The following is a 57,671-nucleotide window of genomic DNA, read 5'->3' on the forward strand; positions in this document are numbered from 1 at the left end:
TAGCTTTTTGCCGGTTCCTGAAAAGGTCACTGAATTATAAATATCCAGGGCGCCGCCCAGGGAAACACCGGATGCATTGGTATTGCTGATGATGAGATTATTCAAAGCATTATTCTGAAAGGCACCGGCAGGAATGGTTTGAGCAGCCGAACCATTCATCTCTATAGTCCCATTGGCGGCATTAATGGTACCGTTGTTGGTTATGGTGCCGGAAATCTGCATAGTGGCATTTGTAATGGTTAACGTAGCACCCGGATTAACAATTAAATTTTGAACAGCAGCAGTTCCTGAGTTAAGGATAGGCTCATAAGGAACGCCCGAGAGAATTGTAAAATCAGGACAGGTATTGGCAATACCGTTTCCTGCCCAGTTTGCCGGTGTATTCCAGTTGGTGCTTACGCCACCTGTCCACGTATTCGGGTTAACGGCAATTGAAGCATTTGTTGTATAAAGAGAACATCCACCCGATGCAGCTATTGAATAGGTAACTGTATAAATTCCAGGAGCCGTGCTAACAAGATCAACAGTTCCGGTGGTCGCATTTATCGAAGCCCCGGATGAAAAAGTACCTCCTGTGCTTCCACTGAACGTTACAGTACCGGTTCCGGTGTTAGAGCAAAATGGTGTTCCGCCATAGGATATAGTGGCGGAAGGCTGCATAGTTACCGTTATTGTTGGGTCGCCTGTTTTATCTGATGCTATTGATGAACAGGTCCCGTTAGTCAAACTGCTGATGGTATAAGTTTTGGTACTTGACGGACTGACGTTTACAGTAATAGACGGTGCTGTTCCACTAAAGGCAGTACCATCTGAAAGAGTGCCGCTAATAGTACCTGCGCCCGTTACAGCGATATTTAAGCTGGCTGATGATCCGCTGCAGATGCTTGCTGATCCGCTGAGAGATCCGGTAGCACGTGCAGGTTGTGCATTAACAATAGCGGTAGTTGCAGGTGATATACATCCGCTGCTATCTTTTGCTGTAACGTTGTAGGTACCCGGTGATATGCTACTGAAAACTCCCGAAGTATTACTATATGTAATATCATCAGTACTATAAGTGATACCCATGCCCGTAGGTGCCGTTATTGTTATAGTCCCTGTAGCGACAGTACAGGTAGGCTGCGTTACAGAGACCGTGGGTGCCGCCGGCGCCACAGGTGGTGCATTAACCGTAACAGAAGTTACCGGCGAGATACAACCATTGCTGTTTTTTGCAGTAAGATTGTAAGCACCTGCCGACATACCACTAAATGCCCCGGTTGTATTAGCATAAGTAGCCCCGTCGGTACTGTAAGTCAGGCTGACACCTGTTGGTACCGAAATGCTTATATTTCCCGTAACTGCTGCACAGGTAGGTTGAGTCACAGAGGCGGTTGGTGCTGCCGGTGCTGGTTTAACAGTTAATACAACAGTATCACTCGTCACTAAATAATAGTTGGTGCCCCCCGTATTCGCATATAATCCGCTAATTATTGTATCCGATCCGGCAGCTGCGTTAGATAGGGCAGTACTTGTTGCAGCACTTGTATTATTGTTTGTAAAAATTCCGGAAGAAGGAAAAATGCTCCATTGGATCTTAAAAGCAACTCCCGAAGGCAAAACCTGGGATGCAGAAAGAGATGCGGCTGACCCATAGCAAATCGAGGGAGTGCCGGTGGTAGCACTAATGGTAGGCGTGCCCCCAATAGAATTTAATTGGGTAAAAGAGAATACAACATTGTTGGAGTTGTCATTCGTGCATGCATATTTTACCGCACCGATTTCTAAAATCTGGGATGCATTACCCGAAGTGGGCTGCAAACCCGGGGGGGCAGTTGGGTTGTTGACATAGGCGATAGTGGAACCCGCAGGTAAAACCAGGATCTTATTGGCATACCAATAAATTTGTCCACCGGTACCATAAATTAAAATCCGTAGTGGGGTTGAACTGGTAAAGGTTACGTCTGAATTAATTGCCATAGTACCATAAATTGAAATGGTACCTGTAGAATTTCGTAAGGTTGAATTTATAGCCGGATCTATACTGGCTCCTGCACTAATTGTATAATCGGCAAAAAGTTTATTGACATGAAACAACACGAGCATTGAAAAGATAATTACACGTTTTGAACATAAAAACGAAAAATCGATGTAAAAAGGTTTTCCCTTAGGAGTACATACCCGGCAGAAATTAATATTATGTTTAATATAGAAATCGAATATGGTGAATTTATTAAAGGTGTTCAATTGGTTAGGATTTATTAGCCTTTCACTGCCAGTTAATTATTGATAACGTATTTAGCTACTTTTTATTCTGTTGAATTGCAAATAGGCGCAATAATTTATAACATAAACAGGCTCAGATTATTATGCAATTACGCTGGAATACTATCAGTAAGATAAAAATGGATACCGCGATATTTAAGCAATTTCTGTCATTTGTCCTTGCAGAGGCAGGTGTTGTTGCGATTTTCCATACAGACGAAATCAAAGCCCAGGGAAATATTATTAAAGTAGTCATAACGATGCAAAAGGGGGTCGAACAAATGTCTTGAAGGCTGTCTCTTAGGTGTCTTCTTTTGGTCAAGTCCGTCACTGACGGAGTTGGGGCGAACGAAATAGCCGAGAACAGCCAGAAAACTATGGAGATACTAATCAATATTATATAACAAGTTGCAAAAAACCTATAGTATTTCGGCGAACTTTATAGCTGTACTCAAGTATGACTGCAAATGTAATTTTCGAACCGGCACTTAGAGAACCGGACCAGATAAGTATTATCAAATAAACATTTTTGTCCATTATTAAATTTAGCTGCTGTGAATAGCCTTACCATCAGCGATTATTTTATATAAGAACAATTTATGAAGACAAGGTGAAAACCCTTTGGGTTGGAACTATGCATGAGGATATGTGGCCGGGCACTTTTTCGGGAAGTATCAGTTTTAGCCATAAAGCGAACTGACCGGACGGTTAATGTAACTTACCCGCTTACTGAAAATTTTACTCGTTAAACCCCGCTGTTTAAGCAGTAGCCTAAGGTCTAAAGTTCCATAAGGGTTTTAAATTATATTAAATTGTAGTGTATTTTTTATTCAAACAATTCTTTTTGCAAAGTCTGGCTATCAGGATTTACCCATTCCAGTTGATCACTTTTGGAAAAGTCGGTGAGCTTGTTTCCTATGGCGCGCCAGCCCATTACCTCAACTACTTTGTTGAGTTTAATCTTAGCTCGCCTTATTTGCGAACCCCTGCCACTTTGCATTGCCAGTAGCGGTTCCGCTGCTGTAGTTACTTTTAGAAGGCGGTTCCCCTCCCCTTCTTTTATAAAAAGAAATTTCGTATTCAGTGTATTGGTTTCAATCTTGAATCGCTTCACATTGTATTGCAGCTTTTCGTTATCAAGATAAACGGCAGTAATAATTTTTTCAGGATCATATTTTTCTATAAGTTCAATGCTATCCCCATCAAAACGCTGGGTTATCTCCTGCCCTGTTATCTCGTAATTACCATCTTTATAAATGATCAGGATTTTATCATCGCCATCAAAGTTGCCCAGGAAAATTCCTTTCGATTCTGTATTAAGCCGCCCGAAAGTTGCATCAAACCAAAGTTTTCGTTTGTCTAAGGTTGATTTTCCTTTTTCTATTAACCGAACAGATTTAACAGGATATTTGGTAACCTGGTTGCCGATGCTGTTTCGGCTTCTAATATCCAGGGTTTCAAACGAAAATTCCAATTCCTTATTTCTTGCTTTCGCATTAGGAGATAAAATAATCTTTATCGTCTCTGCTTCACCGTTAGGGTTTACCGTAAAATAATGCACTTTACTTTTTCCATCACCTTTGGTAAGGTCATATTCCTTATCACGGGTAACGCCGGTTACATTAAAACGCTTTGCATAGCTGATCCCTTTTTTACCTTCAGCATAGATCATATTATAGGTGGTACGCTCATCGTTTTTCCTGAACACGGCTACGTGAATGATATCTTTGCCGATAAACACTTTGTCTGCCACTTTCACCACTTTCATTATTCCCGATTTAGTGAAAGCGATTATATCGTCTAGGTCGCTGCAATCATCAACAAATTCATCTTTCTTCAACCCCGTTCCTATAAAACCTTCCGAGCGGTTCACATAAATTTTAGTGTTGGCGATAGCCACAGCTTTTGCCTGTATGGTATCAAAAAGTTTTATTTCTGTTTTCCTTTCACGGTCTTTACCATATTTTTTCAGCAATTCTTCGTAATACGTTATAGCATATTCAGTAAGATGCGCCAAATCATGATTCACCTGTTTAATATTTGCTTCCAGGGCTTTTATCTGTTCATTAAGCTCATCAATATCCAGCTTATAAATTCTTCGTACAGGCTTCTCAGTTAGCTTAAGAATATCTTCCCTGGTAATATCCCTCCTGAGCTGTTTTTTATACGGAGCAAAAGCTTTGTCAATGGCGATAATTACTTTCTCCCAGGTTTCGTGCTTCTTTTCAAGCTCCTTATAAATTTTTTCTTCAAAAAATATTTTTTCCAGTGAGGTATAATGCCATTTTTCCTGGAGTTCCTGCAGTTTTATCTCCAGTTCTTTTTTAAGAAGATCCTTTGTATTATCCGCGGAAATTTTAAGCAAATCACTTACTCCCGGAAATTCCGGTTTCTGTCCATTGATTACGCAAGCATTTGGAGATATTGAGATTTCGCAATCCGTAAAAGCATATAAAGCATCAATAGTAATATCGGGTGAAATGCCGGGAGCAAGATCGATACTTATTTCAACTTCTGCAGCAGTATTATCTGTTACTTTTTTTATTTTGATCTTACCATTATCATTTGCTTTTATAATACTTTCAATTAACTGGGTTGTTGTTGTTCCGTAAGGAACATCTTTTATCAACAGGGTTTTCTTATCGTGTTCTTCAATCCTTGCCCTTACCCTTACTTTGCCTCCCCGAATTCCATTATTATAGTTGGTAACATCTATCATTCCCCCGGTTGCAAAATCAGGATAGAGTTCAAATTTTTTTCCCTTATAATATTTAATAGTGGCATCTATCAATTCACAAAAATTATGCGGCAGAATTTTGGTTGCAAGCCCAACAGCAATCCCTTCTGCTCCCTGCGCCAACAGCAATGGAAATTTCATGGGTAATGTAACCGGCTCATTCTTTCTTCCATCGTAACTCAACTGCCAATTAGTTGTTTTATTATTAAAAGCAACTTCTAATGCAAACTTGCTGAGTCTTGCTTCTATATATCTTGGCGCAGCAGCTTCGTCGCCGGTTCTCACATCGCCCCAATTCCCCTGTGTTTCAATGAGCAATTCTTTTTGACCAAGATTCACGAGTGCATCTCCAATACTCGCATCACCATGCGGATGATACTGCATACTTTGCCCGATGATATTCGCCACTTTATTAAAGCGTCCATCATCCATTTCTTTCATTGCATGGAGAATCCTGCGTTGAACGGGCTTGAGGCCATCTTCCACCGCTGGTACGGCACGCTCAAGAATTACGTAACTGGCATAATCCAGGAACCATGTTTTATATTGACCGGAAATACCGGCATCACTATGTGTGTAATCTTCTTTTATACTCTTTGCCATTTTCCTTGTTTAGTTTGCCACGACTTACATTTACTTCCACAGGTTGCCTTGTAAAAGCATGGCCATTAATTTACTTTCAATTTCACTTCAAAGTCTTTCATATTTTTTATATCACCCTGGGCATCTATCTTATTTTCCTGTATCATATGTTTAATCCTCGATATCAGGTATGCGTCACCGGTAGTTATCTTCGACCTGGAAAAAAAAGCATGTAATAATTTATTTACTTTCTGCCAATCAGGTGTAATTAATTTGATCAATTCATTATCATAATAATCATAATTGTGTTGTGCTAATTTTTTTCCGCCTTCCAGTGTTCTCACTCCTTTATTTTCATTGCACAATTTTGTCCATTCATCCGGATCTACTTCAAATTCACTTAGTGTTATAGGCCGCGCTAATTTTTTTGCTTTCAAAAATTCTTTAGGCTGAATTTCAAAAATATTGGTTGGATAAAAAATGTGTCCTTTTTCGTTTATGAATGGAAGATTATTTAAATACAAAATAAAAACGCGGCCCTGGAAATCTTTCAGTTGGCTCATTAACCAATAATAACCTGATACGTCATGTTGATTCTGTGCAGCCCAAATCCAGAGTACTTCTTCACTATTGGTTTTTAGTTTTTCTATTAATTCAGCAATCGTTTTATTATCATCAGCAACTGAGCCGTCATCAACAATTCCTTCATAAGGTCCACCGGACAATACTTCACGCCACCATTGCTTACGATTCTCCGTTCCTTCGGTTGAATAAATATCTTTAATCGGGCCTATTGCAAAATCATCTGCTATTTGAATGATATCGCCCTGCATGGATTCATCTAGTGCAATTGCTTTCTTTAATGTATCAGCGTCATTTTTTTGAAAAACTATATGTATCATTTATACGATTGAGAATTAAGAACTTTGATTTAAAATTAAATACCCGAAACCTCCGCTAAATCCAATTCCACTTTTAAATTATCAATAATAAAATCCTGGCGGGATGGAGAATTTTTTCCCATGTAATATTCCAGCAATTGCTGTATGTGAACTTCTGGTAAAAGCATTACCGGTTGCAAGCGAATATCGTCACCGATAAATTTCCCAAACTCTTCGGGCGAAATTTCTCCCAATCCTTTGAACCTCGTTATTTCAGGTTTATTACCCAATTTATTTATTGCTTTTTGTTTTTCATTTTCATCATAGCAATAAATTGTTTCCTGTTTATTTCTTACGCGAAACAAAGGAGTTTCCAAAATATAAACATGCCCGTTCTTAACAAGGTCAGGAAAGAACTGCAGAAAAAAAGTCATCAGCAGCAACCTTATATGCATACCATCTACATCTGCATCAGTCGCAATTACAATGTTATTATACCTGAGGTCTTCAAAGCCTTCCTCAATATTTAAAGCATGCTGCAATAAATTAAATTCTTCATTTTCATACACTACTTTTTTAGTAAGACCAAAGCAGTTTAACGGCTTTCCCCTAAGGCTGAAGACTGCCTGTGTCTCTACATTTCGCGACTTGGTAATAGAACCACTTGCACTGTCTCCTTCTGTTATGAAGATAGTTGTCTCCAGGCGTTTAGCATTTATTTCATTTTTGTTTTTACCTTCTGCCGCATCATTAAAATGAAACCGGCAATCGCGTAATTTTTTATTATGAAGATTTGCTTTTTTAGCTCTTTCATTGGCCAGCTTTTTTATACCCGCCAGTTCCTTTCGTTCACGTTCATTTTGTTCTATTCTTTTTTTAAGCGCTTCAGCCGTCTCAGGATTTTTGTGCAGGTAGTTGTTTAGTTCTTTTCCCAAAAAATCGCTTATAAAATTTTTAACGCTCGGTCCATTCTCAAACATGATCTGGGAACCGAGCTTGGTCTTCGTCTGGCTTTCAAAAACAGGTTCCTGTACCCTAACGCTGATTGCTGCGCATATGCTTCCCCGTATGTCGGAAGCATCATAATCTTTTTTATAAAAATCGCGGATCGTTTTTATATATCCTTCCCTGAAACCGGCAAGATGTGTTCCGCCCTGTGTTGTAAACTGTCCATTTACAAAACTGTAATATTCTTCTCCATACTGATTATTGTGGGTAATAGCTACTTCAATATCTTCTGCTTTCAAGTGAATGATAGGATAGCGGTTTTCGTCCTCATTAGTCTTGCGTTGCAACAGATCGAGCAATCCATTTTTACTTACATATCTTTTGCCATTATAATTAATAACAAGACCTGCATTAAGAAAGCAATAATTCCAAAACTGGTTATCTAAAAATTCAGGCAGGTAATGATAATTTTTAAATATTTTTTCATCAGGAATAAATTCAACCGCGGTGCCGTTTTGCTCGGTCGTTTTTTCTTCTTTATATTCTTTAGTTAGAAACCCTTTCTCAAATTCTGCAATTTTTTGTTTCCCTTCTCTAAAGGCAGTTACTTTAAAATAACTGCTCAATGCATTTACCGCTTTTGTTCCAACGCCATTAAGTCCTACACTTTTTTGAAAGGCCTTGCTATCGTATTTCGCGCCTGTATTTATTTTACTCACCACATCCACAACCTTGCCCAGCGGAATGCCTCTTCCATAATCACGAACGCTTACAGTTTTATCTTTTATCTCCACATCCACGTGCTTTCCAAACCCCATGGTGTGTTCGTCGATACAATTATCTACTACTTCTTTCAGCAGAACATAAATGCCGTCATCAGCGCTGCTGCCATCGCCGAGTTTCCCAATGTACATACCCGGCCTTAAGCGGATATGTTCTTTCCAGTCAAGGCTTTTTATGGAGTCTTCATTATAATCAAACAAGTTTTTATCAGCCATTGTTTTTCATATTTTGGGGGCAAAAGAAAGAAATTTTCGACAAAGTTTTTTATCAACTTTATAGATTTAAGGAAAAAGAAATTTTTTTGAGAACAAAAAAAATAATTTCCTTTTATAAGTCGATAGCGCCAAATATAATGAAACGGTTAGCCAAAAAAACCTGAATGTTTTGAACAGGTGTGAATAAACATTGCCGCAGTAAAATAATTTTTTTGTCATATATGCGTTCTCAATCTTATTTAACAAAATCCAACAAAACAAAAATGTAGATTTATAAAATAAAATTTTAAGTATGAAAAAAATCCTCCTTTTGTCAACTATTGTGTTATTGTTTACCGCCTCTTCATTTGCATCGCCACAGGCTAATAAACCTTTTAAGCATCACAAGCATCACAAGCACATGATGAAGCATGGTAAAAATCACAAACAAGCCACCATGCATCATCACAAAGAAAAGAAAGACTAAAAGTTTCAACATCATTTAAAAAACTGCCTTTAACCGGGCAGTTTTTTTATGGCCTGATATTTTCTTTTTCAAACAGATAAAATAATTTTTCTTTGTTCTTAATTTAAATTTTATAATGAATCTTGATCTGAAAGGAAAAAAAGCAATCGTATGTGGGAGTACCCAAGGTCTTGGCTTTGCTTCAGCTGTCGAACTTGCTTTACTTGGCGCAGAGGTAACACTGGTGGCAAGAGATGAAAAAAAGCTTAAGGAAGCAGTAAAAAAATTAGATATCACTTTCGGGCAAAAACATACATATATAGTTGCAGACTTTCACTATCCGGAAGTTGTAGAGAAGTCAATTACTAATTACATGGTCAATAATAGCACCGTTAATATTTTAGTAAATAATACCGGTGGGCCAAAAGGGGGCAATGCTGTTGATGCTGCGCCGGAAGACTTTCTACAGGCATTTAATAGCCATCTTATTTGTAATCATATTTTAATGAAAGCGGTGCTTCCATCAATGAAGGCATCCGGATATGGGCGTATTATAAATATTATTTCAACATCGGTAAAAGAACCAATCCCGGGGCTTGGAGTTTCCAATACAATTCGTGCAGCAGTAGCCAGCTGGTCAAAAACATTGGCCGGTGAATTAGGAAAATTCGGTATTACGGTAAATAACGTTTTGCCGGGATATACAAGGACCGCACGATATGATTCAATTGTAAAGAACAAAGTGGCTGCTACCGAAAAGAATGAAAAGGAAATAGAAGCAGATTTTATAGCGGCAATACCTATGCAAAAAATTGGAACGCCCGAAGAATTTGGTGCGGCTGTGGCTTTTTTATGTTCCCCTGCAGCATCTTATATTACAGGAATAAATTTACCGGTTGATGGCGGAAGACTGGCGTGCCTGTAATACATTATCTTATTTATTTTTATGAGCCTTTATAAAATCACTTACGAGGTAGCTGATTAACTTTCCCGTAGAATTATTTACTTCACCACTTTCTAAAGACGAAGCTCCTTCGCAAATATGTAGATAAGCGATCTTTGAATCAGTAGCTACAAAGTTTATAAACTGTCTTGCATGCAATGTTGTTATACCACAAGGTGTAGCAGCACTGCTTAAAACATTTTCTATTGAATCTAGATCGAGTTCTATACCGGTATAATTATCTTCGGTAAAACCGGTAGCATGCGCAACTGCCTGGATGAAATTTCTTTTTTCATGAATAAAAATATCCTCGTAAGTAATACAATCAATAAAAGGATTATTTACCATATCGATCCATACATTTTGTTGCAAATAATTTTCATGTAATCCTACTATGCAATATTTATTGAGGTAGCCATCTTCATCCGCGTAACGAAATGCATTACCGCTGTGCCTTCCTTCCAGGGGCCTGTAGTCGGCATGTGCATCAACATTAATGCAATTAATTTGCGCCAATGGAATGACTTCAGCTTTGAAAAGTCCTTTGGCTGCACCTTTCAGGGCAGGATAAGCATTGTTATGGCCGCCGCCAATTATGATCGGAATTTTTTTTAATTGGGTTGCTGTTTTTATTAATTCTTCCACTTCATTATCAATTGCGTTTACCGCATGGCGGTATGCTTCTAGTTTTTCATCGCCGGTTGCAGCATTAATATTTATAAGATTTTCTATATCACTAAAATCAAAATGACCGGCAACTAAGACATTTTCACCGGTGAAAAAATCATTGCTCTGGATATTTAAAAAAGAATCAAGAAAAGGAAACCAGCTTGAAGCTGCTCCACCCTTGCCCATATTCGCTTTCACACCAATATCTTCAGGTATTCCGATAACGACGTATTCAGCTTCTGTTTGGGAAATAGTTTCCGTGATATCTGAGGAATCCTTGCTACAGGAAACACATTCACCGAGTTTTGTTTCAAACTTACGGAGACGCGTAAGCGAAAGAATATCTTTTTTATTGTAGCCTTTAAAATGTGGCAGCATTTTTATATATAGATTGAAATTTATAATTATTTCATTTAAATAAACTCTCCGTTTAGCATTACCTTATCAATTAAATCATTTCCAAATGAATAGGGAAGGTAAGCAATGGAAGGAATCGGTTTTGTAAAAATTAGATTTGCTTTTTTCCCAACTTTAATGCTTCCATAATCTTGTTCAATCTCCATGGCAAACGCGCCATTTATGGTTGCCGCATTAATGGCCTCTTCGGGTAACATTTTCATTTGAATGCAACTTAACGCAACAACAAAATTCATGTTCCCTGAAGGTGATGAACCGGGGTTATAGTCGGAAGCGAGTGCAATGGCAGCGCCGGCATCGATAAGTTTTCTTGCAGGCTGGTAATTCATTCTTAAAAAAAATGCTGCCGTGGGAAGTAAAGTCGAACAACGATTAAATCCCCCAAGCATTTTAATTTCTTCCTCCGTTAGAGTTTCAAGGTGGTCAAGTGAAACTGCGTTTAATTCAATACCTTTTTCTATTCCTCCAATGCTGTTAAGCTGGTTCACGTGCAGTTTTGGTTTTAACCCAAATCCCTTTCCTGCGAGGCAAATAGTTTCCATTTCTTTTGCAGAAAAAAATCCTTTTTCACAGAAGACATCTATATAATCTGCAAGATTTTCTTTTGCAATTAAAGGAAGGATTTCATTGACCAATAATTGAATATAATCCTGGTGTTTATCTTTGTATTCTATGGGAAAAGTATGAGCGCCAAGAAAGGTTGACTTTATTTTGAGCTGGCTCTTTTCTTTTAGCTTTTTAATTACTCTCAGCATCTTTAATTCACCTTCTAACGATAATCCATAGCCGCTTTTAATTTCAATTGCCCCGGTTCCCATTTTACTTACTTCTTCGAGTCTTTTCCATGCCTGGTGGAACAATTCATCTTCAGAAGTTTCATTTAGTTTTTTTGCTGAATTTAAAATCCCGCCGCCATTTGCAGCAATTTCAGCATAGTTTAATCCTTTTAACTTATCAATAAATTCATTTTCCCTGCTTCCGGCAAAAACAACATGTGTGTGGCTGTCACACCAGCAAGGCAGAACCATACAATGTTCTTCAACCTTATTTTTTTCAGAAATTGGGTGCTTATAATTATCCATTGATCCATATTCTGAAATGATTCCATTATCAACTACCAGGTAAGCATTTTCAATAATGGGTAATTTAGAAAGGCTTTTTCCGCGAACAATATAATTATCTTCCCGGGTATTGACAAGCAGACTGATATTTGTAAAGATTTGGGAAGACATGAATGCTAATTTATGTAAAAAAAAATGAGCGTTTTATTTTGAGGGAATAAATCAATATTAATTATCCAATTGGACTTGTCGGTTATTTATCTTTGCAGCGGCAACTTTCAATATTTAGTTCCCGCCGTTATAATCAACTCAGCATTACTAAAATGTAATTGATAAATGTTATGTAATAAACTTTATACTTTTTATTTTGTTTTGCTTTTCTGGGCTCTTTCTTCCTGCGGGCAACAAACATCAAAAAAAGAAAATAAAATTATGTACACTAATGCATTGATACATGAAACAAGCCCTTATCTTTTGCAACATGCACATAACCCGGTAGATTGGTATCCGTGGGGAGATGAAGCACTTGCCAAAGCAAAAAAAGAAAATAAAATGCTATTGATAAGTGTCGGCTATGCGGCTTGCCACTGGTGTCATGTGATGGAACATGAAAGCTATGAAGACACTGTTGTCGCCAATATTATGAACAAAAATTTTGTTTGTATAAAAGTTGACAGGGAAGAACGGCCTGATGTAGACCAGGTTTATATGAATGCCGCCTATCTTATAAATGGGAATGGTGGCTGGCCATTAAATGCACTGGTAATGCCGGATGGGAAGCCTTTTTTTGCAGGAACTTATTTTCCAAAAGATAAATGGATTCAACTTTTAAAATATTTTTCTGACTTATATAAAAATCAAAAACAAAAGCTGGAAGAACAGGCTGATCATCTTTCCAAAGGCATAAACGATATTGAAAATGTGCCTAAGAATACTACTTCAGTTTCGTTTTCTGCAATTACTCTGGACGACATGTTTTCAACATTAAGCCAAAGAATAGATATGGATAAAGGAGGAACTAAAGGTTCCATGAAATTTCCTATGCCAGCCATTTGGGAATATCTTTTACAATACTATTATTTCAATAAAAATACAAATGCTTTAAAAGCTGTTGAAATTACCTTGCAACACATGGCGTATGGTGGAATATATGACCAGGTGGGCGGTGGTTTTTCAAGATATGCAACTGATCCCAACTGGCATGCTCCACATTTTGAAAAGATGTTGTATGATAATGCCCAACTTGTAAGCCTTTACAGTCACGCTTTTCAGCTTACGAAAAATTCATTGTATAAAAGAATAGTTTATGAAACGATTGCTTTCGTTAAGCGTGAACTTACTTCGCCGGAGGGTGGATTTTACTCTTCACTGGATGCCGACAGCGAAGGTGAAGAAGGAAAATTTTATGTATGGAGTAAAGATGAAATAAAGGAAATACTTGGAAGTGATGCTGAAATTTTTTCTGATTATTTTGGTATAACAAGCAAAGGCAATTGGGAGCCTGGTAAAAATATTCCTGATATAATTGAAGGAGAAAAAGACATTGAAAAGAAATATGATCTTTCTGCTGATCAGCTTCAAAATAAAATTGATGAGCTTAAATTACAAGTTTTAAAAGCAAGAGGAAAACGTATTCGTCCGCAAACTGATGATAAAATATTAACCGCCTGGAATGCCCTGATGACAAAAGGATTGATTGATGCCTACGAGGCTTTTGATGAAAAAGATTTTTTACAAATGGCTGAAACGAATATTGGTTTCCTTTTAAAAAATATTTCAACAAAAGAAAATGCATTATATAGAAATTATAAAAATGGTAAAGCCACTATACCTGCTTTTTTAGACGATTATTCTTTTATGATAAGTGCTCTTATTGATTATTACCAGGTGAACTTTAATGAAAATTATTTGCAAAAAGCGAATGACCTCACTCAATATGTTGAGCAACATTTTTATGATAAAACTACCGGAATGTATTTTTATACTGATGACCAACATAGTAATTTAATCGCCAGGAAAATGGAAGTTCCGGATAATGTGATTCCGTCATCCAACAGTGAAATGGCAAAAAATTTATTGCTGCTTGGGCTTTATTTTGAAAATAATAGTTACGAGAGTCAGTCTGCTCAACTTGTAAAAAATGTAATAGATGATATCAAAAAAAATCCTAGTTACTACAGCAACTGGGCGCAGGTTGTGGCTTTACAAATAAAGCCTCCATACGAAGTGGCAATCCTGGGAAATGACTGGCAACAAAAGCTTTCTGAATTTCATAAACAATATTTACCCAATACAATTTATTTGGGTGGCGTTAACGAAGGAAATTTATCGCTCCTGCAAAATAAATTAGTGAGTGGTAAAACGTTTATTTATGTATGCGAAAATAAAACCTGCCAGCTTCCGGTAGAAAGTGTTGAAGCTGCAATGAAGCAGATAAAGTGAATCATTATTCAGGTAAGTGTTTTAATGGTGTAGTCCTCTCCTTCTTTTTCTTTGTTTAATACCTTGTAAGCAACTATTCCGGCACCAGCCATTAATATAGCTCCCAATACAAAAGGAGCGCCGGGAAAATAAATGGATGTTGATTTTGAAGTAAAGTGTGCGAAGAGACTTGTCATAATAACCGGGCTAAGAATAGAAGTAGCGCTTATTAAACTTGTTAATGCGCCTTGCAATTCGCCCTGCTCATTTGCAGGCACATGACCTGTAATGATTGATTGCAGGGCAGGGCCGGAAATTCCTCCAAGACAATAAGGAATTAAAAAAATAAACATCATCCATCCCTGTGTAGCACAAGCAAACAATACTAACCCAAATGCATACAAGCCGAAACCGATATAGATACTTTTTATATTTCCAAGTTTAGGATTGATATATCTTATTAATACACCCTGCACAAGACCAACAAGCAAACCAACTGTTCCGAGAGAAATACCAATAAGTTTTGGACTCCAATTAAAACGTTCAATCCCGAAGAATGACCAGACACTTTGAACTGACTGTCCAGCCATATAAACCAGGAAGAAAGAAATAGCAAGAGCTGCAACCGCCGGATATTTTTCTAAATGTTTGAAGGCTCCAAAAGGGTTGGCTCTTTTCCATTCAAAATTACGTCTATTCTCAACCGGTAGAGACTCTGGTAGCACGAAGAACCCATAAAAAAAATTAAGGAATGTAAGACCTGCTGCTGCTAAAAATGGAATCCGTGAACCGTATTGTCCAAGTAATCCTCCTATAACGGGGCCGATAATAAATCCCAGGCCAAAGGCAGCGCCAATCAGTCCAAAATTTTTAGCCCTGTCTTCAGGTGCACTTATATCGGCAATGTATGCAGTAGCTGTTGTAAAACTTGCACCCGTGATTCCTGCAATAATACGCCCTACAAATAACCATCCTATAGTTGGGGCGAAAGAAAGAAAGATATAATCGATCCCGAAACCAAATAAGGAAAATAAGAGAACAGGCCTGCGCCCATATTTGTCACTGAGATTACCAAGAAACGGTGAAAAGAAAAATTGCATAATTGCGTAAGCGAATGTGAGCCAGCCCCCATAGCGGGATGCCAGGCTAATGTTACCGTGAATTAATTCTTCAATAAGTTTTGGCAAAACGGGAATTATTATTCCCAGCCCCGTTACATCGATAAGGAGTGTGAAGAAAATAAATCCAAGTGCTGCTTTTCTGTTAGCTGGCATTTAATATTTTTTTCAAAGATGAAGGAAAATAGAAACGTAACAAATTATTTTACATTGCTGATAAATTATGTCATATAGGAAAGGTTGGTAAGATAATTGTAACGGTCTGGTGGATGCGTAAGCTCTTACACAACCAGGCTTATCATTAAAATATCAATTAATAATTTTTCAAAATAAAAAATGAAACATGAAAACAGCAGGATGGGTTTTAATAGCTCTGGGAATTATAATGATCATCGTCAGGGGCTTCTCAGTGCCCGTAAAAAAGAACATTGTAGATGCCGGACCTATACAAATTAATAAAACTGAGAATAAATGGATTGGCTGGCCAACTTATGCCGGCGGGCTTATCGCTGTAATAGGAGTTGTATTGGTAGTAGCAGATAGGAAAAAATAAATACTTGAAAGCGAAGCATTTTTCAGCAACTTATTGATAAAAAAACCTGGCTTTAAGCCAGGCTTTTTTATCAATTAAGATTCTTACAACAGAAGAATCAAAAGCAATATTATAATGATAATAGCGCCAACTGATAAATAAATTCCCTTGCTGTCTCTCTTAACTTCCTTTTTCATTTCTTTTACTTCCTTTCTAAGTGCTCTCCTTTCTGATGAAGTAAGATCACTCTTGTCCATGTCCCTGATTTCTTTCAGCCGGTTTACCAACTGCTGCGCATGTGCATCATTGTTTGTTTTTTCGGTAGTCACAGGAGTTTCATTTCCTGCAAAAGCAGGCATTACCAGGCTTGTGCACATAGCCATTAATAATACCGGGATCATTTTTTTTAAATTCATTGTTGATTTTTTTAAGTTAAAAATAATTACAGTTAGTAAATGTAAATATAATATAAAGGCTATAAATTACATTTTACATCGCTAAAATTACCTGTATCAAAATTTGAACCAATAATCGTATAAAAACAGCTTTATTGCTAAATACTTTAATCATTTCAACTTATCCAATAAAAAACCATCAGCCAGGCTGATGGTCTTAGCGCTGCAAAGCGCACAGATTATTTTTAGGAATTCTCTCTAGCCCAATGCCAGTAAAGAAGTCCATGTATCTGTAGATAGCATGAATACCTCCTTTTTATTTGATGATTAATAAAGTTAGTAAAAAAATAAAAACAAGATATAGATTCAATTTTTTTTTAATTGCTTTCTTAGATCATATTGAAGATCGGGATGGAGTGTGGAAAGAGCTAAGTCTATTTTATTCAACTGCATTTCATACATATTTAAAAGCTGCCTGCTTTTGTGAAGCGGTATAGAAAACTCTAAAATGTTATTACAAAAATGAATAAGTATTTCTGCTTCGGCCTGTTTAGACAAGGAAAATTTTATATGCTTATTGACATATCTTAGAATTTTTCTAAGGCTTTTTTTTATAAAATAAACATTTGAATTATTTATCCCGCCAAAGTATTCGGTTGTTTCATTTTTTATGTTTTCAATGTAAGTACTTATATCGCCTTCTTCAAAAAGAAGGAAAGCAAGCAGTTCTTTATTTTCTTTTTTAAATTTTGCCAACCGCAGGCAAACGGAAAGAAGCTCGTCTTTGTTCTTATGCTCTAACTCTTTTTTAAGTTCATTTAAAGCTGGGGTCTTCATAATTAAGTAAATATCGGTAACAACTTAATTTAATAAAAATTATTCCTGCTTATCACAAAAAAAAGGGAAACCTAATGGTTTCCCTTTGAGGCAAATGCCTGTGTAGTGTTATTGTTTAATTACTTTATTGTTATACAGAAGTTCACCATCTGCGTTGCTTATATTAAGTATATACATCCCTTGTTGCAAATTAGAAACATTAGAAAAGTTCATACGTGTATTTCCTGTAGAAATCGCCCACTTTTCGAAGGCAACCTGTTTACCGGTAATGTCTACAAGCCTCGCTGAAACTGATTGCTCAATAGCGCTTGAGAAATCGACTGTAAGTGTATTATAAAATGGATTGGCTAAAACGGAAACGGCTGTTTTGCTAAAATTGAGGTTTATCCGAACTGTTTTCGAATATTTAAAATTGCCATCTAAGTCCACTTGTTTAACGCGATAAAAATTAACTCCGTTGAGAGGTGTAGCGTCGAAAACATTGTAATTTTTAACTACTGAGCTGTTGCCTGCTGCATTCACTGATGCTACAAGGACCCAGTTAGAATTGCCGTCAGCACTTTTTTCTACATCAAAACTATTGCTATTAATTTCCTGAGATGTAGACCATTCAATACTCACACCACTTCCCTTTTGCCTTGCATCAACTCCTAAAAATGATACAGGTAACTCACCGCCTTCAGGGCATTGTGAGAATTTAACGTCATCCATAGCGAAATCGTTTCCACAACCTCCGACAGTTCCATCGCTGAGAACAAGCCGTATGCTCTTAACAACAAAAGATCCTGTAGACGGAAGTGTAAAAGATGAGCCTAATGGGACCCATGTAGGAGCCGAAGGGGCAGTTTGAGCAACAGGCGCTGCAGTATAGGGAGATCCTGAAAAAGGTGTCCAGATGTTCGCTTCAGAAAGATATTCCACTCTAAAGCTTATGTTGGGAAGTAATGCGTCTACGCCACAAAGACCTAATGTATCAATATTCATTATATACAAACTTGCGGTATAAGTACCGGGAGTAAATCCCTGGGCGTTGTCAATTTCGTGGCTATAATAGGTTTCCTCCTGGCCATTAATTACCATCATTTTACCATCAACATCATTTGGAGTATGATCTCCAGAGTTTTGCCATTCAGGCTTTTGCTGGGTATTATTTATCACCCGATAAATTCCTTCTGCTCCCAGTGAACCGGTTGCCTGGTATGTTAACCCGGTTGTGACAACATCAGGGTCACTTGTGGGAGTTGTGCCTACCCCGAAAGTTTGTGAAAATAACACCCTTTCATTAGTACAGCTAATTTGGGCGTAGGTTTTTGTCGCAATTGAACTAACAAGCAATACAATTGTTAACAGAAAGCAGGCAATTATTCTTGCGTAGTAAGTAAATTTCTTTTCCATAAAAAAATTTTAAAATGTAAATAATTATGGAATTCTAAGGAAAAGGGATGAATGTTTTCAGAAGATTACATCATATCAAGATGTAATGGGGATAGAAGAAAAACAGTCTTATCAAAGGAAAGGATTTAATATCAGTCGGTAAGGAGAGCAAACATAAAATAAATTATTTGTAATTCGAAACAAATAGTAAATTTTTTTTTCATAAGTAAAATAGCAGTTTTTGGAATTAATTGCCAATGGCAGTTAATAATTGCCATCATTTGCTATTTAATTTTTGTGTAAAAATTGCTCATCTCCATTCAACTGGCACAGAATTTATTGCTTAAAAATTTAAATATATGTCATGAAAACTATTATCATTTTATTGCTCACTTATTTTATAGTTTTAAATAACGGGTATGCTCAATCCACTTCGAAGTCTTCCTATCCGGTGGCAAGCTCATTACCCGATGCCGGTCAAAGTAATGTTTACCAAAAGAATATTGCCAGACATTATAATGCTCACCCGATAAATTCGGATACACTTTATAAGGCGGACCAGAAAAGTGTTGAGAACGATCAACAATCAACAATTTACATGGATACGAGATTGGGCAGCAGTTCTAAAATGTATGACACTTATGAAAAGAATGACTATGGCGCAGGAGCAATTACAACGAACCCAAATAAATAGTCCGGCGTTTTCTTAGCTACTCTTTTAGAAATTTTGCCGGGGTTACCATCCTGGCTCTATTGAACATAAGAACACCATCTTACGTAGTAATCGTCGGCAATCTTTAATACTTTGACTGTGTATTTTCAATGTCGAGATGGGTGTATACCATCATAGTGCTTATTAGGTTGCCTAATAAACTTTATCTTCAGGTTCACTTGTTTTTAGCACTATGTATGCGAACTCTGATTATATTCATGAAAGGAAATGTTATTCCTATCTTAATACATCTATAGAATAGGGCGCTTCTCTCCTACTTGCCTATAAGAATGAAATTAATCAAGTTCGATCCGGGTTATTGGAATCAATTTGTAACCTTCAGGATTAGTCATTTTATCAGTTGAGAGGACCGGTTTGTTTTTCACATTTTTATAAATAATCACAGCGTAATTTTGCTTTTAATAATAAACCATTCAGCATGACACGCATAAAATATTCCCGTTTTATTTTAATAATATTCCTTTTCCTTTTTCCTTTTCCCAAATTTGGTATCGCTCAGCAAAATAAAAAAAATGATTCAAAAAAAACCGCCATTAAAAATATGATAGATTCTCAAAAATTTATCTTTGAGGCGCAATCCGTTACGCCGCTCAGGGGTAATTTTAGAAATCTTACTTCTTCATATGATGTAACCGTATCTAAAGATACCATGCGAAGCTATCTGCCTTATTTTGGACGTGCGTTTAATCCGCCTTATAATCAAACAAAATCGCCGCTTGAGTTTACTTCAACCAAATTTTCCTATTCATTTTCAGCCCACAAGAAAAATGCATGGAATATTATAATTAAGCCAAAAGATAATTCGGAAATTCAGCAATATTTATTTACGGTTTTCGATAATGGAAGAGCAAGCCTTAATGTTACCAGTATTTCGCGGGACCCGATTTCATTTAATGGATTTGTTAGGGAGAAACAATAATTTTTTGTGAAGTTAATTTTGACCAGGGATACTATTTTTAAATTATGGATCAGCAAACCGGTAAGTATATAATTATTGCAGGAATATTTATTTTAATTGCAGGGATATTAGTTTATTTTTTTCATAATTATTTTAAATGGCTTGGAAGACTGCCGGGCGATATAAGAATTGAAAAAGAAAATTTACGGTTTTATTTTCCCATCGTTACAATGCTTGTTATTAGCGTTGTTGTAACTGTTATTATAAACATTATAAAACGTTGGTTGTAGAATTTTATCTTTCTTTCTTTTAATTATTGAAAAATATTTTTCTTAAATAACAAACATCATCCATCATTAGTCGTAGGGCAAGCTTGCCATTTATTATGAAATATTTTGTTGAAAAAAAATCAATTGTGCGGCAGATATGGGGCAAAAGCGATACGGTGCTTTTTATTTTTGCAGGCGCTGCCGCGGAATTTGCGTTGAATAAGGCGGTGGACTGGCTTTATTATACGGGGCGTCTTCCTATGGATCCGCTGGGGAGATTATTTTCAACAGTTAGCTATTCGAAAAGAATTCTTTTTGCTCAATATGATGACGCTTTAAAAATAATTGATTCCATTACATCCATTCATAAAGCTGTAGAAAATAAAAGAGGACAAACAATTCCTGACTGGGCATACCGGGATGTTCTTTTCATGTTGATCCACTATAGCATTGCATCTTTCGAAACACTTGAACGGAAACTTACGTTAACTGAAAAGGAAGATGTGTTCGATGTGTTTTACAGGTTTGGCAAAAGAATGAATTTGAAAGGGCTCCCGGGAAATTATACAGAATGGCTAACGGTAAGAAAATATGACCTCGGGCACGACCTCGTTAGAAGTAATTATTCAGTTGATCTTTATAAACAGTATAAAAAACATTTGGGCAGATTTCGTTACAGCGTTTTAATCGAGGGGCAAATAATTATTGTACCTGAAAACGTACGGCAATTATTACACCTGAGAAAGTTTTCTTTTCTAAAGTTAATATTGCCATTTTATAAATTGAGTCGCGTTTTTAAATTAGATGGACTCATTAAATCTATTATTCTTCCTGCAAAATATAAAGAAGAGATTAAGGCGATGGATATTGTTTAATTACGGATAATATTTGGCACAAAAATTAGTGCATACAAATTATTTACTAACCTTAAAATCTTATAAAATGGCAAAGTATTCTAAAGGAGCAGGAAAAAAAGTTGAGCGGGCAATGCATGAAATGCACGAAGGCAAACTCAAAAGCGGGAAAAGTAATAAAAAAGTTACCAACCCTAAGCAGGCAATAGCAATAGGCCTTTCAGAAGCAAGGGAAGAGGGAGCTAAAGTTCCCAAAAAAAGTGCATCTAAAACAGCTTCAAAAAAATCCGCAGCAAAAAAGTCTGCTTCAAAAAGCAGTTCTAAACCCGGACCGAAAAAAGGGGTTAAGAAAAAATAATAGGATAAAAAAACTTTTCTAAAAACCACTCCTTAAAAGTGGTTTTTTTATTTTCAAATATTTTGACTGCTTAAGAACTAAGCAAACTGAATTTTCCTGTTGTTTATTGATGATTTTTAATAAACAATTTTGTTTTTTCTTGCTTTGAAATAAAATTTGTAATAACTTTCCTTCCTGATTTACCTCTGATTTTCAAGGAGATAATTTTATATCACCACCCACCAGAAATTATTTCAAAATTTAATTCCTTAGAAATACTTTACTTCCTCAAACTGCAAGCCTGTTGGGTCTTTACAACTGATTATTCAATTCAATTCATTTCTTAATTATTGTAATTCAACTCTGAAGTTTAGTTGGTTTAATTATTTGATTTGAAATGTATGAAAAAAAAATTCGAGAAAGAAAATAAATTTTGATCAACATTTTATACAAGAAAACATGAAAAAGAAATTACTATTAACCGCAAGTATTGTAATCTCGGCTTTCTTTTTGAATGCACAGGGTGTAACACAAATCAATAATAACAAGAGTTTACATTTTAATACCCCAATTAGCAACACCAAGCAAATCTTTGTTTCCGACCTGGACTCCACCGTGTGGGCTACAGATGGAACATTATCGGGTACGATCCAGTTATCTGCTACAATCAAGTTTGTAGATAACCTTGGTAGTATAGTATTTTTAGATGGTAAATTGATTTTTGCTGGCAGCACCCCCGCGACGGGTGATGAGGTATATATAACCGATGGTACGCCAGCCGGAACAATTCTGGTGAAAGATATTAATCCAGGAACAGCAAGTTCCCACCCTACACTTTTGTCTTTCATGAGCGGATTTATTTATTTCAGGGCAGAGACACCTGCGGAGGGCGAGGAACTTTGGAGAACAGATGGTACTCCCACTGGGACGACGCTTGTAAAAGATATTAATCCGGGGGCTGCCGGCTCTTCAATCGATCATGAATCGACTATACTGGGTAGCTTTTTATATTTTACGGCCTCGACGGCCGCAGAGGGGCGCGAAATCTGGAAAACAAACGGAACACCAGCAGGCACTACACTTTTAAAAGATATCGTTCCAGGTACGGGCGATAGTAATTACCCAGACAAATATGAGCTTTTTTCTTCTGGAACTTACCTATTATTCATGGCTCGTACTCCAGCGTCAGGAGTTGAATTGTGGACATCAGACGGGTCAACTGCCGGTACTGTTTTATTAAAGGACATAAATGCAGGCATCGATTCTTCGAATGCCAGGTCTTTTTTTAAATTTAATAGCATAGTCTTATTTCTGGCTACGGATGCCACTCATGGGGATGAAATATGGAAAACGGATGGGACAGCGGCTGGCACTACAATATTAAAGGATATAAACACTGTTCCCGATAGTTCATCAACCAAAATATGGGTAAATTTAGGATTCGGACTTGGCTACAGTTACCCTGTGCTCTCTGGCTTTCATCTTTATAATAATTTTCTCTATTTTGTTGCATATGATGGAACAAGCGCCGGAGAAGTCTGGCGCACAGATGGAACAGAGGCAAACACAACTCTGGTAAAAAATATAGTGCAAAGCACAACTATGCCATTACCGTTTATTCTTCTTTCAGACGCCATCAATTATTCCAATAAATTTATATTTCCTGTTTCAGACCAAACTACCCGTTCCGAGCTTTGGGAATCTGATGGTACGCCTAACGGAACAAAACTATTTAAGTCCTTTTCAGACGCGACCCATGACGTACCGTTTATTTTTATTCCATTTTCCTTTACAAATTTTACCCTTACCCAACCGCTCTTCCAGGGAAATAAATTTTTCTTTAGGGCTAAAACGGTGGCTGAAGGAACCGAATTGTGGATATCCGATGGTGTTGATAGTACGGTCGGAAACACGCATCTTGTAAAAGATATTAACCCAGGTCCTGCAGATTCTGACCCCACTGGTCCATACCTGTATACGACCACCGACTTATTTTTTCCGGCAACTACTGCTAGTGCTGGCGAGGAGTTATGGCACAGTGATGGCACCACAGCTGGCACCGTTGGGGTGACGGATCTTTATCCTGGGACAAATAGTTCCAATCCGGTTCTTGATGTTTTTATGCTAAACGGTAAGATATTATTTGAAGCCACTGAGGGAGATAATGCTACGGAAACCGACCTATATACCGTAAATGGAGTTTTTGTTGCATTGCCGATAAAACTAACAGATTTTACTGTTACTCTTAAAACCAATGATGCAATACTAGCATGGCGTACCGCCCAGGAAGTGAATACTAAAAACTTCACCATACAGCGAAGCTACGATGCACAACAATTCGAAGACATTGGAGTCGTCCAGGCTACAGGAACTTCTTCTAACAGCCACGCTTATTCGTTTACGGATGCAGGAATAGCAAATAGCGGTAAGAACATAATTTATTATAGATTAATTGCAACAGATATTGATGGGAAGTCTGTAAATACAAACGTTATTTTCTTAAAACTTAGAGGCGATAGCAAATGGGATGTTCGGATCCTTTCAAATCCAGTACAAGGTAATGTAAATTTAATGTTGAGCAGCATTTCAGGGAAATTGCAGCTTTCCGTAAGAGATATAAGTGGTAAGATTCTTTATACAAAATCTATGGAAAATATAAACGGTCAGCTAAGTTTACCTGTAACCTTGCAGAAAGGAATTTACCTTCTTGAAGCTGAAAATAATAATGAAAGAAAAATTATAAAGTTTATAAAGTAACAAGCAAGTGATAATAATAAAGCAGCCTCCATTGGCTGCTTTATTATTTTATGAACGAACAACAATTATACTAAACTTATAAAATAATTCTATTTTCGATTTTTAATTACAGAATGCTTACAGTAAGTGATTTGTTTATTTATCCCATAAAATCTTTAGGCGGAATTTCAGTTTCTTCTGCAAAGGTTACCAGCCGGGGATTTGAATACGACAGGCGATGGATGCTTGTTGACTCAGCTAACCGTTTCATTACCCAACGCGAGTTACCTTCAATGGCATTATTGCAGGTAGCGTTAAGTACCGGAGGATTGAAAGTTTATCATAAAAAAAATAAGGAGTCGCAAATAATTATTCCATTTATACCTGAATCCGAGCAACACGTAACAGTGCAAATATTTGACGACGCGTGTGAGGCAGTGTTTGTAAGCGATGTTGTTGATGAATGGTTTACTGAAATGTTATCAATTAGATGCAGGTTAGTATATATGCCCGAGTCTTCACTAAGAATGGTTGATACAGAATATGGACGCAATAATGAGATTACCGGCTTCGCTGATGCATTTCCATTTTTAATGATTGGCCAGTCTTCTTTAGATGATTTAAATGCAAAACTGATTGATCCCTTACCCATCAATCGTTTCAGGCCTAATATAGTTTTTACAGGAGGTACGCCATACATCGAAGATGTGATGGAGGAATTTATTATTAATAATGTTATTTTTTTTGGAGTAAAACTTTGCGCCCGCTGTAATATTCCGACTATAAACCAGGACAATGCTTCAAAATCAAATGAACCGTCAAAAACCTTCGCATCATACCGGCAAAGAAATAATAAGGTATATTTCGGACAAAATTTATTAGCTAATGGTGTTGGGGCGGTAAACGTTGGAGATAAGATTGAAAATATAAAAATGCATACGACAGATAGTTTCCGATATTTCCAAAACGATTAGGTGTAAAAATAAAAAAAGGCCCCAAGAAATCCGGGACCCTTTAAAACCAAACTATATTTCACCTTCCAACTATACCAAAAATTATTTGCAATAAAGAAACTCTTGTCGCAGGTTGATGATGCTCGTCACGGTCGTATCTTCTTTTATCGCCATTGTATTTTGGAGAAAAATGTTCATCGCGGCCTCTATAAGAATCGTTACGTTCATTACGGTTATAAGCATATTGATCGTTGTTATCCTTACTGTTCCACTGATTATCTCTGCCGTTAGAATAAGCGTTGGAACTATTCTTATCCTGGTGGCCGCCATATGAATACGGGGATGTTTGATATCCGTTACCCTGGGGCTGTTTTTGCTGGCGATGTTCAGACTGGGCAAATACTGATGTTAAAAGTCCGAGCGAAAATATTAGTGTAAAAATCTTTTTCATGATTGTGAATTTTAGTTGTGAATAATAATACTAATAAGACGCCCCATTATATAAATTACTTCCCAATAGAATGTTAATAGAAAGCATATATCATTAAGTGTGGCGGTGCACACCCCGCTCTAGGAAATTAGCATAACTAATCCTTAGAAGTAAAGATTTTCCTTTTACAATTTAGCACTAACGGTACGGGATAAGTGCCGCTTGAAACAGGCAAAATTTTATACCAGATGGGCTCTTAACATCCAGGCCATTTTCTCATGAGTTTCCATCAGCCCTGTAATGTAATCACTGGTTCCGGCGTCTTTATAGGTGTCTGTGAAAGGATTAATATTGCCTCTTATAAATTCAATAATACTTTCATGGTCTGCCAGTAGCTCTTTAATAAAATCAAGACTGCCATTTTTATTTTCAGACTCGCTAAGATGCGTCAGCTTCAGGTAGGCCTTTAAAGTTGCAGGAGCATAATGCCCGAGGGCACGAATGCGTTCAGCTACGCTATCCATAATTTCGTCGAGTTGTTCATATTGAGATTCAAAAAATAAATGCATTGCATGGAAGTCACTTCCTTCCACATTCCAATGGGCATTTCTTGTTTTAGTGTACAAAATAAATTCATCGGCCAATAATTTTGACAAAGCAGTTGAAACAGCCAGCCGGTTTTTCTGAATAATACCAATGTTGGTTTCCATATCTTTTTTTATTTGTTAATAGATGTAAACGCCTAATTCAATTTACAAAAAGTTAAAGTCGTTCGTATTCTTTAGAATCGATAAAGCGTTAAATGAACAAGCACAACCATGATTTATTCATCAGTTGAAATTTAGAGCTGGAAATTTTAACATAAAGCAAAACGTTATTCAATACTCATCCCCATCTTAAACATGCTTACTTTTGCCGGAATGAAAAATAAAAACCTTTCAGTAGAAGAAATACTTTCCCGGTTAAACATTCCTGCACTGAATGAAATGCAAATAGCATCTGTTGAGGCAAATAGAAAGGATGCGGACGTGATCATCCTTTCTGCAACAGGGTCTGGAAAAACGTTAGCTTTCCTGTTACCAATTATTGAATTACTTAATCCGAATAATAAAAATACGCAAGCACTTATAATTGTTCCTTCCCGTGAGCTGGCTATCCAAATTGAACAGGTTACCAGGCAGATGGGAACCGGGTTTAAGATAACCACTTGCTACGGCGGCCATAAAAGAGAAACAGAAGAAAATAACCTGGTTCAACCACCGGCAATAATAGTCGGCACCCCGGGAAGAATATGCGATCATATACGCAGGGGAAATATCACATTAGATGCTATAGAAATTTTGGTATTAGATGAATTTGATAAAACATTAGAATTAGGTTTTTTAGAAGAAGTTTCTTTCATCATGGGTTCCTTAAAAAATTTGAAAAAAAGGATATTGACATCAGCAACTGAAACTGTGGAAATTCCCTCATTCATTGGGCTTAGCAATCCCACCCGGTTAAATTATTTATCGCAAGGCGATGAAGAAAAAGGCTTAAGTATTGAAAGCGTAATATCACCGGAAAAAGATAAAAACGAAACCCTATTTAAATTGATTTGCTATCTCGGGAACAGATCTGCGATTGTGTTTTGCAATCACCGGGAATCGGTTGAACGTACCAGCCACTTTCTTTCTAAAAGCGGAATTGTAAATGAATTTTATCATGGCGCTATGGAGCAACAGCAAAGAGATAGCGCATTATGTAAATTCAGAAATGGAAGTGTAAACGTGCTGGTAACTACCGACCTCGCCTCCCGGGGACTGGATATACCTAACATTCGTTATATTATTCATTATCATTTGCCTCATACAGAAGAAATATTTATTCACCGAAATGGAAGAACAGCAAGAATGGACGCAAGCGGAACTGCTGTTTTAATATTATCAGAAGACGAAAAACTACCTGCTTATATAAACGCGGGTATTGAACAAATACATCTACCCCCTACCGTTATACTACCCGAAAAGCCAAAGTGGTCAACGCTTTTTATTGCCGCGGGCAAAAAGAATAAGGTGAACAAAGTGGATATAGTCGGATTTCTTTCGAATAAAGGAGAATTAAAAAAAGAAGATATTGGCCTTATAGAAGTAAAAGATTTTTTCTCATTTGTAGCCATACGAAAATCCAAAGTCGGGCATGTTCTTCAGCTAATAAAAACTGAAAAAATCAAGAACAAAAACGTGAAAATTGAAATTGCCAAATAGCTATTAAAGGTGAAAAGTTTGTTTCATAGCTCTTAGCACTCCCGGAGTTGACCACTGGCCCGCTACAAGCAGCCTCCTTATTGTGAACAATGGTTCAGTCGAATCTCTTTTTGTTGATAATATAAACGCCATTTTATAACCGGCCTTTTTTAGTTCAGGGACTGCGGCCAAATTCCAAACGCCATATGGATAAGCAAAATATTCAGCAGGTTTCCCCGTAATATCTTCTACTTTCTTTTTAGGTTTTACAAACTGGATCTCAAAATCTGCACCTTTATATTTGGTAACCATGTGGTGATCCCACGTATGTGCTTCAACTGCATTGCCATCATCTGATAATTGTTTTAGCTGTTCTGTAGTCATATAACGTGGCCGGTTAAGCGAAATAGTCATTATAAAAAAAACGCCTTTAAAGCCATATTTTTTCATTTCCGGGTAACCTATACTAAATTGTTCTTCATCCGTATCATCAAAGCTTAGAATAACAGGTTTTGGCGGAAGTTTAGCACCATGAGTTAAATAATTATACAAATCGTCAGGCAATATAGTTTGGTAGCCGCTGTCTTTTAAAGCCTTCATTTGCTGGGCGAAAGATTCGGGAGATACTGAGTAGCTTTTCAGTGTTTCGCTCTGTCCCGGCTTGGCCTCACGAATATGGTGGTAGCATAAAACGGGCACCTCTTTTTTAGAAAGTATGGTTGCTACATCTGCAATTTTACCTGGTTGTGCTGGGCCGGTTGTATCTTTTGCAGGTTCATTTTTAGCTGTTTCCTTTTGGGTTGTACCGTTTGAGCACGATGCTATAAAAAACAGAATAGTAATTAAACTAAAGCCGTGTGTCTTCATTTTTTGAGATATAAAAATTTATTGTTATTGATATTGAATATAGATAGGCTTCGGAACAAATTTTAATAATTCCTGAGGTGTATACATTTGATGATTCCCGTTTTTAATATCATTTTTATAAAACAATTTAAAGCCGGTAAATTCCACGGGTTGTTTATAAATATATAAAAGGTAAGTAGAGCGTTTTAAAGTCTTGTCGCCCCAGCCATCCATGTCCATTACAATTTGCACTTCAGGAACTTTTTTTATTTTTTCATAGCCTGTTACCATGCCCTGGGTAAAGCGATGAACTATTAAAATTTTGGGGGGGAGATTATATTTTTTCACGAGGGAAGCCAGGTAATCAACCGCGTTATTTACATCTTCATAACTAAATGTCCCGATTTTTTTTCCTGGTACCTCACCGCCTTTCATTGAAAATTCAGGATCTATTCCAAAATTAACGTTAGGAAGCTTTAAATAATTTTCTAACGGAGGCATTTCGTCCCTTACTGTACTATGCCCAACTTGTACGTCAAGGAAAACGAGGCCATTAATTTCTTTTGCCCAATTCATGATCGTATCAATTTGACTGGAAGGCATGCGGTACCTGTGTTTGCCGTCTTTCCCGGGAGAACCTTGCGCCGTTACGGCAATATAATGTAGAGCGGGAATTACCGGAATGGAGCTATCTGCAGCCTGCCATTTTGCAACTTCACCTCTCAATTTTGCCAGCATTTCGGCTTTGGGTAACTCACCAAGAATACCCATTTTCTTTGAATACAAATTGCCATAAAAAGCAACAATTCTCCTGAAGGGCAGAACAGCACCGGGTAAAGGATAAGGAAATTTAGCGGGCCATTTCCCGGTAGTATCCCCGTTTGCAAGGTTTTTTAATTTTGCATTATAATCTGCAGTGTCAAACTTTCCCTGGTACAACGACTCTGTTCCTGAAGTTGTTTTATTTATTATTGTATCCGCTTTTTCACTGCTGCCGGAACTTGCATTTTTGCAGCTAACATTACAAAAAGCGATAAATGAAAACAAGGAAATCTGTAGGGGTAATAAGGAAATTCGCATAGCGGATAAAGGTATTCTAAAAAATTTCTATTGTAACGGATTACGGGAAAAATTATTTCAAAAAGTTTTCTTAAAGATGAAATTTTGAAATCGTTATTAAAATCTTTCTTTTTTATATCACTGGTTTTGAAAGTCCTCCAGTTGCTGCTCCTCACTTTTTGTAATTAATTTCTTTATTATAAAAAATATGATCAACTCTGCAATTGTAATAAAAATATAATTGAGAGAATCGTAGGAGTAACGACCAACCAGCCAGAAGTAAAATATCGCTGCGATGCTACATACACCGGCAAGTAAAGGGATACCCCACTTTACCACTTCAAGTATCTCATAACTTTTATGAACAAAGGGATTTGAAACAACCGGGTCGGGCCGGATCTTATTAAGCAAATAAATATTCTCACCTATATCGCAAAACCAGGCGATAAACTGCATCCAGGCGAAAACAGCAAATAACTTATGACCAAAATAAGTCATCATCATCGAAACTTTCATACTCAGAATAAAGATAGCTCCATATAGTGCCGGCATAAAAATAAAATCTATCCGGAGTTGTCTTCTTACCGCCTTAGTAGTTTTTTTGCTAAGGTTGTCCGGTAAATTAAAAATGTCTTTTATAAAATTGGTTAAGTCTTGTGCCGAAGGAGGAAATTCAAGGTCGAGGATGCTGAACTTTCTTATAACCACATGCATGGTAAAAAAGTTTTTGTTTTGGACGCTCATCAATAAATGAAGAAGCAACATAACACCGAAAGCAATACAAAAGTATATCCAGGTAAAATGTATATAAAAAGTCATACAGTTTATTTAATTAAGTTTTTGAATTACCCGCAACTTTCTCTTTGTTTAACGTAATCTGCATCATAGTCCTGTTATTTTTATAGTCATTCCAGTCAAAATTTAATAAGAACTGTGTTGCTGATTTTGCTCCAAGAACGAACATGTCAATTTTGTCCTGGTCGGAAAGAAAAAAATTAAGCCAGTTATAACCTGCCAAAGGAATTTTACCAATACCTTTTTCATACACTTTATTCTTTAGCAAAAAATCTTTATCATAATAATACCTGATGGTGTTGAACATCCTGCCGAAATACCCTAACAGGTCCCAGGCAGTTGCATTTTTTGAAGTATTATCAGGCTTGCTATCATCAAGGTCTATCCCAAAAGAAGGAAGCCTCGGTGTAATGACTTTTGGATTATAAAATATATTTATAGGAAAATTCGAAAGCATTCCTCCATCAACAAACCTGGCGTTTGAGGGCGGATCGGGCTCATCCATTGTATCCAGCCAGGCTTTTTTAATTTCGTCTGATGTGCAGGGAATATCATTAATCATATAGGATTCAAAGAACATGGGAATTGACATAGAAGCTCTTATAAAACCTGCCGGCTGCAGCGTATTAATATTTGCCTTCTCCCTAAAGAGATAACACATTTCGGGGAACTGAATTTTATTTTGTGTTACCAACTCAGAAGTTATAAAAGTAACATCTCCGGTAAGGCTGGCTACGCCTTCAGGATTATCCACTCGTAAATGGAGCTGCGGAAGCGTAGCGGCTTTTGCATCAAGATCGGAAACCGTATGAACATTGTTCGTAATAAGCTGTTGCTTGATCCAGTCATAAAAAAAGTCGCCCGGGTTAATTCCATAACCGGAGTTTTTTAATCTTTTTAAAAGCCTGGCACTATAAAAAATAACCAGCCCAACAATTAAGAAATAAAAACCCGTTAGTATGAAAAATAATTTTGTAAAAAAAGAAAGAGACTGAATTTTATGTTCAAGCCCCAGGAAGATAAAATCTCCTGCGACCAATAAAACTGCAATCATTATAATCCATGTCAGCCACTTTTTCACTTTAACTGTAAAATCCTGGTGCGTGATAAATTTTTTAATGATCCATCGTGCGGCAGGATGGCCATCTACCAGGTTAAAGAAGTTCAGGTCACATATCGCTTTTAAAATGGGAATTGATTTCGAATCTTCCTTTTTACCAATAACGGTCATTAAGGCGGTGTTTATTGCCCCTGCACTGGTGCCTGCGAGTCGCAAAAAACGAATACCCATTTTTTCTAAAATATACGTGTAGCCAACAAGTGCTATACCTAACACACCACCGCCCTTCTGCACAAGATTTACATATTGATTGCCATCACTATCTAATACATCTGATACAATTAAAGGATTAGTGTCTTTGGGAAATGCAGTATTCAATTGTTCTACGCATTTTAAAACATCGGGATGATTAATGAAGTCCTCTGTAACCAGGCTTTTTTTATCAGGCTTGTGACCGGCAGTTGGCTGAGACATACTGTTTTAATTGGCGTCTAAATAAAGACGACTTGTTAAGTCAATTCAAAATAAATAAAACGGTAGGGGTTTTTTGAAGTAAGCCGGAATTTTAAAAATTAAATTTTAATGTTCCTAATCAGGAATTAATATAACTATCCAGGTGGCGGATGGTTTGTTGTTGTTTTAAAATTGTTTCCTTAACCACATCAGTTATAGAAATAATACCTTCCAGGTGATCATTTTTAAAAACGGGGAGATAGCGAATATTGCTATTGGTCATTAATTCCATACAGTGTTCTATGGTGTCATCCGGCTTTATATGGGGGAGCTCCGATGACATGATTTCGGAAACATGGGTATCTGTAGAGTTTTTACCCTTCAGGATCACTTTACGGGAATAATCCCTTTCTGTTACAATTCCCAGGTATTTTCCATCCTGCATTACCATTACCGAACCAATATTATTTTCTGCCATTACTTTTAATGCATCCAGGACCGTTGTGTCGGGAAGAACAGAAATTGCATTGCTGCCTTTTCGTGCAAGAATGTCTTTAACATGATTCATAGTAAAAGTTTGAAAGTAAATTACAAAAAAGAAAAGTCAATGTCAAAAAAAAAACCACAATATTCAAAAAGCCTTAATATTCCGATCTAAGAAAAAATACATAAATGATGCTCAGTCAGGCCGGTTAAAACCTAATATTAATAAATACTTGTAATTTTGGAATTATCTGAGTAATTTTGGTGTGTACTTATTAAACCGTCCCCTCTTTAAACAGTCACAACTTCGCAATACCTAAGAAATCCTGCTTTTTTAATTAATTTTTTAAATTTTAAATTGTAGGTTATGAAAAAAATTTACTCAACTGAAGTCACCGACATCTTTGTAGCTATAGGAATTATAGCTGGATTTTATGGTTTAATGGCTCTTGTTGCTATATTAACAGGTTTATAGCCAGGAAAAAAATTAGATTTTTAATAACCTTTGCTGTTTTTTTAATTAAATTTAGTGAAGGTTATTTTTTTGCAATTAGCTTATAGTTTCTTCAACATTATCCTGGCATAGAGGTCGCGTTTGCAATTACTCCAGTCAAAATCTGCGTTCCGCAATTTTGAGGCAAATCATTTATTCTCTAAAAAATTATTGCTTTCATCAGCATCAACAAAAATATCAGTTACTAACTGTATTGATTGGAGCGCTTTTTTAACAGTAATGTCTATCATTACCTGTTTTTGATTTCCCGCCCAAATAACGGGTGATTTATGAATAACCTGCGTACTGCCATCTTTAAAATTGAGTTGGATGTCGATTGGTACTGGAAATCCGCCAATATTTTCAATAGTTAGCTGGTAACCGCTATTTATTGGATGAACACTATTTACTGCCAGGTCAATATAATTATTGCCAAAAAACCATGCATTCCAAAACCAGTTAAGATTTTGTCCTGAAACATTATTGAACGCATAGAAAAAATCCCAGGGAAGCGGATGTTTTCCATGCCAGCGTTCCATAAAACCATGGAGGCATTTTTTAAACATCTCATCACCTAATAAATCTTTAATGGCTAAGTACGCCAGTGAAGGTTTTCCATATTCATTATTGCCAAGCCCCCGCCCCGAAAGGTTTTCGCCGGGCGTGATAATGGGAAGATCTTCATCTGCATTATCATCGCCTATCCATCCATTTACCCTGAACTGTTTATAGAAGTCATCTGCAGAATCTTTCGACATAACTGATCTGTTGTACAACAATTCAAAAGTTGTTGCCCATCCTTCATCCATAAATCCATAACGGGTTTCATTAATGCCCATATAAAAAGGAAAATACGTATGAGAAATTTCGTGCTCCTCCACGAACCGGGAGAAATTAAAATCATTATAAGTTTCATCATTAGCCATCATTGGATATTCCATTCCCGCATATCCCTGGAAAACGGTCATCTTAGGAAAGGGATAGGCAACGCCCGGCCATTGGGTTGATAAAAAACTTAATGCCCTCTGTCCAAATTCAACAACATGATGAAAGTCTTTTGCAGTATCATTATAGGCCGCTTGTATACTTGCCCGGCGGTTTGCTTTTTTATCCACTAAAACACTTGAGGCGTCCCATACATAATGATCGCTTAGGCCGAGAGCAACATCGGTAATGTTGTTATAAGCAAATGTCCACGTGTTCACTGAATTTTGTGCGGTAATGTTTTGTGCGGCAATATCAGCAGCATCCGCAATGTGAATTGTATTTGCCGCTTTCATTGATTCATTCAAACGCTCTGCATATTTTGGCTGAAGTACTTCCTTTGCATTTTGCAGGTTTCCTGTTGCCCAAACCAGGTAATTTTTAGGCACTTTTACATGAAGAATATAATTATTAAAATCATTATAAAATTCAAGTGCTTCATTGTGTTCAATATCATCCCATCCATTTACATCATCAAAAACTGCAACCCGGGGATAAAAATAAGCGAGGTAATAAGTCGTAGAATCAATCATCCCCTCCCTGCCGCTTTTTAGCGATATTTGATAATGCCAGTCAAACGTAAGTTGTACAGAATCGTGTGGCATCAATGGTTTTGATAACCGGATAAACTGTATGGTGCCGGAATTTTTCTGCCCCCAGTTCTTTGCAATTCCATTCTCGGTATACGCATCTACGTGTACGCCATCCGTTAGATAATCAGTCGACGCTTGTCCTAACCTTGTTACACCGGGCTTATGAATGTTTTGTATAAATTTAAACACAAGCACTCTTGGGGTATCCTGGCTATTATTAATATAAGCAATTTGTTCGGTTCCTTTAATAGTACGGTCAGGTGGCATAGCGGTAACGGTTATATTATAAGTACCTGTATTTTGCCAGTATTTTTTACCAGGATATCCATCGTTGGATCGTGTTTGATTTTTATAAGCTTTTTTTAAATCACGCGGCCAATACAGATTCTGGGCGTTTAACGAAAATGAAATTGACAGTGTAAAAAAGGCAAACAAGATTCTTGTCATAATGGTATTTTAAAAATCTAAAATATGGATAAACGCTATCTTGAAACAAAATTTTTTGATAAATGGTAATCTAACACGGTAAACAAAACTTCAGCGTTATATCAGGGGGTTAATTAGAGATTAATATGGTGTAATTTTATAAAAAAAATCATGGAACATAAAAAAGAGCTTGAAGAACTAAATAAAAAATCATTAGAAAAGATCGATGAATATATAAAGACCAAAGGCAACCTGGATAAAGATCATCACGAAAAATTAAGCGAAGCGAAGCATAAATGGCAAAGTTCATGGACCGATCTAATGGATGTCTTAATGTATCTCGAAAGAATAGAGTTATAACTAAGACAAAGGTGTTTTATTTTTAACCACTCATACTTTTTCTTTTGGCGGTTACCGGTACGTTTCCAATGTTTGCAAGTCAAATATTTTAGATTTGCTACCCGGAAATCACATTTCAAAACAAAACAAAAATGATTGACCAACCTGGCTCATCCATATTACAGGTAAAAAACCTCAATGTATTTTACGGAACATTTCAAGCCGTTAGTAACGTTTCTTTCTATGTTAAATCAGGCGAAATCTTTGGGTTGCTTGGTCCTAACGGTGCCGGTAAAACGAGCACGCTCAGTTCAGTTGAAGGATTATTAAAGCCACAGTCAGGAGAAATAACTGTTGCGGGTTTTAATATAAGCAAACAGCCGCTTCATGCGAGAGCCAATATGGGCGTACAATTGCAGGCAACAAGTTTTCAACCCGAGCTTACCATTACAGAAATTATAAAATTATATGCGGGTATTTATGGAGTTAATCTCACCTCCGAAAAATTAAATGCGTTGTTACAGGATATAAAACTGGAAGAAGCAGCTTCAAAAAAATTCGGACAACTATCCGGGGGCCAGCAGCAACGTGTTTCTTTAGTAATATCAACTATTCATGATCCTATATTAGTAATGCTCGATGAACCTACTACCGGTCTCGATCCGCAATCGAGGCGGCAACTTTGGGAACGCATTGAAGCCATTCGCGAAAAAGGCCATGCCGTATTACTCACCACTCATTCTATGGAAGAAGCAGAAGCAGTTTGTGACAGGATAGCGATTATTGATCATGGTAAAGTGATTGCCACTGATACTCCGCAAGGTTTAATTGATTTATACAGAAACGATCCTGCTGTAATAAGTGCTTCACGAAAAGGAAAAATAACACTCGAAGATGTTTTTATTGGCCTTACCGGCAAAACCGTTCGTGCTTAAAATAAACAAAAATGGAAACTAAAATACCAAAACCATCTGATGCTTTTTTATCGTTAATGCGTGCAGACTTTACCACGCAATGGCGCAATCGCCGTTCTGTGATCATGTCGCTGCTGGTGCCAATAATCATTTTAATTTCCTGGAAGGGGCTCATTGCTAAGTTAGGAGGAGCGTTCGTGTTTTCTATCGCATTAACTATTGGCCTTACATCAATCGGTATGATGGGATATGCAATTTCGGTTGCCCGTGACCGTGATAAAGGAGTATTTCAGCGTTTAAGGGTTACACCGGTGCCAACCCCTTTTATAATGATGAGCAGGTTGTTGGTACAACTGGGAATGATTGCAGTGCTTACACTGGGTGTTTTTATTATTGGTTACCGGGTAGATAAAATTGCACTTACGCCTGCAGGTTATATACTTACTTTCATCACTGCTTTTCTCGGCGGAGCTTTGTATCTCGGGTTTGGCCAAATGATTGTAGGCCTTATAAAAAATGCAGAAACTGTGAACTCAACCACGCGGCTGGTTTACATCGCGTTTATTATGCTCGGTATGTTTGGCGAACTAAGCGATAATATGGAATTTAAAAATATAATTCACTGGTCGCCATTTGGTACAGTAAAAACCATACTTGCGGCAGCAATGCAACCAGTTACCTGGAACAACGATGCTACTCTTGCCTTAGTGGCCACACTTGCGTATGCGCTTGTATTTTCTTTTCTTGGAATTAAATGGTTCAGGTGGAATTAAAATTTTTACTTAATAAAACTTACCATCTCAATATTTTCGGGTCTCGCCTATTTTCAATTAATTAATGTACTTTTAAAATCTAAACTACGATCTGCTTATTCTTAAAATCCACTAATAAATGTCCACAACATTAACAACTCCCTCTATGCAACAACGCAATGTTGCTTTAGATGTATTTCGCGGTATGACTGTTTGTTTTATGATTATCGTAAACACGCCGGGAAACGGTGAAACTACCTTTTCGCCACTACACCATGCTGCATGGAATGGCTTTACGCCTACTGACCTTGTATTTCCTTCCTTCCTGTTTGCGGTAGGAAATGCTATGAGTTTTGTAATGAAGAAGTGGGCAAACATGTCGCAGCAACAGGTTGTCTGGAAAATTTTGAAACGTACTGCGATTATCTTTTTACTGGGATATTTAATGTATTGGTTTCCTTTTTTCAGGTTGGATAAAAATCACAATTTTGTAGCCTTTCCTATAAGCCATACCCGTATTATGGGAGTTTTGCAACGTATCGCTTTGTGTTACGGTATTGCCTCGTTAATGATTTATTTTTTGAAAGTAAGAACGACTGTTATTATATGTGTCGTGCTGCTCTTTCTATATTGGATCATATTATATTGGTTTGGTGATGCAGCCCAACCACTGTCAATGCAAGGCAATGCAGGCTTTAAACTGGACAGGTGGCTCATGGGCGAAAATCACATGTATCACGGAGAGGGCGTTGCGTTTGATCCCGAAGGTTGGCTGAGTACTTTACCCGCTATCAGCAATGCGGTTGGTGGTTTTGTTGTGGGGCAATGGATTCAGAAAAAAGGAAATTCTTATGAAGGCGTGACTAAATTACTATTGTCGGGATTTGCCCTGATGATATGCGGTTATTTCTGGGACTTACTATTACCGATAAATAAAAAATTATGGACCAGCAGCTATGTTGTTTATACCATCGGGATTGATTGTGTAATAATCGGGACACTTATTTATATTATACAAATTCAAAACAAAGTGAGCTGGACCAGGTTTTTCCAGGTATTTGGAAAAAATACTTTGTTTATATATTTATTATCTGAGCTATTGGTTACTGTACTTTTCACCATACCGGTTGGTGCCAATACCAATTTATTTCGCTGGATCTATCAAAATATTTTTAGCTATGCCGGAGGCTATTTAGGTTCCTTACTTTTTGCTATTGCCTACATGTTAGTTTGCTGGAGCGTTGGCTACTGGCTCGACAAGAAAAAGATTTATATCAAAGTGTAATAAAAAATCTGGGGAATATTTATAATTTTAAGATATGTTCCCCGATTCAAATACAAAAGCAGTTGAAAGGGTCACTCAAAATTTATCAGCTTTAAGCGCTGAAGCCCTTCAGAAGATTACCAGTAATCTTAACAACACTCTGTGGCTGGGTCTTTTAGCGGGCTTCTCCGGCATTGTCGGTTACACGCTTAATCTCCAAAAGGCTGGGTGGAAAATCTTATTTCTTTTTATACTTATTGCATCGGCCTCTTATATGTCAGGATTTTTTTTAGGGTTCCTTTTTGGTATCCCCAAGAGAAATACTGATAAAGAGTCAGCCTATAACCTCAGCACCAATCTTGTCGATATTTCTGACTGGCTTACAAAAATAATTATAGGCCTGGGCTTGATCGAGATAAAAAGAATCCCGGCTTATCTAATTTCGGTTGGAAATTATATACAAACAGCCGTAGGCGCTGAAGATTCTGTAAAAATATTTTCCGTTTGTTGTATCGTTTACTTCAGCATATTCGGGTTATATTATGGATACAATTACATGCGATTATTCTTATCGGGCCAGTTTAAAGAAGCAGATGATAATTTGCTGCAAAAACAAATCAGGCTTACCGAAACCGGCCAGGCGTTGAATAACCAGGATCTTTCGCCGGATAATCTCGATAAGTCGTCGTTGCAGCAGGTAAATGAATACAACCAGCTTTTAAAGAGTACAAAAACTGAGAACGATTATACCTTCGACGATTGGTATTATAAAGGAATAAGTGCTTATGACAACAAAGATTACAATAAGACTATTGCTGACATGAACAATGCTTTGGAAAAGGATTCAAAAGCAAAGAATGCCGCTGATGCTTATTTATATATGAGCCTTGCATACGGCGCTCTTAAATTATACACCAAGTCCATTGAAATAAATAATATTGTAATTAATAATTATAAAGATTACAGCTACCTGTACCTCGCCTATCACAATAACGGAGTTAATTTTACTGATCTTACCCAATATGAAAATGCGCTTAAGCAGTTCGAATCCGCAACCAGCTTAAATCCTGACTATGCAGATTCATGGGTTGGAAAAGGTTATGCATTAATGTACCTGGATCGTTTTGATGAAGCAATGGTAGCTTTTGAAAAGGCGATAAAGGTCAATCCGGCTGATCCTAACCCATGGTACAATAAAGCCTGCATTTTTGCCAAAGAAAATAAAAAGACAGAAGCCATCGAAAGCCTGAAAAAAGCAATAGAACTGAAACCCGAGTTTAGGCAAAACGCAAAGACCGATATATGGCTCAACAACATTAGGGAAGAAGAAAGTTTTAAGGCACTTTTAAATTAAGCATTCATCATTACCAGTAATTATCTTCTCTTTTCCGGATTTCCTCAAATTTCTTTTGTTATCCTGCAAATCAATTTTATTCAATAATTATTGTGAACGATATTTGCATTTTTTAAAATAATTCTTGCTCTATGCGCATAGCTATAAATGGAATGGGACGAATAGGTCGGCTCTTATTCAGAAGGCTGATAGATGATGAAAAAATAGAGGTTGTTGCCGTAAACGATATTATGCCGGTCGACAATCTCGCCTATCTTATAAAATATGATTCAGTATATGGAACTTTTGCAAAGAACATTATTATAGAAAATCAATACGTAGAAATACAAAATAAAAAGATTGCTGTGTTTCAAAAAGAAGATCCGGAAACACTTCCGTGGGAAGAGTTGGACATCGATGTGGTACTGGAATGCAGCGGAAACTTTTCTACTAAAGAAAAAGCGGGGAAACATTTAACCGCTGGTGCTAAAAAGGTGTTGCTATCAACCACCGGTGCTGATGATATTCCTTTATTGATCTATGGATTTAATCAAAGCAGGCTAACGGATGATATTAATATTATATCCCCGGGCGGCTGTATGACGAATTGTTCCATTCATGTTCTTTACATTTTAAATTCAATTAGCATAATATCTGCCCACATTAATATTTTGCATTCTTATACTTCACGGCAGGAGCTTGTAGATGCGCCTAATAAGAACTTTAGGCGCGGAAGAGCTGCGGCCGAATCTGTTATTCCCGTTGAAATAGATTTACATAAATCGATGGAACGTTTAATGCCTGCAATGCAAAATAAGGTTGCTTCTTCTTCTATAAGAGTTCCGGTTGCAAATGGCGCCATGGCATTTTTTTCAATCCAGTTGCACGAAGAAGTAACTGCTGAACATATCAATTTACTTTTTAAAAAAGCGGCAAATAACTCCTATAAAGGGATTATTGACTATACCGATGAACCCGTTGTATCGCTGGATATTAAAGGTAATACTCACTCTTGTGTTATTGACGGCACACTTACTTCTGTTATCGGCAATCATTGTACGATTGTTGCATGGTTCGACAATGAATATGGCTTCACCAGTCGCATGATTGACTGGCTTGGAGTGTTGCATTCATAATGTAAGACTTCAACACAATCTGCTTAAAAACGTTTTCATTAAAAACGATACGTGAGGTGCATACCTGCATTGCCATTAATCATTTCAGGCGCCATGCTTATTTTTTCAAAATTTTTATTTTTATGCAGCGATGGAATTAATATCCCGGTAGCAGTACCAATTGCTGCGGAGAGTACGCAATCGCTAAAAAAATGATAACCGGCTTGCATACGCATATACGCCATACTTGCCGTTAGTATTCCTGAAGCTGCCCATATGTATGGACGCAGTTTTGAATTGGGATTAAAGTCAGAAAATATTTTTGCCGTAAGAAAGGTAGCCGCGGCTGTTGTGGCAACGTGCCCGCCATAAAAAGAGCGCTGACCGCCTTTGTCCAGCCGCTTATCGAGCGGAGCTTTATCACCATAAACAAAAGGCCTGCTTCTATAAACAAGTCCCGCGGTTAGCGTGTACATCGCTCCCGTTATGCCAATGGTTTCCACGTATAATGTAATTAATTGTCCTGCTTTTGTTCTTTCATTTTTATTAATAAATATCATAGCAACGGGAATTACATACGACGCATCAAATAAAATATAACTGTCTTTATTGGCTTGCGTCGAATAATTCCCCGCAATTCCGCGATCAAAAAAAGGAAGTTTATCCTTTGTTTTAGTTGCAAGCTCTGCAGGTGTAAGATCATTTTTGTTTTTAATCAACGTATAACCTGCAAGGGTAGTTGCTACAGCAGCTGTTATTACAAGTCCATCCGTTACAAAATGAGTTTTGTATGGCGAATTATTTTTATTGATTAATACTCCATTTGTTTTTTTATTAAAAACACTTTCTGCATTCGTTTTTGATTTTGCGGTTGGGGCAGCAGATGAAAGATTGGTTAACGATGCAGCATCAGGAGAAAGATTTTTAGAAGAATCATTAATCAATGTGTTCTTTAAAGAGTCGCGGGAAAGAGTATCCTGCGACGTATTGTTGGTTTGCGAAAAGGCTGAACTTATCAAAAAGAAAGTTGCACAAATTACCAGGTGTTTTTTCATAATAATTTTGTGCCTGCAAATTTGATGCTAACTATTACGAATACATGAATTTTTTTTATTTAGTAAGAAATTGGTTTTAAATAAAATTACTTTACGGTTGTGTAAAGGCATCTAACAAATGCATCACTTCGGCTCCATCACTACCACTGGATGGATTAGGACCTTTATCTAAAAAATAGTCCACTACTTTTTCAATCAAAGGCTGCTGTACATGTTGCGGCGGAGTAAAAGAAATTACTTCTGTTGTTCCATTTCTGTTAAGAAATATTTTTTGCTCATTAAAAACACTAAAGCTAATACTTCCCTCAGACCCGACAATTTCACAAACATCTTTTTCGTCGTCTTTGCTCACACTAAAACTCCATAGCCCGTTAAACAATATTCCATTTTTAAATACAATATTTCCCGCTACTGCATCATCTGCATTATAAAAGCGTGATTGATTTATAGCAACACCTTTTGCATAATCGGCTTGCCCAAAAAAATAATACATAAGATCTAACTGGTGCGGCGCAAGGTCATGAAATAGTCCGCCGCCCGAAACTCCTGCGTCTACTCTCCATTTATTCCCGGTTAGCTCAAGCGCCTCTTTTGAAAGTTGTTTTTTATAAAACGCAAGATTTGCAAATCTTATCTCGCCAATTATTTTATCATCTATTATTTGTTTAATCTTATTAAAATACGGCTGCCCACGCCTGTAATGAGCAACACATAATTTCATATTAGTTTCATTTGCAGCCTTCACCATGTTTAATGCTGAAGAATAATTTAAGGTCATTGGCTTTTCCACATATACAGGTTTGCCTGCCTGGAATGCAGCAAGCGCATACGATTCGTGGGATGAAGGCGGCGTGGCAATATAAATTGCATTAACATCTTTATCGTTTATTAGTGCCATGGCATCATCATACCATTTCGGTACATGATGGCGGCTTGCATAATCTTTTGCCCTGGCGCCATCTCTCCGCATTACCGCAACAAGGGAAGAATTTTTTACTTTATTAAAAGCCGGGCCGCTTTTAACTTCAGTAACGTTTCCACATCCAATAATGCCCCATTTAATTTCTTTCATCTAAAAATTTTATGATGAAGATATTAGATTATTTCTTTCAGAGATGCATGCTATATTTAAAGGCACCGTATTTTTTTTATATCGTGTTTTAATTTTCATTTCCTTTACATTCCAATTCATTTAATAATATAATTGCATGTCTTTACCAAAATCAGATCAGCAGCCATTTTACTTTAAGCTTGCAATGGTACTTATTGCGATTATTGCTTTGGGTTACCTGACCATTTTAGGTAAAGAGGTTTTGAGCCCGCTTTTATTTGGATTATTATTTTCCATATTGCTATTACCCGTTACTGTTTTTTTTGAAAAGAAAATGAAATTACATCGAAGTGCAGCATCGGCCCTTTCCGTATTGTTATTGCTGGCTTCCATTGCTGTTATATTACTGGTAGTTGGTTCTGAAGTTTCAAGCCTTTCGCACGATCTCCCCCAGCTTAAAGCGCAAATCCTTGCATCGCTCCAGGATTTCCAGAAATGGATATCTGTTACATTTCATGTGAATATTGCAAAGCAAATGGACTATGTAAATTCAGCGACTACTAAAATTGAAAACGCAACACCTACCGTTATTGGAGCAACAGTTCTTTCACTGTCATCTTTGTTATTATTTCTTGTTTTTGTTATACTCGATACTTTCTTTATGCTCTTTTACAGGAGAAGATTGTTGAAATTTTTAATTGATGTTTTTAAAGAAGAAAATTCGTCTATTGTATTTGATATTGTTGAAAGAGTACAATACATTATAAGAAAATATCTGTTGGGCCTTTTACTGGAAATGAGTACTGTTGCTGTTGTTTGCTGTTCTGTTTTTTTGCTGCTGGGTATTAAATATGCCATCCTGCTGGGGCTCATTACTGCACTGTTTAATATAGTTCCCTATATCGGCATCTTTACCGCATTATTGTTGAATATTATCATCACTTTCGCAACCACTGCATTGGCTTCTAAAGTATTGCTGGTAATAATAACCGTGGTGTCTATGCATCTCATAGATAGTAATATTTTACTTCCTCTAATCGTTGGTTCCAAGGTGAGAATCAATGCGTTCATAACATTATTAGGAGTTGTACTTGGAGAGTTGATATGGGGCATTCCCGGGATGTTTTTATCAATTCCCGTGATAGCAATCATTAAAATTATTTTCGACAGGGTAGAAAGTCTCCAGCCATGGGGGCATTTAATGGGTGATGAAAAAATAGAACCCAAAAGTTTCAAGCTTAAAAAGATTACGAAAAATAAAAGCGTATAAAATATACTTCTTCCACCCCGTTGTCTCTCCTGCTGTTTAAAAAAATCATACACTCTTAACATTTCATCCGGTCAGTTGGTATGATTTTGGCCTCTATAGGTCGCTAACATTTTTATTTATAAAAAAAATTATTGTAAACACCTAAAAATCTAATTTATGAAAAAAGTATTAATTGCATTGTTTGCATTAGGCCTTACGAGCGGCTCATTTGCACAAGATTCAACAAATGGAATGAGCAACATGAGCCAGATGCACACCATGCAGAATGCCGATGGAGTTATTATGAAAAACGGCAAAGTACTGCAAAGAAGAGCCGGCCAGGTTGCTGTATTGACGCAAAATCTTGTATTGGCTGACGGCACAACCGTTATGCCCGCGGGAACTGTAAAGATGAAAGACGGTACTACCATTACCATGCAGGAAGGCGACTATTTTAAAATGGATGGCACTAAAGGCAATGTAAAAACCGATCAAAATTCTATGTCCGGTAAAATGCAAACCGACACGGCTAAATAAGTAAAACCCATAATGAAAACTAAGTGCCACAATTTTTTGTGGCATTTGTTTTTACATCAATACAAATCTTCTATTAGCAATTCTTTCCCGAGGAATAAAATAGTATCCCCGGTTTCTTTATGATACAACATCTTTGCAACGGGCGCATGGTGTGATAATAGAAAAACGGTTTCTTCTTCAACTTTTATTTTACCAAGCCCTGCAGCAATAAAAAAAGAAACGCCCGTGCACTTTACAAAACAGCCAGGTATTATTTTTTCATTAACATGGCTGCAGTCCACAGCCATCAGGCTTGCAAGATCATTTTTATTAGCAGCCAATTGACGGGCATGCATGTCTTTCTCAATCTGGTTCATGGCACGGCCGGTTTCATACTTATCTCCCGCACTGCTTTTCTCCTGTTCATTTGCGGCAGCCTGCGCGTTATCCATGGCATGGTAACAGGATAAGATCCTTTGTTCTATAATTTCAATACATCTCTTTTTTAATGTATTTTTAAAATCAATCTTTTGCTGGTTATTCATTACTGTAATTATAACGAAAGAACAGGTTGGTTTAAAATTTATTCATAGAATTTAGTTATTACATACCAACAAAAATTGCTACTTTACTTTTCAATTTATCCAGCATGCTTTACCCCAACTTCTCCCCTTTTCCTGAAATAAAAACAGCAAGACTTTTATTGCGAAGGATGATAGCCGGTGATGCAAAAGAACTTTTATACCTGCGATCTAGTGAGAACGTAATGAAATATATTGACAGGGAAAGAACAAAAACTATCAGCGATGCAGAGCTTTTTATTGACAAGATTGATGCAGCACTCGATAGTAATAACGGCATCATGTGGGGTATTACTTTAAAAGAGCGGCCCCGCACGCTGATTGGAAACATTGGTTACTGGCGGCTGGTAAGAGAGCATTACCGTGCAGAAGTCGGTTATATGCTTCACCCGGCCTTTTGGAAAAAAGGAATTATGAAGGAAGCCTTGTTACGTGTAATTGATTTTGGATTTAATGAAATGAAGCTGCACAGCATTGAAGCGAACGTTAATCCCCACAATACAGCATCAGCAAAGTTGTTGGAATCTACGGGATTTGTAAAGGAAGCATACTTTAAAGAAGATTATTTCTTTAATGGCGCTTTTCACGACACCATAATTTATTCGTTGCTGAAACAAAGGAAATAAAAAAGGTTGCCTTTTCAGGCAACCCATTTCTATATATAGATATTAATTAATGCACTTTAAATTCCACCTTCCGGTTGCCCCATAGCAAAGTAACTTCCCCGGCAGGACTTATTTTAAAAGTCATTTTTTCGATAGGAGAAGCTTCGGTAGTATATTTAGTGTCAACACGCAACGCATCATCTGCCTGTTTATATTTGAAGGCGCCCCATTGCTTCCATGTTTTGTTAAATATGATGGTAACCTTGTTGCCACTGAACAGAGTAAACAAACCATACTTGCCTGCGGCTAATTTCTTACCATCGATGGTAACATTTTTATCGGTTTCAAATACAGTTGCTTCATTGGCACCGGTACGCCAAACCTGCCCGTCCTTAGGTTCAAGGTCTTTACCAATTGTTCTTCCCTTTACAGAGGGTTGACTGTAATCGATGGAAATGGTTGCCCCGCTGTTTATTTTTTGGGTGACTTTTGCAGGTGGGCTTGGCCTTTTACTTTTATCTTCCTCGGCCTGGGCCTTTACGTGTATGCTTGCCATTAACCCTGAAGCAAGCAGCGCCATCGTGAATAATTTTTTCATTGTTATAATTTTAGTTTTTTTTAGTAATTCAAAAACATTTCTGAACCGTTTTCAAATATATAGAAAACTTGTAAATGATAATTTCTTTCCGGGACAGGCGGTACAGGTTTACCACTTTTTTATCTTTTAATAAGCTTAATAGTTTTGGGATAAGGTGTTATTTAAAAAAAACTCTTATATGCATCTCCTGTTATCTTGTTTATTTTTATCAGCGTTCATTTAAAAATTAAAGCACATTAAATGGTATAGGCAAGAATAAATCAGCGCATATTTTAAATACTTCTTCATTCTTATTCATTCGTTCCGCAAAGAAAATTTACCAATACGCTATGAAAGATAGCCGGGGAATATTTTTATTGTGGCGCTCATATTTGTTTTCCTTATCACCTTCATGATTGCCTTTTCAATAATATTCTAAGAAGCAGAAGTGAAGGATTAAAAATAATTAAACTCCAAAGATTTCTTATCCCAGTTCCCGGTCTCGGCTGCTGCATCATAAGTTGATTGCAGAAATTCCATCAACATTTTTTCGGGAAATGCTGCTTTTCTCACATCATCATATAACAGGAAAAACTCTCCCATTTCTTTGCTGTAGAAGGCTTCAACCGGCATAATTTTTTGCGTGCCAAAATCGGCAGGTATAGGATAAGCATAAGAATAAAATGCCGGGTGCGGAAACGCTTCATTGCCGGGCCAGAAGCCGGCACTGGACACTTCATGAGAATACGATTCCTGCATAACCCTGAGCGGAATATTATTTACCACGCCCGAATATTTAGGGGCAACTCTTCCTGAAAAACGGGTAACGGCCAAATCGAAGCTGCCCCAGAAAAAATGAACCGGGCTGCATTTACCGCTGAAGCCTGCACGAAATTTATTAAGCACGGGTTCTATTTTTACAAGCGCTTTCCAGAATAAATTGATCTGTTCTTTATCATACGATTGGTGAACCTCATCTTTTTCAAAAGGTATAGCCGGGTTTATTTCATTTGGCTTTGCATAAATTTTTACATCAATATCCAAAGCTTTTAATTTTTCAAAAAGCTCATTGTAAAAAGAAGCAACAGTCCTGGGATAGAGAGATACTCTTTCATTGTCGCCTTCACTGGTGATGATTAGAAGCTGGTGATCGATAAAATCGAACGATAGTTCAAATATCCCTTTATTATAATTAATGCCCCCTGTTGTTAATCCATGTGGTGAAACAGTAAAAGTTACATGCCACGAATGATTAAGCCATGGCATTTTTATCAGCTTTATTTTACCTACAATCTGCGTCCATAACTGAACGGTGGCAATGGTATCCTTCAATTTATCATATTGCAAATCCGGCCATTCTTTTTTCATAAAATATTATATTAGTTTAATTAACAGATTTATAAAGATATTCCATTCACCATTCACCATTCACGATTGACCATTCACGATTCAATACTCTGCAAAAATTTCGTCTGCATAACACCACATCCATCGCTCGCCGGGCTCAGCAGAAATGGCTACGGGATGTTTTGTATGGCGGCTATGTTTACTCATGTGCATGTTAGGCGAGCTGTCGCAGCATAACGTGGCGCCACACGTTTGGCAGGTGCGAAGGTGCACCCATTCATCGCCGGTTTTGATGCATTCTTCGCATACATAATCCCCCGGATGTTTTAAAGAAGTAATATGCCTGATGTGTTCGCAAACTTGTTCCTGTTCCATAATTCTTAATAATTATTTTCATTCAAATTTCACGAATTCGTAAGGAATTTGATAACAATTTTTTCAAGTCACATTCCTTCTTCTTTGGAAAGGGAAAGGCTTTAATACAAAAATCCCATCTTGCCGGCCTGGTAATCACGCATGGCTTCCAGTATCTCTGTTTGTGTGTTCATTACAAAAGGGCCATGGCTCACCAGCGGCTCGTTAATGGGATCGCCGGAACCTAACAATAACGCACAATCGCTTTTGGCCGTCAGATGAATTTTGTTATCACTATGTTCAAACGAAGCGAAGTCATAACGGCTTAATTCTTTTTCACCATTCACTTCTATTGCGCCTTCCAGTACATAAAGAAACACATCATTACTTGGGAGTAACGTTAAAGAATAATCGCTGCCGGCTTTCATGCGTATCATGGCGGTAATTACATCCGATTTTGCCGGCCCTTTTTTACCTTCATAGTTTCCCGATACCAGCCTGAACTCAACGCCATCTTTTTCAATCAGCACAATTTCATCTTTTGTAATAGGTTGGTACGAAGGGGTGTTCATTTTTTGAGCAGCCGGTAAATTGATCCATAGCTGTATGCCATGGAACCTCCCACCCTTCTTCCCAAATTCTTTCCCTGTTTTTTCTGAATGAATAATACCTCTCCCGGCATTAATCCATTGCACTTCATTATCGCCAATCACTTTGGTATTACCCAGTGAATCATCATGCTCTACCGCACCTTCGTACATAAAAGTGATGGGCATAAAGCCACGGTGCGGATGTGGCGGCACGTCAAAATTATTATGGCCGGGCTCCATATTAATATCAAAATGATGCAGTAAAATAAACGGGCTTATTTGTTCGGTTCCGGCAATGGGTATGGGTTGCCGCAATTTTATCGCCCCCATTTTTACCAACGGCGCTGCAATAACTTTTTCAATATTTCTATACATAATTTATATTTTAATTTCTATGCAATTTACTTACATAAGCGGCCCTGTTCCAATAATGTAGATCACTAAATGGCATTGATGTGGAATAATAATTTTTATCTCCTTTATGAATAATTATTTCAGTTTATAAGCAATTGGTACATTTGGAAACTCATCTTCTAAAAGAGTTTATTTAACCAAAATAAAATAAATAAAAATGGAAAATAAACAGCCAACTTACGGCAATGGTAAAATCTGTTACCTCGAAATTCCTGCTGCAGATGTTGATATTTCTGCATCGTTTTATAAAGATGTTTTTGGCTGGCATATAAGAAAGCGGGGCGATGGACATATTGCTTTCGATGATGGCGTAGGCGAAGTAAGCGGCACCTGGGTGTTGGGAAGAAAGCCATTGAGCGAACCGGGTATTATTATTTCAATTATGGTAGATGATGCGAAAGCCACACTGGATGCTATTGTTGCCCATGGCGGAATAATAACTCAGGAGTTAGGAAAAGATGCGCCTGAAATAACTGCCCACTTTAGCGATCCTGCAGGAAATATTTTGGGCATTTACCAGGAACCAGGCTAGGCGCAACAACCGGGAATGAACCGGCTTACATTGTTTATCTTAAACTTCCCGTTCCAGGAAAGATTTCATCAGCCTCGACCATTGCAATTCTGATACACCCATTAACCCCGAGGTGCCCACCACCGTGTTCCTGATTTTATCGGTTAATTTTTTTGTATCAGTATTCAGCACTTCATTACGGCCATGGTAGGCCGCAATTACTGTATTACCGTTACGGTTAATAATAAAAGTGGATGTGGCATCACTGGTAAAAAAATGGGCTGTCTCGTTACTTTCTTTATTGGGATTTTTACAGGAGCGTACCCTCATGCCCACACTTTCGTTTTCGCCATCGTTATTTAAAACTTCTTTAATATCATCTACTCTCACCCAGTCATAACCATCACCGGAAGCAGGGCCCGGCCCAGGTATATCTATCCGGAGATAGTCTCCCACTTTGGCAAGGCGGTTACCATCATTAACCTCTTTGTCTTTTAGAACAAAATGCGCACTTGCAAAACCGCTTAGTTTGTGCCAGATATTAATATTAAGCATCCTTTTCCAAGCACGCTTAAAAGCATCCTGTGCTTCTTCTCTTGTGTTCAACGTTATTGAGTGTTCCACATCCGTTTGCTTACCTTTTTCCTGTAAAGGAATAAGGCTGCTTAGTAATAAACTTTCCATGGTTATTTTTTATGCATTATTAAATAGTACCGCAAAATCATGCCATCAAAAACGTGTTGGCGTTATAATTGTGCACTGAATTTATTATCCCACATTCAAAAAATGTAAAGCTTATGCAACGAGATGGTGCAACGATAAGTTTATGGCAACATAATATCCCGGATTATGTCTCACAAACACATAGCCTGCCGGAGATAACCTATGATGTGTTGATAGTTGGCGGTGGTATTACTGGTATCAGTACGGGATTGCTTTTACAGAAGGCAGGCAAAAAATGTTTGATAGCCGAAGCCGCAACTATTGGCTTTGGAACCACCGGCGGCACAACCGCTCACCTGAATAATTTTATGGATAGCCCGTACAGCGAAATAGCTAAGAATTTCGGGGAAGATAATGCACAATTGGTGTGTACTGCCGCAAATAATGCCATTGGCCTTATCAAAAAAAATATAGCAGACTATAATATTAATTGTGACTTCAGCGAACAAAAGGGATATCTTTTTTCGCAGGGTGAAAAACAAGACAAAGAGCTCGACGAAATTTATGAAGCATCTCTCAAAGCGGGCTGCCATGTAATTTATAGTGGCTCTATTCCTTTGCCCGTTACGTTTAGGAAAGCCGTCCTCTTTGAAAACCAGGCACAATTTCACTCGACAAAATATTTATATGGAATAGCAAAGGCCTTTGAAGATGCGGGCGGCACTTTATTGCAGGGCTGCAGGATAACAAATGTAAAGGATGGAGAATCCCTTGAAGTAACGAGCGACCGGGGAACCATTCGTGCAAAGGCTTTAATTTATGCGACCCATGTTCCGCCGGGTGTAAACATCCTGCATTTTCGCTGTGCGCCTTACCGGAGTTATGCAATGGCAATAAAACTGGCCAATGATAATTATCCTGCGAATCTTGCTTACGATATGTATGATCCCTACCATTACTACCGTACGCAGGAGGTGGATGGTGAAAAATATTTAATTGCCGGTGGCGAAGATCATAAAACAGGGCATGTTGAGAACACCAATATGTGTTTTACAAAATTGGAAAGTTACCTCCGTGGTTATTTTAATATTGAATCAATCCCATTCAAATGGTCATCGCAATATTACCAGCCGGTTGACGGCTTACCGTATATCGGGCATTTACCCGGCAATCCTTCCAACGTGTATGTGGCTACAGGCTATGGAGGCAATGGAATAACGTATAGCCATGTTGCGGCAAGAGTGCTTACAGATATTCTGGTAAAAGGAAGCAGCGAATACGAAAAACTTTTTAGCCCGGCAAGAGTAAAACCAATGGCAGGCTTTGAAGATTTTATAAAAGAATCAGCCGATGTTGTTGCGAAGTTAATTGGCGGCTTGTTCCCTTCTCCAAAGATGGAAGAACTTGCAGATATGGCGCATGGCGAGGCAAAAGTGGTAAAATACCAGGGGCAATCTATTGCATTATTTAAAGATGAAGGCGGGAAAGTACACGCGGTAAATCCTGCCTGCACCCACATTGATTGCCAGGTTTCCTGGAACAACGCAGAACGTTCATGGGATTGCCCGTGTCATGGCTCGCGGTTTAATGGAGATGGGAAAATGCTTACCGCACCGGCCAGGAAAGACCTGGAAAAAATAGAATTAAAGTAACCTGAATTTGTCGTGAAGCACTAATGTGTCGCTCTGAAGATTTGGAAACTAAGGTAAAATTATAAGGTTATGATACCATTTCTTATGGCAAACAGCACAAGCCCTACCCGCGATTTAACATTCAGCTTTTCGAATAGGCCATCACGGTAGCCATCCACCGATCTTGTACTCACCAGCATTTTATCTGCTATTTCTTTATAAGTATATTCCGTACAGGCCAGCTTTAAAAAAGTAATTTCCCTCTCACTAAATTTATTGATTTTGGCCACCTCATTTTCAGTATCATCAAAAGTATTGATGTTATGAATTAACTTTCCCGTTATCATTTCAGAATAATAAAAGCCTTTTGTAACCAGTGCATGTAAGGCATTCTTTAATTCAGAAGGATCGCAGTCTTTTAAAATATATCCTTTAGCCCCGGCCTTAAACATTCTTATTACCGAATTTTCATTATCGTACATAGATAAGGCAAGTATCTTTATTGCCGGGTAATTTTTTTTAAGCCATACTGATGTTTCATAACCATCTTTTACCGGCATATTAATATCCATTAAAACAATATGCGGTAACCTGTCAGCAGATAACTGCTCAATAAACTGGTCGCCGTTATCAGCCTGGAACAACACTTTATAATCGCCAAAACTTTCTACCAGGTTAGCCAGCCCCTGGCGGAGCAATACATGATCATCAACCAAAACTATATTTTGCATAATTATAATTTAGCGGTTTCCAGCGGAAGCGTAAGCGTTATAAAAGTTCCTTCGTTTATGGTAGTCGTTAGTTTAAAAGAGGCGTTAATAATTTTTGCACGGCTAAGCATATTCCGTAAACCTAACCCAAATTTATTATAATTATTATTGTCCAGCTGGCTCGCATCAAATCCCACACCATTATCTTTAATTGTTAACGTAAACAGGCGAGGCTCATATAATACTCTTATGCTAATGGTGGTTGCCCTGGAATGTTTAATAATGTTGTTGAGAGATTCCTGCAAGATCCTGAAGAGTATAAGCTCCTGCTGGTTTTCCAGGCGGTATTCGTCTCCCTGTGTTTCCAAAACAACCTCAAAGACACCGCTTTTCTTTATCATGCCCAGCTCATATTCTATTACTTTTGATAAGCCTGATTCCATTATGTAATCGGTATTAAGGCTTCTTGATAAATCTCTCAGGTCTTGTATCACTTTAGTTATTAGCTGACGGCTGTCGGAAATTTTATTTTGAAGCAGTTCAGGCTCGCCATGATTCATAGTATTTATATTCAGCTTCACCAGGCTCAGCGCCTGCCCTATGTTATCATGTATCTCCTGTGAAATATATTTAAGCGTTTGCTCCTGTATCTCCAGCTTGCTTTCCAGTATCTCTTTCTCGTAAGTATCTTTCAATTGCTTTTTTTCGCCAATGTATTGCAACTGCTTTTTTTGATATACCAGTACCAGCACAATAATTCCTATTGCTACTATTACAAGAAAAGTAGTAATAATAAAAATCTTTATCATAACTCATCTAATACATCCTTTTCGGGGAAGGTATCTTTAAATACCCTGCTAAGGTAACCACCGAACTCAGAAAAAGAATTATATTTTGAAGGGCCCACACATTACCGCTGTCATCTATATCAACAGACCTGTAGAATAAAATTATTATAAAACTTCCTAAAAAATATACAAGATATCCCGAAACCAGCCAGAAGTCGAATTGGAAAAGAATATCCTGCTCCGTTACATTTCTCAGCAATTGGTCAAAATACAGCAATGCATACATTACAATGCTGATAAAACAGATGGCATATTCCTGGTCGTTAAATGCTTTAAAGAAATGGCCTGAAAAAACATCATGCCAGATAAAGATAACCACGTTAGTTACCAATAATATGGTGACCGTAGCTTTTTTGGTTTTGGTAATTAAAAGACCATGAAAATAATAAGAGAGAACGCAGATAGTAACGAGGTAAAAAATATTGTACATCCATGTATTATCGGCCTGGTCCACTGCCATTGCAATTATACTGGCAAACAAAAGCAGCGACGCAGCAAATGCGTAATAGGCAAAAAGAATTCCATTCAATAAACTTCTTTGCCTGTTTATTTTTAGCAGAAAAACCAGCGCATACACGAAGTAGCTCAGTGGCTCCAAAAAGTTTTTAAAAAAGGATTCTAACGGTGTCATTACATAGATTGTTTTCTACAATTAAATTACTTGCAGGGCGTGGGGCAGCCGGGCACAACGTCCCCACCACCATCACCCGAGGGAAGGGGTTTACGTGATTTAATTTTTCTGGCACTGCCTTTTAATTGCGTAGCAAAAATTTCAAACTTTGCCGGCGCATCGGCATAATAAGTAGCGTTAAAATGAATTACAATATCTGTGCAACCTTTACAAAGTGCGGCTAATTCATCACTTTTAAAGTAGCATTCAACATGAGTTCTGTTGGACATAAGCGTGGTTTTGGTGTGTGAATAATCATTAGAGCTAATTTAGCTCATTCAACTTAAGTGTTGCAAATATACAATCAGTGTTTTTCTTCCGGGGCGGGAGAAAAACACCACAATATGACAGTGATATAAGGAAACATGATTGACCAACTGCAAAAGAGGAGAAGATTTCTTTATAGGCCATTTCTGTGCTGCTATTAAACGGTTTTTCAATTTTAGTGAACAATTGTAAAAAGGAAAAAAAAATCAGAATAATATTCCCTTAAAGTTTGTTCCCATTTTGAATATCGGGGAGGATATTTTTTTATCCTAATTTATAGGTCGTATTTATTTGACGCTAAAATTAGGATCAGCCTCCTAAAAGCCATCCTTCATAAGGGGTTTTAGCGATCTATTAGCATCACAATAAAAAATATAGTCTAAAAAGGGAATATAAAAAGTAATGTTCTAATTATTAAAAGGTAAGTGGATTAGAACACCGACCTTTTAGAAGGAAAATAAACTTGTATCGTAAGGAATTGATGAGATTGAACTGGATTCCTCACATTATAAAAACAACCTCGTGTTTTAAATCAAGAAATACTCTCTATCAAAAAGTCTACGTTGTTTTGACTACATACAAAATATATCCACATTCTTACAACAACAAGGTTAATGGGGAATTATAATAGCTTTCCCCATACCTTCTTTAGTTTCATCGTACCACCTTTCCGTTTCAAATTTGATAGAAACATTTCTGGATATTATTACACTATCGTTTTTCCCTGAGTTTTTTACAATTTTGTTGTCGGAAATTGAAGAAACATTTTTTAGGGAAAACATATGCTCGCCTTCAAGTACCTGGATGTCCTGAATTGCATTTTTTTTTGTCAAATTAATTTTGCAAAAGTAAATACCATCGATATAAAGATCTCCAATAAAAGCTACTTTACTCGAAAAAGCAATCTTACTTTTTTTAATTATCGGCTTTATTTTTAAAATATGTGCCATGAATATAAGAAGTTCCAACATCACTTTCAGTGCCCTTCAACCAACTTGTTTGACCTATCGTCCCAATAATTTGATACCGGGAAATATCTTTGATATCTGTTAAAGGAATTCTGCAACTTAATTGGCTAAGATTTATTGTTTCACCCGGCAGTATTTCTTTATTGATTGCGATTTGATCGCTCCCTTGTTTGATAGTCCAGGAACTACCGGAAAAATCATCCTCAATACCAAGAGTAAAATATACTATCCTTCTTTTTCCATCATATTGCATATCAGGAAGTTCTGCCTTGCTCCGTGAATGAATAGAGCAACTTTCAATATTGAATTTAATAAAGTTTGCATGCAGATCATAAGTTCCTTTGACGGAGCCCACAATTGCAAAAAACTTATCATTCATTGAAGTGAGTTCAAATGGTATAGTTGCAATGGGAGGCGCCAGTTCCTCAAGCTTTTTAATGGCAACGCTATCACCTTTGTCGGCCGATCTTTGATACCACTTTGCAGCTTCCGAAGACTCTTTTGCCACACCCCTTCCATTTTCATACAGTGCACCGATCTTATTCATAGCCCAAGTACTTCCCGAATCCGCAGCTTCTTTATATTGTTTCAACGCTTTTGCATAATCCTGAGAAACACCATAGCCGTTTTCATACAAAAGGCCTAAATTTCCAATAGCAAAAATGTTTTTTTTATCTGCAGCTTTTTGATACCAAAATAAAGATTGAGAATAATCATGTGGTTTATAATCGTCTTTTAGGTAGATGCCGCCCAATGAGTTCATAGCACTTGTATTCCCAAGATCAGCGGCCTTTTTAAACCATTTCAATGCCTCATTGTAGTCTTGAGCAACGGCTCTCCCATATTGAAACATTAAACCAACATAATAAGCAGCCCTGACATTATTCTTTCCGATGGCTTTGCGATACCATCGCAAGGCCTCATAGTAATCTTTTGAAACTCCCAGACCGTAATAATATAAATCGCCAATGTTATCCATTGCATAACCCATACCGTCATCAATACTCTTTTTATAATAAAGTAAGTTGAATGAGAATTCAAAATTTGCTGCTTTTTGAAACCATTTCATTGCTTCAGTGTAATCCTTTGCAACCCCATTCCCATATCTATATAAAACGCCTATATTATTCATTGCCATAGTTGATCCCTTTTCAGCAGCTTGTTGAAAATAAGCTAAAGCTTTAGGATAATCTTGGTTTACGCCAAATCCGTTTTCATACAGATATCCGATATTTAAAATACCATTGATATTTCCTTTTCCGGCTGATTTCTTATACCAGTTTAAAGCTTCATAATAATCTTGCGTTATGCCGTTACCGTCCTGATACATAAGGCCAAGTGAATTCATTGCAAAAGGCTCGCCTGCTTCAACTCCTTTTCTTATCCAGGAAATAGCGTCAGTATAATTTTGATCTACACCTAATCCTTCCGAATATATTATTCCTATACTGTAATTGGCCAAAGCATTTCCTTTCGCAGCCGCAGTCTTATACCATTTAAGAGCATTATTATAATTGGTATCAACACCTTCACCGAATTGAGACATCCATCCCAGACGATAACATTGTTCACCCCTTAGGTTATCAGCAAACTTTAAATAGATTGCAACGGCCTTCGAATAATCCATGGACTCAAAATTGGCATCAGCTTCCTTTAGCTTAGATGCAAAATTGTTGGTAGCTTTTGTTACTCCGGTTTTATTATTGCTTTCTAATTTTGCATTTGCATTATTAATCCAATGCTCAATCTCTTTAGCATTAGCGCCCTGACTTATCTGAGCCGCTTCAAAATAATCCTTCGCACGGTTATAATGACCTGAATCGTATTGGGCTTTACCTTTATTTAAGTAAAAGTTATATGTTTCTTTTTCTTGCGCTTCAGACAAATTATAAAAGAAAGCAACAAGAAGGAAGGTAATTAAATACTTCATAAACAAATAAATTTTAACATGTCTGTTAATATAAATAAATTCACATCTGTCTTATTTCTTCGAGTTATTATTTGCTTCTTTTGCAGCATTAAACTTATCCTTAAACGTCTTAACAAAAGGCTGTTGTTGCTGCTCTTGTGGAGCATTAATAATGGCATCAAAAATGTTTTGCATGTCTGCGTTATATA

The 57,671-nt window shown here is 37.3% G+C and carries 56 protein-coding genes (1 of these 56 running past the window's edge); 23 read left to right on the top strand and 33 right to left on the bottom strand.

The genetic code is table 11. The features are described from left to right. The 4 genes from FW778_RS21945 to FW778_RS21965 all read right to left on the bottom strand — a co-directional run. The coding region (locus FW778_RS21945) for a beta strand repeat-containing protein (RefSeq protein ID WP_150417045.1) at positions 1 to 2,085 on the bottom strand (2,085 nt) is incomplete at its 3' end. 985 nt (positions 2,086 to 3,070) lie between these two features. Further along, a complete protein-coding gene (locus FW778_RS21955; protein ID WP_150417047.1) occupies positions 3,071 to 5,584 on the bottom strand; it encodes a DNA gyrase/topoisomerase IV subunit A in 2,514 nt (837 codons plus the stop codon). Between the two features lie 65 nt (positions 5,585 to 5,649). After that, positions 5,650 to 6,465 (bottom strand): DUF1835 domain-containing protein, encoded by an 816-nt coding sequence (locus tag FW778_RS21960; RefSeq protein WP_150417048.1) that lies wholly within the window; start codon positions 6,463 to 6,465, stop codon positions 5,650 to 5,652. Between the two features lie 35 nt (positions 6,466 to 6,500). Further along, positions 6,501 to 8,390, bottom strand: coding sequence for a DNA topoisomerase IV subunit B (locus FW778_RS21965; protein ID WP_150417049.1), 1,890 nt, complete (start codon positions 8,388 to 8,390; stop codon positions 6,501 to 6,503). Positions 8,391 to 8,682: 292 nt separating this feature from the next. On the opposite strand from FW778_RS21965, the gene FW778_RS23340 reads away from it, so the two are divergent. After that, positions 8,683 to 8,856 carry a hypothetical protein gene (locus FW778_RS23340; RefSeq protein WP_202552432.1) on the top strand — a complete coding sequence of 58 codons (174 nt, stop codon included), beginning with the start codon at positions 8,683 to 8,685 and terminating at the stop codon, positions 8,854 to 8,856. Between the two features lie 115 nt (positions 8,857 to 8,971). Continuing rightward, positions 8,972 to 9,760: an SDR family oxidoreductase gene (locus FW778_RS21970; RefSeq protein ID WP_150417050.1), complete on the top strand. Its 789-nt coding sequence runs from the start codon at positions 8,972 to 8,974 to the stop codon at positions 9,758 to 9,760. A gap of 9 nt (positions 9,761 to 9,769) precedes the next feature. Here the strand turns inward: FW778_RS21970 and FW778_RS21975 are convergent, their stop codons facing one another. Continuing rightward, positions 9,770 to 10,825 carry a formimidoylglutamase gene (locus FW778_RS21975; RefSeq protein ID WP_150417051.1) on the bottom strand — a complete coding sequence of 352 codons (1,056 nt, stop codon included), beginning with the start codon at positions 10,823 to 10,825 and terminating at the stop codon, positions 9,770 to 9,772. Between the two features lie 35 nt (positions 10,826 to 10,860). Beyond that, a complete protein-coding gene (gene hutI, locus FW778_RS21980; protein ID WP_150417052.1) occupies positions 10,861 to 12,096 on the bottom strand; it encodes an imidazolonepropionase in 1,236 nt (411 codons plus the stop codon). Between the two features lie 165 nt (positions 12,097 to 12,261). Between hutI and FW778_RS21985 the strand changes: the two genes are divergently transcribed. Further along, complete coding sequence (locus FW778_RS21985; protein WP_202552433.1) at positions 12,262 to 14,367, top strand: thioredoxin domain-containing protein; 2,106 nt, start codon at positions 12,262 to 12,264, stop codon at positions 14,365 to 14,367. An 8-nt stretch (positions 14,368 to 14,375) separates the two neighbouring features. On the opposite strand, the gene FW778_RS21990 is transcribed toward FW778_RS21985, so the two are convergent. Next, the gene (locus FW778_RS21990) at positions 14,376 to 15,620 is read right to left on the bottom strand and encodes a TCR/Tet family MFS transporter (protein ID WP_150417053.1); all 1,245 of its coding nucleotides are present in this window, start codon (positions 15,618 to 15,620) and stop codon (positions 14,376 to 14,378) included. Between the two features lie 187 nt (positions 15,621 to 15,807). Here FW778_RS21990 and FW778_RS21995 point away from each other — a divergent pair, with 187 nt between their 5' ends. Further along, the gene (locus FW778_RS21995; RefSeq protein ID WP_150417054.1) at positions 15,808 to 16,017 is read left to right on the top strand and encodes a hypothetical protein; all 210 of its coding nucleotides are present in this window, start codon (positions 15,808 to 15,810) and stop codon (positions 16,015 to 16,017) included. 83 nt (positions 16,018 to 16,100) lie between these two features. On the opposite strand, the gene FW778_RS22000 is transcribed toward FW778_RS21995, so the two are convergent. The 3 genes from FW778_RS22000 to FW778_RS22010 form a co-directional block, all read right to left on the bottom strand. Further along, positions 16,101 to 16,412, bottom strand: a complete 312-nt coding sequence (locus FW778_RS22000; RefSeq protein ID WP_202552434.1) for a hypothetical protein — start codon at positions 16,410 to 16,412, stop codon at positions 16,101 to 16,103. Between the two features lie 345 nt (positions 16,413 to 16,757). Further along, complete coding sequence (locus FW778_RS22005) at positions 16,758 to 17,228, bottom strand: hypothetical protein (RefSeq protein WP_150417055.1); 471 nt, start codon at positions 17,226 to 17,228, stop codon at positions 16,758 to 16,760. 108 nt (positions 17,229 to 17,336) lie between these two features. Continuing rightward, positions 17,337 to 18,623, bottom strand: coding sequence for a T9SS type A sorting domain-containing protein (locus FW778_RS22010; RefSeq protein ID WP_150417056.1), 1,287 nt, complete (start codon positions 18,621 to 18,623; stop codon positions 17,337 to 17,339). Positions 18,624 to 18,966: 343 nt separating this feature from the next. Between FW778_RS22010 and FW778_RS22015 the strand changes: the two genes are divergently transcribed. The 7 genes from FW778_RS22015 to FW778_RS22045 all read left to right on the top strand — a co-directional run bounded on the left by FW778_RS22015 (position 18,967) and on the right by FW778_RS22045 (position 25,403). Next, positions 18,967 to 19,296 carry a hypothetical protein gene (locus FW778_RS22015; RefSeq protein ID WP_150417057.1) on the top strand — a complete coding sequence of 110 codons (330 nt, stop codon included), beginning with the start codon at positions 18,967 to 18,969 and terminating at the stop codon, positions 19,294 to 19,296. Positions 19,297 to 19,753: 457 nt separating this feature from the next. Continuing rightward, complete coding sequence (locus FW778_RS22020) at positions 19,754 to 20,254, top strand: DUF4251 domain-containing protein (protein WP_150417058.1); 501 nt, start codon at positions 19,754 to 19,756, stop codon at positions 20,252 to 20,254. A gap of 44 nt (positions 20,255 to 20,298) precedes the next feature. Further along, positions 20,299 to 20,523, top strand: coding sequence for a DUF2905 domain-containing protein (locus tag FW778_RS22025; RefSeq protein WP_150417059.1), 225 nt, complete (start codon positions 20,299 to 20,301; stop codon positions 20,521 to 20,523). 95 nt (positions 20,524 to 20,618) lie between these two features. Next, on the top strand, positions 20,619 to 21,377 hold the full coding sequence (locus FW778_RS22030; protein WP_150417060.1) for an oxygenase MpaB family protein: 759 nt from the start codon (positions 20,619 to 20,621) through the stop codon (positions 21,375 to 21,377). 67 nt (positions 21,378 to 21,444) lie between these two features. Then, a complete protein-coding gene (locus tag FW778_RS22035; protein ID WP_150417061.1) occupies positions 21,445 to 21,714 on the top strand; it encodes a DUF6496 domain-containing protein in 270 nt (89 codons plus the stop codon). 438 nt (positions 21,715 to 22,152) lie between these two features. Further along, positions 22,153 to 24,450 carry a T9SS type A sorting domain-containing protein gene (locus tag FW778_RS22040; protein ID WP_150417062.1) on the top strand — a complete coding sequence of 766 codons (2,298 nt, stop codon included), beginning with the start codon at positions 22,153 to 22,155 and terminating at the stop codon, positions 24,448 to 24,450. A gap of 113 nt (positions 24,451 to 24,563) precedes the next feature. After that, the gene (locus FW778_RS22045; RefSeq protein WP_150417063.1) at positions 24,564 to 25,403 is read left to right on the top strand and encodes an MOSC domain-containing protein; all 840 of its coding nucleotides are present in this window, start codon (positions 24,564 to 24,566) and stop codon (positions 25,401 to 25,403) included. A gap of 58 nt (positions 25,404 to 25,461) precedes the next feature. Here FW778_RS22045 and FW778_RS22050 read toward each other — a convergent pair whose 3' ends face one another. Further along, positions 25,462 to 25,833 carry a hypothetical protein gene (locus tag FW778_RS22050; protein WP_150417064.1) on the bottom strand — a complete coding sequence of 124 codons (372 nt, stop codon included), beginning with the start codon at positions 25,831 to 25,833 and terminating at the stop codon, positions 25,462 to 25,464. Between the two features lie 218 nt (positions 25,834 to 26,051). Then, a complete protein-coding gene (locus tag FW778_RS22055; protein ID WP_150417065.1) occupies positions 26,052 to 26,522 on the bottom strand; it encodes a Dps family protein in 471 nt (156 codons plus the stop codon). 210 nt (positions 26,523 to 26,732) lie between these two features. On the opposite strand from FW778_RS22055, the gene FW778_RS22060 reads away from it, so the two are divergent. Next, a complete protein-coding gene (locus FW778_RS22060) occupies positions 26,733 to 28,058 on the top strand; it encodes a DEAD/DEAH box helicase (protein WP_150417066.1) in 1,326 nt (441 codons plus the stop codon). 3 nt (positions 28,059 to 28,061) lie between these two features. Here FW778_RS22060 and FW778_RS22065 read toward each other — a convergent pair whose 3' ends face one another. The 6 genes from FW778_RS22065 to FW778_RS22090 all read right to left on the bottom strand — a co-directional run bounded on the left by FW778_RS22065 (position 28,062) and on the right by FW778_RS22090 (position 35,250). Then, positions 28,062 to 28,904 carry a polysaccharide deacetylase family protein gene (locus FW778_RS22065; protein ID WP_150417067.1) on the bottom strand — a complete coding sequence of 281 codons (843 nt, stop codon included), beginning with the start codon at positions 28,902 to 28,904 and terminating at the stop codon, positions 28,062 to 28,064. A gap of 24 nt (positions 28,905 to 28,928) precedes the next feature. After that, positions 28,929 to 29,963 carry a hypothetical protein gene (locus FW778_RS22070; protein ID WP_150417068.1) on the bottom strand — a complete coding sequence of 345 codons (1,035 nt, stop codon included), beginning with the start codon at positions 29,961 to 29,963 and terminating at the stop codon, positions 28,929 to 28,931. A 117-nt stretch (positions 29,964 to 30,080) separates the two neighbouring features. Further along, positions 30,081 to 30,761: a hypothetical protein gene (locus tag FW778_RS22075; protein ID WP_150417069.1), complete on the bottom strand. Its 681-nt coding sequence runs from the start codon at positions 30,759 to 30,761 to the stop codon at positions 30,081 to 30,083. A 13-nt stretch (positions 30,762 to 30,774) separates the two neighbouring features. Then, positions 30,775 to 32,271, bottom strand: a complete 1,497-nt coding sequence (locus tag FW778_RS22080) for a patatin-like phospholipase family protein (RefSeq protein ID WP_150417070.1) — start codon at positions 32,269 to 32,271, stop codon at positions 30,775 to 30,777. 118 nt (positions 32,272 to 32,389) lie between these two features. Then, complete coding sequence (locus FW778_RS22085) at positions 32,390 to 32,818, bottom strand: CBS domain-containing protein (RefSeq protein WP_150417071.1); 429 nt, start codon at positions 32,816 to 32,818, stop codon at positions 32,390 to 32,392. Between the two features lie 557 nt (positions 32,819 to 33,375). Continuing rightward, on the bottom strand, positions 33,376 to 35,250 hold the full coding sequence (locus FW778_RS22090) for a M1 family metallopeptidase (protein WP_150417072.1): 1,875 nt from the start codon (positions 35,248 to 35,250) through the stop codon (positions 33,376 to 33,378). A gap of 150 nt (positions 35,251 to 35,400) precedes the next feature. Here FW778_RS22090 and FW778_RS22095 point away from each other — a divergent pair, with 150 nt between their 5' ends. The 6 genes from FW778_RS22095 to FW778_RS22120 all read left to right on the top strand — a co-directional run bounded on the left by FW778_RS22095 (position 35,401) and on the right by FW778_RS22120 (position 40,967). Next, on the top strand, positions 35,401 to 35,589 hold the full coding sequence (locus tag FW778_RS22095; protein WP_150417073.1) for a hypothetical protein: 189 nt from the start codon (positions 35,401 to 35,403) through the stop codon (positions 35,587 to 35,589). A 131-nt stretch (positions 35,590 to 35,720) separates the two neighbouring features. Beyond that, positions 35,721 to 36,503: an ABC transporter ATP-binding protein gene (locus FW778_RS22100; RefSeq protein WP_150417074.1), complete on the top strand. Its 783-nt coding sequence runs from the start codon at positions 35,721 to 35,723 to the stop codon at positions 36,501 to 36,503. Between the two features lie 11 nt (positions 36,504 to 36,514). Continuing rightward, positions 36,515 to 37,255, top strand: a complete 741-nt coding sequence (locus FW778_RS22105; RefSeq protein ID WP_150417075.1) for an ABC transporter permease — start codon at positions 36,515 to 36,517, stop codon at positions 37,253 to 37,255. Between the two features lie 118 nt (positions 37,256 to 37,373). After that, positions 37,374 to 38,519: an acyltransferase family protein gene (locus FW778_RS22110; RefSeq protein WP_150417076.1), complete on the top strand. Its 1,146-nt coding sequence runs from the start codon at positions 37,374 to 37,376 to the stop codon at positions 38,517 to 38,519. Between the two features lie 34 nt (positions 38,520 to 38,553). Beyond that, positions 38,554 to 39,852: a tetratricopeptide repeat protein gene (locus tag FW778_RS22115; protein WP_150417077.1), complete on the top strand. Its 1,299-nt coding sequence runs from the start codon at positions 38,554 to 38,556 to the stop codon at positions 39,850 to 39,852. Positions 39,853 to 39,983: 131 nt separating this feature from the next. After that, on the top strand, positions 39,984 to 40,967 hold the full coding sequence (locus tag FW778_RS22120; RefSeq protein ID WP_150417078.1) for a type I glyceraldehyde-3-phosphate dehydrogenase: 984 nt from the start codon (positions 39,984 to 39,986) through the stop codon (positions 40,965 to 40,967). Between the two features lie 38 nt (positions 40,968 to 41,005). On the opposite strand, the gene FW778_RS22125 is transcribed toward FW778_RS22120, so the two are convergent. Together FW778_RS22125 and FW778_RS22130 are read right to left on the bottom strand one after the other, a co-directional pair. Then, positions 41,006 to 42,001: a phosphatase PAP2 family protein gene (locus FW778_RS22125; RefSeq protein WP_150417079.1), complete on the bottom strand. Its 996-nt coding sequence runs from the start codon at positions 41,999 to 42,001 to the stop codon at positions 41,006 to 41,008. 91 nt (positions 42,002 to 42,092) lie between these two features. Next, a complete protein-coding gene (locus FW778_RS22130) occupies positions 42,093 to 43,073 on the bottom strand; it encodes a Gfo/Idh/MocA family protein (protein WP_150417080.1) in 981 nt (326 codons plus the stop codon). A 136-nt stretch (positions 43,074 to 43,209) separates the two neighbouring features. On the opposite strand from FW778_RS22130, the gene FW778_RS22135 reads away from it, so the two are divergent. Together FW778_RS22135 and FW778_RS22140 are read left to right on the top strand one after the other, a co-directional pair. Beyond that, positions 43,210 to 44,322, top strand: a complete 1,113-nt coding sequence (locus tag FW778_RS22135; RefSeq protein WP_150417081.1) for an AI-2E family transporter — start codon at positions 43,210 to 43,212, stop codon at positions 44,320 to 44,322. A gap of 156 nt (positions 44,323 to 44,478) precedes the next feature. Continuing rightward, positions 44,479 to 44,838, top strand: a complete 360-nt coding sequence (locus tag FW778_RS22140) for a DUF6799 domain-containing protein (RefSeq protein ID WP_150417082.1) — start codon at positions 44,479 to 44,481, stop codon at positions 44,836 to 44,838. 56 nt (positions 44,839 to 44,894) lie between these two features. Here the strand turns inward: FW778_RS22140 and FW778_RS22145 are convergent, their stop codons facing one another. Beyond that, entirely contained in the window at positions 44,895 to 45,362 is a 468-nt protein-coding gene (locus tag FW778_RS22145) for a hypothetical protein (protein ID WP_150417083.1), read from the bottom strand. Between the two features lie 104 nt (positions 45,363 to 45,466). Between FW778_RS22145 and FW778_RS22150 the strand changes: the two genes are divergently transcribed. Continuing rightward, positions 45,467 to 46,024, top strand: a complete 558-nt coding sequence (locus FW778_RS22150) for a GNAT family N-acetyltransferase (protein WP_150417084.1) — start codon at positions 45,467 to 45,469, stop codon at positions 46,022 to 46,024. A gap of 46 nt (positions 46,025 to 46,070) precedes the next feature. On the opposite strand, the gene FW778_RS22155 is transcribed toward FW778_RS22150, so the two are convergent. The 4 genes from FW778_RS22155 to FW778_RS22170 all read right to left on the bottom strand — a co-directional run bounded on the left by FW778_RS22155 (position 46,071) and on the right by FW778_RS22170 (position 49,246). Beyond that, positions 46,071 to 46,601: a DUF2911 domain-containing protein gene (locus tag FW778_RS22155; protein ID WP_150417085.1), complete on the bottom strand. Its 531-nt coding sequence runs from the start codon at positions 46,599 to 46,601 to the stop codon at positions 46,071 to 46,073. Between the two features lie 435 nt (positions 46,602 to 47,036). Next, positions 47,037 to 47,948 (bottom strand): DUF5996 family protein, encoded by a 912-nt coding sequence (locus FW778_RS22160; RefSeq protein ID WP_150417086.1) that lies wholly within the window; start codon positions 47,946 to 47,948, stop codon positions 47,037 to 47,039. Between the two features lie 81 nt (positions 47,949 to 48,029). Beyond that, positions 48,030 to 48,302 carry a UBP-type zinc finger domain-containing protein gene (locus FW778_RS22165; protein ID WP_150417087.1) on the bottom strand — a complete coding sequence of 91 codons (273 nt, stop codon included), beginning with the start codon at positions 48,300 to 48,302 and terminating at the stop codon, positions 48,030 to 48,032. A gap of 101 nt (positions 48,303 to 48,403) precedes the next feature. Continuing rightward, positions 48,404 to 49,246, bottom strand: a complete 843-nt coding sequence (locus tag FW778_RS22170; protein WP_150417088.1) for a pirin family protein — start codon at positions 49,244 to 49,246, stop codon at positions 48,404 to 48,406. Positions 49,247 to 49,442: 196 nt separating this feature from the next. Between FW778_RS22170 and FW778_RS22175 the strand changes: the two genes are divergently transcribed. Beyond that, complete coding sequence (locus tag FW778_RS22175) at positions 49,443 to 49,817, top strand: VOC family protein (protein ID WP_150417089.1); 375 nt, start codon at positions 49,443 to 49,445, stop codon at positions 49,815 to 49,817. A gap of 39 nt (positions 49,818 to 49,856) precedes the next feature. On the opposite strand, the gene FW778_RS22180 is transcribed toward FW778_RS22175, so the two are convergent. Next, positions 49,857 to 50,480, bottom strand: a complete 624-nt coding sequence (locus FW778_RS22180; RefSeq protein WP_150417090.1) for a hypothetical protein — start codon at positions 50,478 to 50,480, stop codon at positions 49,857 to 49,859. A gap of 113 nt (positions 50,481 to 50,593) precedes the next feature. Here FW778_RS22180 and FW778_RS22185 point away from each other — a divergent pair, with 113 nt between their 5' ends. Next, positions 50,594 to 52,111, top strand: a complete 1,518-nt coding sequence (locus FW778_RS22185) for an FAD-dependent oxidoreductase (protein ID WP_150417091.1) — start codon at positions 50,594 to 50,596, stop codon at positions 52,109 to 52,111. 59 nt (positions 52,112 to 52,170) lie between these two features. Here the strand turns inward: FW778_RS22185 and FW778_RS22190 are convergent, their stop codons facing one another. The 7 genes from FW778_RS22190 to FW778_RS22220 form a co-directional block, all read right to left on the bottom strand. Beyond that, positions 52,171 to 52,821 (bottom strand): response regulator transcription factor, encoded by a 651-nt coding sequence (locus FW778_RS22190; RefSeq protein WP_150417092.1) that lies wholly within the window; start codon positions 52,819 to 52,821, stop codon positions 52,171 to 52,173. Positions 52,822 to 52,823: 2 nt separating this feature from the next. Continuing rightward, positions 52,824 to 53,609, bottom strand: coding sequence for a sensor histidine kinase (locus FW778_RS22195; RefSeq protein ID WP_150417093.1), 786 nt, complete (start codon positions 53,607 to 53,609; stop codon positions 52,824 to 52,826). A 7-nt stretch (positions 53,610 to 53,616) separates the two neighbouring features. Then, positions 53,617 to 54,279, bottom strand: coding sequence for a hypothetical protein (locus FW778_RS22200; RefSeq protein ID WP_150417094.1), 663 nt, complete (start codon positions 54,277 to 54,279; stop codon positions 53,617 to 53,619). A 26-nt stretch (positions 54,280 to 54,305) separates the two neighbouring features. Beyond that, positions 54,306 to 54,548, bottom strand: a complete 243-nt coding sequence (locus tag FW778_RS22205) for a hypothetical protein (protein WP_150417095.1) — start codon at positions 54,546 to 54,548, stop codon at positions 54,306 to 54,308. Between the two features lie 648 nt (positions 54,549 to 55,196). Beyond that, positions 55,197 to 55,418, bottom strand: coding sequence for a hypothetical protein (locus tag FW778_RS22210; protein ID WP_202552435.1), 222 nt, complete (start codon positions 55,416 to 55,418; stop codon positions 55,197 to 55,199). A gap of 82 nt (positions 55,419 to 55,500) precedes the next feature. Continuing rightward, positions 55,501 to 57,483: a tetratricopeptide repeat protein gene (locus FW778_RS22215; protein WP_150417097.1), complete on the bottom strand. Its 1,983-nt coding sequence runs from the start codon at positions 57,481 to 57,483 to the stop codon at positions 55,501 to 55,503. 51 nt (positions 57,484 to 57,534) lie between these two features. Beyond that, on the bottom strand, positions 57,535 to 57,671 hold the end of the coding sequence (locus tag FW778_RS22220; protein ID WP_150417098.1) for a caspase family protein. It continues 1,930 nt past the right edge of the window; 137 of the gene's 2,067 nt are visible here — the last part of the coding sequence; its start codon lies off the right edge, out of view; it ends in the stop codon at positions 57,535 to 57,537.

Origin of the sequence: Ginsengibacter hankyongi (genome assembly GCF_008710285.1) — a bacterium.
Lineage (GTDB): Bacteria > Bacteroidota > Bacteroidia > Chitinophagales > Chitinophagaceae > Ginsengibacter > Ginsengibacter hankyongi.

What these genes read in the sequence shown, in the direction of transcription:
- FW778_RS22025 (WP_150417059.1), top strand. Translation starts at nt 20,299, where the DNA reads ATGGATCAGCAAACCGGTAAGTATATAATTATTGCAGGAATATTTATT.
- FW778_RS21975 (WP_150417051.1), bottom strand. Translation starts at nt 10,825, where the DNA reads ATGCTGCCACATTTTAAAGGCTACAATAAAAAAGATATTCTTTCGCTT.
- FW778_RS21990 (WP_150417053.1), bottom strand. Translation starts at nt 15,620, where the DNA reads ATGCCAGCTAACAGAAAAGCAGCACTTGGATTTATTTTCTTCACACTC.
- FW778_RS22085 (WP_150417071.1), bottom strand. Translation starts at nt 32,818, where the DNA reads ATGAATCATGTTAAAGACATTCTTGCACGAAAAGGCAGCAATGCAATT.
- FW778_RS22035 (WP_150417061.1), top strand. Translation starts at nt 21,445, where the DNA reads ATGGCAAAGTATTCTAAAGGAGCAGGAAAAAAAGTTGAGCGGGCAATG.
- FW778_RS22030 (WP_150417060.1), top strand. Translation starts at nt 20,619, where the DNA reads ATGAAATATTTTGTTGAAAAAAAATCAATTGTGCGGCAGATATGGGGC.
- FW778_RS22020 (WP_150417058.1), top strand. Translation starts at nt 19,754, where the DNA reads ATGACACGCATAAAATATTCCCGTTTTATTTTAATAATATTCCTTTTC.
- FW778_RS22150 (WP_150417084.1), top strand. Translation starts at nt 45,467, where the DNA reads ATGCTTTACCCCAACTTCTCCCCTTTTCCTGAAATAAAAACAGCAAGA.
- FW778_RS22040 (WP_150417062.1), top strand. Translation starts at nt 22,153, where the DNA reads ATGAAAAAGAAATTACTATTAACCGCAAGTATTGTAATCTCGGCTTTC.
- FW778_RS22115 (WP_150417077.1), top strand. Translation starts at nt 38,554, where the DNA reads ATGTTCCCCGATTCAAATACAAAAGCAGTTGAAAGGGTCACTCAAAAT.
- FW778_RS22095 (WP_150417073.1), top strand. Translation starts at nt 35,401, where the DNA reads ATGGAACATAAAAAAGAGCTTGAAGAACTAAATAAAAAATCATTAGAA.
- FW778_RS21965 (WP_150417049.1), bottom strand. Translation starts at nt 8,390, where the DNA reads ATGGCTGATAAAAACTTGTTTGATTATAATGAAGACTCCATAAAAAGC.
- FW778_RS22145 (WP_150417083.1), bottom strand. Translation starts at nt 45,362, where the DNA reads ATGAATAACCAGCAAAAGATTGATTTTAAAAATACATTAAAAAAGAGA.
- FW778_RS23340 (WP_202552432.1), top strand. Translation starts at nt 8,683, where the DNA reads ATGAAAAAAATCCTCCTTTTGTCAACTATTGTGTTATTGTTTACCGCC.
- FW778_RS22130 (WP_150417080.1), bottom strand. Translation starts at nt 43,073, where the DNA reads ATGAAAGAAATTAAATGGGGCATTATTGGATGTGGAAACGTTACTGAA.
- FW778_RS22100 (WP_150417074.1), top strand. Translation starts at nt 35,721, where the DNA reads ATGATTGACCAACCTGGCTCATCCATATTACAGGTAAAAAACCTCAAT.
- FW778_RS22160 (WP_150417086.1), bottom strand. Translation starts at nt 47,948, where the DNA reads ATGAAAAAAGAATGGCCGGATTTGCAATATGATAAATTGAAGGATACC.
- FW778_RS21960 (WP_150417048.1), bottom strand. Translation starts at nt 6,465, where the DNA reads ATGATACATATAGTTTTTCAAAAAAATGACGCTGATACATTAAAGAAA.
- FW778_RS22155 (WP_150417085.1), bottom strand. Translation starts at nt 46,601, where the DNA reads ATGAAAAAATTATTCACGATGGCGCTGCTTGCTTCAGGGTTAATGGCA.
- FW778_RS21955 (WP_150417047.1), bottom strand. Translation starts at nt 5,584, where the DNA reads ATGGCAAAGAGTATAAAAGAAGATTACACACATAGTGATGCCGGTATT.
- FW778_RS22190 (WP_150417092.1), bottom strand. Translation starts at nt 52,821, where the DNA reads ATGCAAAATATAGTTTTGGTTGATGATCATGTATTGCTCCGCCAGGGG.
- FW778_RS22060 (WP_150417066.1), top strand. Translation starts at nt 26,733, where the DNA reads ATGAAAAATAAAAACCTTTCAGTAGAAGAAATACTTTCCCGGTTAAAC.
- FW778_RS22215 (WP_150417097.1), bottom strand. Translation starts at nt 57,483, where the DNA reads ATGAAGTATTTAATTACCTTCCTTCTTGTTGCTTTCTTTTATAATTTG.
- FW778_RS21970 (WP_150417050.1), top strand. Translation starts at nt 8,972, where the DNA reads ATGAATCTTGATCTGAAAGGAAAAAAAGCAATCGTATGTGGGAGTACC.
- FW778_RS22165 (WP_150417087.1), bottom strand. Translation starts at nt 48,302, where the DNA reads ATGGAACAGGAACAAGTTTGCGAACACATCAGGCATATTACTTCTTTA.
- FW778_RS22070 (WP_150417068.1), bottom strand. Translation starts at nt 29,963, where the DNA reads ATGCGAATTTCCTTATTACCCCTACAGATTTCCTTGTTTTCATTTATC.
- FW778_RS22080 (WP_150417070.1), bottom strand. Translation starts at nt 32,271, where the DNA reads ATGTCTCAGCCAACTGCCGGTCACAAGCCTGATAAAAAAAGCCTGGTT.
- FW778_RS22015 (WP_150417057.1), top strand. Translation starts at nt 18,967, where the DNA reads ATGAAAACTATTATCATTTTATTGCTCACTTATTTTATAGTTTTAAAT.
- FW778_RS22055 (WP_150417065.1), bottom strand. Translation starts at nt 26,522, where the DNA reads ATGGAAACCAACATTGGTATTATTCAGAAAAACCGGCTGGCTGTTTCA.
- FW778_RS22110 (WP_150417076.1), top strand. Translation starts at nt 37,374, where the DNA reads ATGTCCACAACATTAACAACTCCCTCTATGCAACAACGCAATGTTGCT.
- FW778_RS22075 (WP_150417069.1), bottom strand. Translation starts at nt 30,761, where the DNA reads ATGACTTTTTATATACATTTTACCTGGATATACTTTTGTATTGCTTTC.
- FW778_RS22000 (WP_202552434.1), bottom strand. Translation starts at nt 16,412, where the DNA reads ATGAATTTAAAAAAAATGATCCCGGTATTATTAATGGCTATGTGCACA.
- FW778_RS22180 (WP_150417090.1), bottom strand. Translation starts at nt 50,480, where the DNA reads ATGGAAAGTTTATTACTAAGCAGCCTTATTCCTTTACAGGAAAAAGGT.
- FW778_RS21995 (WP_150417054.1), top strand. Translation starts at nt 15,808, where the DNA reads ATGAAAACAGCAGGATGGGTTTTAATAGCTCTGGGAATTATAATGATC.
- FW778_RS22185 (WP_150417091.1), top strand. Translation starts at nt 50,594, where the DNA reads ATGCAACGAGATGGTGCAACGATAAGTTTATGGCAACATAATATCCCG.
- FW778_RS22010 (WP_150417056.1), bottom strand. Translation starts at nt 18,623, where the DNA reads ATGGAAAAGAAATTTACTTACTACGCAAGAATAATTGCCTGCTTTCTG.
- FW778_RS22195 (WP_150417093.1), bottom strand. Translation starts at nt 53,609, where the DNA reads ATGATAAAGATTTTTATTATTACTACTTTTCTTGTAATAGTAGCAATA.
- FW778_RS22125 (WP_150417079.1), bottom strand. Translation starts at nt 42,001, where the DNA reads ATGAAAAAACACCTGGTAATTTGTGCAACTTTCTTTTTGATAAGTTCA.
- FW778_RS22105 (WP_150417075.1), top strand. Translation starts at nt 36,515, where the DNA reads ATGGAAACTAAAATACCAAAACCATCTGATGCTTTTTTATCGTTAATG.
- FW778_RS22120 (WP_150417078.1), top strand. Translation starts at nt 39,984, where the DNA reads ATGCGCATAGCTATAAATGGAATGGGACGAATAGGTCGGCTCTTATTC.
- FW778_RS22140 (WP_150417082.1), top strand. Translation starts at nt 44,479, where the DNA reads ATGAAAAAAGTATTAATTGCATTGTTTGCATTAGGCCTTACGAGCGGC.
- FW778_RS22090 (WP_150417072.1), bottom strand. Translation starts at nt 35,250, where the DNA reads ATGACAAGAATCTTGTTTGCCTTTTTTACACTGTCAATTTCATTTTCG.
- FW778_RS22205 (WP_150417095.1), bottom strand. Translation starts at nt 54,548, where the DNA reads ATGTCCAACAGAACTCATGTTGAATGCTACTTTAAAAGTGATGAATTA.
- FW778_RS22200 (WP_150417094.1), bottom strand. Translation starts at nt 54,279, where the DNA reads ATGACACCGTTAGAATCCTTTTTTAAAAACTTTTTGGAGCCACTGAGC.
- FW778_RS22175 (WP_150417089.1), top strand. Translation starts at nt 49,443, where the DNA reads ATGGAAAATAAACAGCCAACTTACGGCAATGGTAAAATCTGTTACCTC.
- FW778_RS21985 (WP_202552433.1), top strand. Translation starts at nt 12,262, where the DNA reads ATGTTATGTAATAAACTTTATACTTTTTATTTTGTTTTGCTTTTCTGG.
- hutI (WP_150417052.1), bottom strand. Translation starts at nt 12,096, where the DNA reads ATGTCTTCCCAAATCTTTACAAATATCAGTCTGCTTGTCAATACCCGG.
- FW778_RS22005 (WP_150417055.1), bottom strand. Translation starts at nt 17,228, where the DNA reads ATGAAGACCCCAGCTTTAAATGAACTTAAAAAAGAGTTAGAGCATAAG.
- FW778_RS22135 (WP_150417081.1), top strand. Translation starts at nt 43,210, where the DNA reads ATGTCTTTACCAAAATCAGATCAGCAGCCATTTTACTTTAAGCTTGCA.
- FW778_RS22050 (WP_150417064.1), bottom strand. Translation starts at nt 25,833, where the DNA reads ATGAAAAAGATTTTTACACTAATATTTTCGCTCGGACTTTTAACATCA.
- FW778_RS22170 (WP_150417088.1), bottom strand. Translation starts at nt 49,246, where the DNA reads ATGTATAGAAATATTGAAAAAGTTATTGCAGCGCCGTTGGTAAAAATG.
- FW778_RS22065 (WP_150417067.1), bottom strand. Translation starts at nt 28,904, where the DNA reads ATGAAGACACACGGCTTTAGTTTAATTACTATTCTGTTTTTTATAGCA.
- FW778_RS22045 (WP_150417063.1), top strand. Translation starts at nt 24,564, where the DNA reads ATGCTTACAGTAAGTGATTTGTTTATTTATCCCATAAAATCTTTAGGC.